This is a genomic window from Pseudomonas paraeruginosa (genome assembly GCF_003025345.2).
In the GTDB taxonomy this organism is placed as follows: Bacteria; Pseudomonadota; Gammaproteobacteria; order Pseudomonadales; family Pseudomonadaceae; genus Pseudomonas; species Pseudomonas paraeruginosa.
The window spans coordinates 1798345-1853045 of record NZ_CP020560.1 but is presented as its reverse complement, the minus strand read 5'-3'; the positions used below and the strand labels follow the sequence as shown (position 1 = coordinate 1853045).

57 protein-coding genes and 2 tRNA genes (2 of these 59 only partly in view) are annotated in these 54701 nt (G+C 66.5%); 32 read left to right on the top strand and 27 right to left on the bottom strand.

Annotated elements, in window-relative coordinates:
- Positions 1-997, top strand: the 3' portion of a protein-coding gene (locus B7D75_RS08905) for an adenylate/guanylate cyclase domain-containing protein (RefSeq protein WP_034082079.1). 395 nt of this gene lie to the left of the window's left edge; 997 of the gene's 1392 nt are visible here — the last part of the coding sequence; the start codon falls outside the window, past its left edge; it ends in the stop codon at positions 995-997.
- Here B7D75_RS08905 and B7D75_RS08900 read toward each other — a convergent pair.
- Both B7D75_RS08900 and B7D75_RS08895 read right to left on the bottom strand, forming a co-directional pair.
- Positions 987-2042 (bottom strand): glycosyltransferase family 4 protein, encoded by a 1056-nt coding sequence (locus B7D75_RS08900; RefSeq protein ID WP_058174373.1) that lies wholly within the window; start codon positions 2040-2042, stop codon positions 987-989. The two genes, B7D75_RS08905 and B7D75_RS08900, sit on opposite strands and share 11 nt — an antisense overlap.
- Positions 2039-2851: a UDP-2,3-diacylglucosamine diphosphatase gene (locus B7D75_RS08895; RefSeq protein ID WP_003156574.1), complete on the bottom strand. Its 813-nt coding sequence runs from the start codon at positions 2849-2851 to the stop codon at positions 2039-2041. Before B7D75_RS08895 ends, B7D75_RS08900 begins: the two co-directional genes overlap by 4 nt.
- Positions 2852-2997: 146 nt before the next feature.
- Between B7D75_RS08895 and B7D75_RS08890 the strand changes: the two genes are divergently transcribed.
- From B7D75_RS08890 to B7D75_RS08880, 3 genes are all read left to right on the top strand, one after another.
- Positions 2998-3762, top strand: coding sequence for an AraC family transcriptional regulator (locus B7D75_RS08890; protein ID WP_053813626.1), 765 nt, complete (start codon positions 2998-3000; stop codon positions 3760-3762).
- 64 nt (positions 3763-3826) lie between these two features.
- On the top strand, positions 3827-4162 hold the full coding sequence (locus B7D75_RS08885) for a tRNA-binding protein (RefSeq protein WP_043100710.1): 336 nt from the start codon (positions 3827-3829) through the stop codon (positions 4160-4162).
- A 9-nt stretch (positions 4163-4171) separates the two neighbouring features.
- On the top strand, positions 4172-5071 hold the full coding sequence (locus B7D75_RS08880) for a DMT family transporter (RefSeq protein WP_107113928.1): 900 nt from the start codon (positions 4172-4174) through the stop codon (positions 5069-5071).
- Between the two features lie 96 nt (positions 5072-5167).
- Here B7D75_RS08880 and azoR3 read toward each other — a convergent pair whose 3' ends face one another.
- Positions 5168-5809 carry an FMN-dependent NADH-azoreductase AzoR3 gene (azoR3, locus tag B7D75_RS08875; RefSeq protein WP_003156570.1) on the bottom strand — a complete coding sequence of 214 codons (642 nt, stop codon included), beginning with the start codon at positions 5807-5809 and terminating at the stop codon, positions 5168-5170.
- Positions 5810-5955: 146 nt separating this feature from the next.
- Entirely contained in the window at positions 5956-6273 is a 318-nt protein-coding gene (locus tag B7D75_RS08870) for a hypothetical protein (RefSeq protein WP_003156568.1), read from the bottom strand.
- 198 nt (positions 6274-6471) lie between these two features.
- Here B7D75_RS08870 and B7D75_RS08865 point away from each other — a divergent pair, with 198 nt between their 5' ends.
- The 5 genes from B7D75_RS08865 to B7D75_RS08845 all read left to right on the top strand — a co-directional run bounded on the left by B7D75_RS08865 (position 6472) and on the right by B7D75_RS08845 (position 11224).
- On the top strand, positions 6472-7401 hold the full coding sequence (locus B7D75_RS08865) for a LysR family transcriptional regulator (RefSeq protein ID WP_003156565.1): 930 nt from the start codon (positions 6472-6474) through the stop codon (positions 7399-7401).
- 6 nt (positions 7402-7407) lie between these two features.
- Complete coding sequence (locus tag B7D75_RS08860; protein ID WP_053816933.1) at positions 7408-8235, top strand: alpha/beta fold hydrolase; 828 nt, start codon at positions 7408-7410, stop codon at positions 8233-8235.
- Positions 8217-8780 (top strand): peptidylprolyl isomerase PpiA, encoded by a 564-nt coding sequence (gene ppiA / locus B7D75_RS08855; RefSeq protein WP_003114812.1) that lies wholly within the window; start codon positions 8217-8219, stop codon positions 8778-8780. The genes B7D75_RS08860 and ppiA overlap by 19 nt, the downstream gene beginning before the upstream one ends.
- A gap of 62 nt (positions 8781-8842) precedes the next feature.
- Positions 8843-10675 (top strand): ABC transporter ATP-binding protein, encoded by a 1833-nt coding sequence (locus B7D75_RS08850; protein WP_034082071.1) that lies wholly within the window; start codon positions 8843-8845, stop codon positions 10673-10675.
- 282 nt (positions 10676-10957) lie between these two features.
- Positions 10958-11224, top strand: coding sequence for a DUF2790 domain-containing protein (locus B7D75_RS08845; protein WP_003156559.1), 267 nt, complete (start codon positions 10958-10960; stop codon positions 11222-11224).
- Between the two features lie 33 nt (positions 11225-11257).
- On the opposite strand, the gene B7D75_RS08840 is transcribed toward B7D75_RS08845, so the two are convergent.
- The 7 genes from B7D75_RS08840 to B7D75_RS08810 form a co-directional block, all read right to left on the bottom strand.
- Positions 11258-12382, bottom strand: coding sequence for a GNAT family N-acetyltransferase (locus B7D75_RS08840; RefSeq protein WP_003156558.1), 1125 nt, complete (start codon positions 12380-12382; stop codon positions 11258-11260).
- 162 nt (positions 12383-12544) lie between these two features.
- Positions 12545-12703 carry a DUF3309 family protein gene (locus tag B7D75_RS08835; protein ID WP_003109182.1) on the bottom strand — a complete coding sequence of 53 codons (159 nt, stop codon included), beginning with the start codon at positions 12701-12703 and terminating at the stop codon, positions 12545-12547.
- A gap of 112 nt (positions 12704-12815) precedes the next feature.
- A complete protein-coding gene (locus B7D75_RS08830) occupies positions 12816-13442 on the bottom strand; it encodes a 3'-5' exonuclease (protein WP_012074979.1) in 627 nt (208 codons plus the stop codon).
- On the bottom strand, positions 13439-15238 hold the full coding sequence (locus B7D75_RS08825; RefSeq protein WP_107113927.1) for a DUF294 nucleotidyltransferase-like domain-containing protein: 1800 nt from the start codon (positions 15236-15238) through the stop codon (positions 13439-13441). The genes B7D75_RS08830 and B7D75_RS08825 overlap by 4 nt, the downstream gene beginning before the upstream one ends.
- An 89-nt stretch (positions 15239-15327) precedes the next feature.
- On the bottom strand, positions 15328-16983 hold the full coding sequence (locus B7D75_RS08820) for a cation acetate symporter (RefSeq protein ID WP_053816929.1): 1656 nt from the start codon (positions 16981-16983) through the stop codon (positions 15328-15330).
- Positions 16980-17291: a DUF485 domain-containing protein gene (locus B7D75_RS08815; protein ID WP_012074976.1), complete on the bottom strand. Its 312-nt coding sequence runs from the start codon at positions 17289-17291 to the stop codon at positions 16980-16982. Before B7D75_RS08815 ends, B7D75_RS08820 begins: the two co-directional genes overlap by 4 nt.
- A 217-nt stretch (positions 17292-17508) precedes the next feature.
- Entirely contained in the window at positions 17509-18366 is an 858-nt protein-coding gene (locus tag B7D75_RS08810; protein WP_041025308.1) for a glycine betaine ABC transporter substrate-binding protein, read from the bottom strand.
- 293 nt (positions 18367-18659) lie between these two features.
- Between B7D75_RS08810 and B7D75_RS08805 the strand changes: the two genes are divergently transcribed.
- The 4 genes from B7D75_RS08805 (at position 18660) to B7D75_RS08790 (ending at position 22209) form a co-directional block, all read left to right on the top strand.
- Entirely contained in the window at positions 18660-18884 is a 225-nt protein-coding gene (locus tag B7D75_RS08805) for a DUF2061 domain-containing protein (protein WP_003157072.1), read from the top strand.
- 150 nt (positions 18885-19034) lie between these two features.
- The gene (locus tag B7D75_RS08800) at positions 19035-20396 is read left to right on the top strand and encodes an alpha/beta fold hydrolase family protein (protein ID WP_003157070.1); all 1362 of its coding nucleotides are present in this window, start codon (positions 19035-19037) and stop codon (positions 20394-20396) included.
- A 3-nt stretch (positions 20397-20399) separates the two neighbouring features.
- Positions 20400-21212 carry an MlaA family lipoprotein gene (locus tag B7D75_RS08795; protein ID WP_012074973.1) on the top strand — a complete coding sequence of 271 codons (813 nt, stop codon included), beginning with the start codon at positions 20400-20402 and terminating at the stop codon, positions 21210-21212.
- A 139-nt stretch (positions 21213-21351) separates the two neighbouring features.
- Positions 21352-22209: a pirin family protein gene (locus B7D75_RS08790; RefSeq protein WP_058174376.1), complete on the top strand. Its 858-nt coding sequence runs from the start codon at positions 21352-21354 to the stop codon at positions 22207-22209.
- Between the two features lie 177 nt (positions 22210-22386).
- Here B7D75_RS08790 and B7D75_RS08785 read toward each other — a convergent pair whose 3' ends face one another.
- Together B7D75_RS08785 and B7D75_RS08780 are read right to left on the bottom strand one after the other, a co-directional pair.
- Positions 22387-23556 carry a patatin-like phospholipase family protein gene (locus tag B7D75_RS08785; protein ID WP_012074972.1) on the bottom strand — a complete coding sequence of 390 codons (1170 nt, stop codon included), beginning with the start codon at positions 23554-23556 and terminating at the stop codon, positions 22387-22389.
- Positions 23557-23623: 67 nt separating this feature from the next.
- Positions 23624-24562 carry a lipid A biosynthesis lauroyl acyltransferase gene (locus tag B7D75_RS08780; RefSeq protein ID WP_012074971.1) on the bottom strand — a complete coding sequence of 313 codons (939 nt, stop codon included), beginning with the start codon at positions 24560-24562 and terminating at the stop codon, positions 23624-23626.
- A 159-nt stretch (positions 24563-24721) separates the two neighbouring features.
- On the opposite strand from B7D75_RS08780, the gene minC reads away from it, so the two are divergent.
- From minC to B7D75_RS08755, 5 genes are all read left to right on the top strand, one after another.
- Positions 24722-25513, top strand: a complete 792-nt coding sequence (gene minC / locus B7D75_RS08775) for a septum site-determining protein MinC (RefSeq protein WP_012074970.1) — start codon at positions 24722-24724, stop codon at positions 25511-25513.
- Between the two features lie 61 nt (positions 25514-25574).
- Entirely contained in the window at positions 25575-26390 is an 816-nt protein-coding gene (gene minD / locus B7D75_RS08770) for a septum site-determining protein MinD (protein ID WP_003150362.1), read from the top strand.
- Positions 26387-26641, top strand: a complete 255-nt coding sequence (minE, locus tag B7D75_RS08765; protein ID WP_003091581.1) for a cell division topological specificity factor MinE — start codon at positions 26387-26389, stop codon at positions 26639-26641. The genes minD and minE overlap by 4 nt, the downstream gene beginning before the upstream one ends.
- Positions 26642-26744: 103 nt before the next feature.
- Positions 26745-27380, top strand: coding sequence for an RluA family pseudouridine synthase (locus B7D75_RS08760; protein WP_012074969.1), 636 nt, complete (start codon positions 26745-26747; stop codon positions 27378-27380).
- A gap of 171 nt (positions 27381-27551) precedes the next feature.
- A complete protein-coding gene (locus tag B7D75_RS08755) occupies positions 27552-28841 on the top strand; it encodes a M18 family aminopeptidase (protein WP_003150358.1) in 1290 nt (429 codons plus the stop codon).
- Positions 28842-28883: 42 nt separating this feature from the next.
- Here B7D75_RS08755 and B7D75_RS08750 read toward each other — a convergent pair whose 3' ends face one another.
- Both B7D75_RS08750 and B7D75_RS08745 read right to left on the bottom strand, forming a co-directional pair.
- Complete coding sequence (locus tag B7D75_RS08750) at positions 28884-29435, bottom strand: GNAT family N-acetyltransferase (protein ID WP_034082057.1); 552 nt, start codon at positions 29433-29435, stop codon at positions 28884-28886.
- 65 nt (positions 29436-29500) lie between these two features.
- Positions 29501-30217 (bottom strand): UTRA domain-containing protein, encoded by a 717-nt coding sequence (locus B7D75_RS08745; RefSeq protein WP_107113926.1) that lies wholly within the window; start codon positions 30215-30217, stop codon positions 29501-29503.
- Positions 30218-30580: 363 nt separating this feature from the next.
- Between B7D75_RS08745 and B7D75_RS08740 the strand changes: the two genes are divergently transcribed.
- The 6 genes from B7D75_RS08740 to B7D75_RS08715 are packed head-to-tail and all read left to right on the top strand — an operon-like array spanning position 30581 to position 35770.
- Positions 30581-31639 (top strand): ABC transporter substrate-binding protein, encoded by a 1059-nt coding sequence (locus B7D75_RS08740; RefSeq protein ID WP_107113925.1) that lies wholly within the window; start codon positions 30581-30583, stop codon positions 31637-31639.
- Positions 31640-31692: 53 nt separating this feature from the next.
- Positions 31693-32502 carry an alkaline phosphatase family protein gene (locus B7D75_RS08735; protein ID WP_003150351.1) on the top strand — a complete coding sequence of 270 codons (810 nt, stop codon included), beginning with the start codon at positions 31693-31695 and terminating at the stop codon, positions 32500-32502.
- Entirely contained in the window at positions 32499-33338 is an 840-nt protein-coding gene (locus tag B7D75_RS08730) for an ABC transporter permease (RefSeq protein WP_012074966.1), read from the top strand. The genes B7D75_RS08735 and B7D75_RS08730 overlap by 4 nt, the downstream gene beginning before the upstream one ends.
- Positions 33325-34122: an ABC transporter permease gene (locus B7D75_RS08725; RefSeq protein WP_012074965.1), complete on the top strand. Its 798-nt coding sequence runs from the start codon at positions 33325-33327 to the stop codon at positions 34120-34122. The genes B7D75_RS08730 and B7D75_RS08725 overlap by 14 nt, the downstream gene beginning before the upstream one ends.
- Before the next feature lie 2 nt (positions 34123-34124).
- The gene (locus tag B7D75_RS08720; protein WP_012074964.1) at positions 34125-35120 is read left to right on the top strand and encodes an ABC transporter ATP-binding protein; all 996 of its coding nucleotides are present in this window, start codon (positions 34125-34127) and stop codon (positions 35118-35120) included.
- Positions 35120-35770, top strand: coding sequence for an HAD family hydrolase (locus tag B7D75_RS08715; protein WP_012074963.1), 651 nt, complete (start codon positions 35120-35122; stop codon positions 35768-35770). Before B7D75_RS08720 ends, B7D75_RS08715 begins: the two co-directional genes overlap by 1 nt.
- 51 nt (positions 35771-35821) lie before the next feature.
- Here B7D75_RS08715 and B7D75_RS08710 read toward each other — a convergent pair whose 3' ends face one another.
- Positions 35822-36784 carry an NAD(P)H-quinone oxidoreductase gene (locus tag B7D75_RS08710; protein ID WP_058145620.1) on the bottom strand — a complete coding sequence of 321 codons (963 nt, stop codon included), beginning with the start codon at positions 36782-36784 and terminating at the stop codon, positions 35822-35824.
- A gap of 129 nt (positions 36785-36913) precedes the next feature.
- Here B7D75_RS08710 and B7D75_RS08705 point away from each other — a divergent pair, with 129 nt between their 5' ends.
- A complete protein-coding gene (locus B7D75_RS08705) occupies positions 36914-39013 on the top strand; it encodes a carboxy terminal-processing peptidase (RefSeq protein WP_034082052.1) in 2100 nt (699 codons plus the stop codon).
- A 94-nt stretch (positions 39014-39107) separates the two neighbouring features.
- Positions 39108-40856, top strand: coding sequence for a bifunctional diguanylate cyclase/phosphodiesterase (locus B7D75_RS08700; RefSeq protein WP_107113924.1), 1749 nt, complete (start codon positions 39108-39110; stop codon positions 40854-40856).
- Positions 40857-40869: 13 nt separating this feature from the next.
- Here B7D75_RS08700 and B7D75_RS08695 read toward each other — a convergent pair whose 3' ends face one another.
- Genes B7D75_RS08695 through B7D75_RS08685 form a run of 3 tightly spaced genes read right to left on the bottom strand, consistent with a single transcriptional unit; the run spans position 40870 to position 42018 of the window.
- Positions 40870-41349 carry an SEL1-like repeat protein gene (locus B7D75_RS08695; protein ID WP_043100737.1) on the bottom strand — a complete coding sequence of 160 codons (480 nt, stop codon included), beginning with the start codon at positions 41347-41349 and terminating at the stop codon, positions 40870-40872.
- Positions 41339-41704 carry a hypothetical protein gene (locus B7D75_RS08690; RefSeq protein ID WP_003114793.1) on the bottom strand — a complete coding sequence of 122 codons (366 nt, stop codon included), beginning with the start codon at positions 41702-41704 and terminating at the stop codon, positions 41339-41341. The genes B7D75_RS08695 and B7D75_RS08690 overlap by 11 nt, the downstream gene beginning before the upstream one ends.
- 2 nt (positions 41705-41706) lie before the next feature.
- Positions 41707-42018, bottom strand: a complete 312-nt coding sequence (locus B7D75_RS08685) for a helix-turn-helix domain-containing protein (RefSeq protein WP_012074958.1) — start codon at positions 42016-42018, stop codon at positions 41707-41709.
- Between the two features lie 103 nt (positions 42019-42121).
- Between B7D75_RS08685 and B7D75_RS08680 the strand changes: the two genes are divergently transcribed.
- On the top strand, positions 42122-42868 hold the full coding sequence (locus B7D75_RS08680) for a substrate-binding periplasmic protein (RefSeq protein ID WP_058129958.1): 747 nt from the start codon (positions 42122-42124) through the stop codon (positions 42866-42868).
- Here the strand turns inward: B7D75_RS08680 and B7D75_RS08675 are convergent.
- From B7D75_RS08675 to B7D75_RS08660, 4 genes are all read right to left on the bottom strand, one after another.
- The gene (locus B7D75_RS08675; RefSeq protein ID WP_012074956.1) at positions 42856-43287 is read right to left on the bottom strand and encodes a YkvA family protein; all 432 of its coding nucleotides are present in this window, start codon (positions 43285-43287) and stop codon (positions 42856-42858) included. The genes B7D75_RS08680 and B7D75_RS08675 overlap by 13 nt on opposite strands.
- Before the next feature lie 369 nt (positions 43288-43656).
- Positions 43657-44418: an FKBP-type peptidyl-prolyl cis-trans isomerase gene (locus B7D75_RS08670; RefSeq protein ID WP_107113923.1), complete on the bottom strand. Its 762-nt coding sequence runs from the start codon at positions 44416-44418 to the stop codon at positions 43657-43659.
- Positions 44419-44671: 253 nt separating this feature from the next.
- Positions 44672-44748: transfer RNA gene (locus B7D75_RS08665), tRNA-Asp, on the bottom strand.
- A gap of 16 nt (positions 44749-44764) precedes the next feature.
- Positions 44765-44840, bottom strand: a tRNA-Val gene (locus tag B7D75_RS08660).
- A gap of 164 nt (positions 44841-45004) precedes the next feature.
- Here B7D75_RS08660 and rdgC point away from each other — a divergent pair.
- From rdgC to B7D75_RS08640, 4 genes are all read left to right on the top strand, one after another.
- A complete protein-coding gene (gene rdgC, locus B7D75_RS08655) occupies positions 45005-45925 on the top strand; it encodes a recombination-associated protein RdgC (RefSeq protein WP_012074955.1) in 921 nt (306 codons plus the stop codon).
- A gap of 87 nt (positions 45926-46012) precedes the next feature.
- Positions 46013-46948 carry a bile acid:sodium symporter family protein gene (locus tag B7D75_RS08650; RefSeq protein ID WP_012074954.1) on the top strand — a complete coding sequence of 312 codons (936 nt, stop codon included), beginning with the start codon at positions 46013-46015 and terminating at the stop codon, positions 46946-46948.
- Positions 46949-47084: 136 nt separating this feature from the next.
- Complete coding sequence (gene sugE, locus B7D75_RS08645; protein WP_003155402.1) at positions 47085-47399, top strand: quaternary ammonium compound efflux SMR transporter SugE; 315 nt, start codon at positions 47085-47087, stop codon at positions 47397-47399.
- A gap of 214 nt (positions 47400-47613) precedes the next feature.
- Positions 47614-47823: a cold-shock protein gene (locus B7D75_RS08640; protein ID WP_003091604.1), complete on the top strand. Its 210-nt coding sequence runs from the start codon at positions 47614-47616 to the stop codon at positions 47821-47823.
- 60 nt (positions 47824-47883) lie between these two features.
- Here B7D75_RS08640 and B7D75_RS08635 read toward each other — a convergent pair whose 3' ends face one another.
- From B7D75_RS08635 to B7D75_RS08620, 4 genes are all read right to left on the bottom strand, one after another.
- Positions 47884-49758, bottom strand: a complete 1875-nt coding sequence (locus tag B7D75_RS08635) for an MFS transporter (protein WP_043100745.1) — start codon at positions 49756-49758, stop codon at positions 47884-47886.
- Between the two features lie 174 nt (positions 49759-49932).
- Positions 49933-52098 (bottom strand): TonB-dependent receptor family protein, encoded by a 2166-nt coding sequence (locus tag B7D75_RS08630; RefSeq protein ID WP_107113922.1) that lies wholly within the window; start codon positions 52096-52098, stop codon positions 49933-49935.
- A gap of 95 nt (positions 52099-52193) precedes the next feature.
- A complete protein-coding gene (locus B7D75_RS08625; RefSeq protein WP_107113921.1) occupies positions 52194-53048 on the bottom strand; it encodes a helix-turn-helix transcriptional regulator in 855 nt (284 codons plus the stop codon).
- A 66-nt stretch (positions 53049-53114) separates the two neighbouring features.
- On the bottom strand, positions 53115-53702 hold the full coding sequence (locus B7D75_RS08620) for a GNAT family N-acetyltransferase (RefSeq protein WP_079383582.1): 588 nt from the start codon (positions 53700-53702) through the stop codon (positions 53115-53117).
- A 265-nt stretch (positions 53703-53967) separates the two neighbouring features.
- On the opposite strand from B7D75_RS08620, the gene B7D75_RS08615 reads away from it, so the two are divergent.
- Positions 53968-54701 carry the start of a PAS domain-containing hybrid sensor histidine kinase/response regulator gene (locus tag B7D75_RS08615; RefSeq protein WP_012074951.1) on the top strand. Its footprint extends 2746 nt past the window's final position, so only the first 734 of its 3480 coding nucleotides appear in the window; it begins with the start codon at positions 53968-53970; the stop codon falls past the right edge of the window.

The following is a 54701-nucleotide window of genomic DNA, read 5'->3' as shown; positions in this document are numbered from 1 at the left end:
CAGCGCGCTGCTGGTCACCGTCCTCGCCGCGCCGCCGCTGCTCGGCACCACGCCGGTGGAAGTGGCGGCGGTGAGCATCCTGTTCTGCGGCCTGTACATCTGCATCACCGCCTTCTTCGGCCACCAGCAGGGCCTGCGCCTGGCCCAGGTGCGCCAGGAGATCGCCCGCGAGCAGGAAAAGGCCGCGCGGCTCGCGCGCAACCTGGCCAAGTACCTGTCGCCGCAGGTCTGGGAGATGATCTTCAGCGGCAAGAAGAGCGTGCGCCTGGAAACCCAGCGCAAGAAGCTCACCGTGTTCTTCTCCGATATCCGCGGCTTCACCGAACTCTCCGAGGAGCTGGAGGCCGAGGCGCTGACCGACCTGCTCAACAACTACCTCAACGAGATGTCGAAGATCGCCCTCAAGTACGGCGGCACCATCGACAAGTTCGTCGGCGACTGCGTCATGGTGTTCTTCGGCGACCCCAGCACCCAGGGCGCGAAGAAGGACGCGGTGGCGGCGGTGTCGATGGGCATCGCCATGCGCAAGCACATGAAGGTGCTGCGCCAGCAGTGGCGGGCCCAGGGCATCACCAAGCCGCTGGAGATCCGCATGGGCATCAACACCGGCTACTGCACGGTGGGCAACTTCGGCGCCGACACGCGCATGGACTACACCATCATCGGTCGCGAGGTGAACCTCGCCAGCCGCCTGGAAAGCGCCTCGGAAGCCGGCGAGATCCTCATTTCCCACGAGACCTACTCGCTGGTCAAGGACGTGATCATGTGCCGCGACAAGGGCCAGATCACGGTCAAGGGCTTCAGCCGGCCAGTGCAGATCTACCAGGTGGTGGACTCGCGCCGCGACCTCGGCGCCGCGCCCAGCTACGTCGAGCACGAACTGCCCGGCTTCTCCATGTACCTGGATACCAACAACATCCAGAACTACGACAAGGAACGGGTCATCCAGGCCCTGCAGCAGGCCGCCGAGCGCCTGCGCGACAAGGTCATCCTCTGAGCCGGTCGAGCGCCGCCGGCAACTCCTGCGTCCACTCCGAGGCCGCCCGCGGGCAGCACGCCTGCAATGCCAGGAACTCCTCCGCCGAGGCCCGCCAGGATTGCTCCCGCGCCCAGCGCGCGCAAGCCTCGCGGTCCAGCGCCAGGGCCTGGCGGCAGGCTTCGCCGAGGTCCTCGTGCATGACGCCGGTCACGCCCTGGCACAGCACGTCGAGCGGGCCCGGCACGGCGAAGGCCGCCACCGGCACGCCACAGGCCAGGGCTTCGAGCATCACCAGGCCGTAGGTATCGGTGCGCGACGGGAACACCAGCACCGAGGCCGTCCGGTAGGCATCGGCCAGCGCCTCGCCATGCCGATAGCCGAGAAAGCGCGCCCGCGGATAGCGCCGCTCCAGCGCCGCCCGTTGCGGGCCGTCGCCCACCAGCCACTGCTCGCCCGGCAGTTCGAGGTCGAGGAACGCCTCCAGGTTCTTTTCCGGCGCCAGCCGCCCGACATACAGGAACACCGGCTCCCGCCGGTCCTCAGCCGGCGACTCGGCGGGCCGGAACAGCCCGGTGTCGACCCCCTTGCGCCACAGCCGCAGGCGCTGGAAGCGCCAACTGGCGAATTCCTCGCGCAGGCGCGGGGTGCTCACCAGTACCGCCTCGCTGGGCCGGTGGAAGGCGCGCAGGAAAGCGTAGCCCCAGGACAGTGGCAGCCAGGGAATGCGGTCGCGCACGTATTCAGGAAAGCGCGTGTGGATCGCCGTGGTGAAGCCCATGCCGCGCCTGCCCAGCCAGCGCCGGGCAGCCCAGCCGAGCGGGCCCTCGGTGGCCAGGTGCACGGCGTCCGGGGCGAAGGCCTCGATCAGGGCAGCGAGCCGCCAGAGGTTCCAGGCCAGGGGGATTTCCGGATAGCCGGGACAGGGCAGGCAGCGGAAGTCGTCGGGCGAGAGCACGCGCACCTGGTGACCCAGCCCCTCCAGCTCACGTTGCAGCGCCAGCAGGCTGGTGACGACTCCGTTGACTTGCGGCAACCAGGCGTCGCTGACGATCAGCAACCTCATGCCGCCGGCTCGACGGCCGCGGCGCGCTCCGCCAGCCGCGCCTGCTCCTCGGCCAGGCGGTAGAGCTGGATGCTGCCGTCCCAGTGCTCGATCAGTGCCGTGCAGGACTCCACCCAATCGCCGCAGTTGAGGTAGTCGATACCATCGATGCGGCGGATCTCGGCATGGTGGATATGCCCGCAGACCACTCCGTCGAGCCCGCGTTTCTGGCATTCGTGGGCGATGGCCTCCTCGAAGTCGCCGATGAAGTTCACCGCGGTCTTGACCTTGTGCTTGAGGTAGGCCGACAGCGACCAGTAGCCGTAGCCCCAGCGCCGCCGCCAGTGGTTCAGCCAGCGGTTGAGCAGCAGGGTGAACTCGTAGGCGGAGTCGCCGAGGAACGCCAGCCAGCGGTGGTAGCGGGTGATCACGTCGAACTGGTCGCCATGGATCACCAGCAGCTTGCGGCCGTCGGCGGTGCTGTGCACGGCCTCGTCGACCAGGCGGATGTTGCCGAGCACCAGGCTCGAGTAGCGGCGCAGGAATTCGTCGTGGTTGCCGGTGACGTAGATCACCTCGGTGCCGCGCTTGCTCAGGGTGAGCAGGCGGCGGATCACGTTGGTGTGGGCCTGCGGCCAGTAGATGCCGCCACGCAGCTTCCAGCCGTCGATGATGTCGCCCACCAGGTAGATACGGTCGGCGTGGTAGCGCTTGAGGAACCCCGCCAGGTGCTCGGCCTGGCAGTCCCGCGTTCCCAGGTGCACGTCGGATATCCACAAGGTCCGGACCCGCTGCTTGCGGTTCGAGGTGAAACGTTGCGCGGTGCTCATCGGCGGATCTCCGACGGTGTTTTTCCGATCTTGGCCGCAGCCGGTGAAGCGACTGTGACAACCCCGCGACCGTTGCGTGACAGGCCACGGCTGTCTGTGCGCGGCGCCAGCGGTTAGACTGATCGCCTGCCTCCGGGAGCTTCGCCATGGGTTCGATCCTTTCCCTGCGCCACTACAACCACGACCAGATCGTCCATAGCCATGACCATGCCCAGTTGGTCATGGGTCTCAGCGGCTGCCTCGAGTTCGAGGTCGACGGCCGCGGCAGCCGCGTTCTGCGCCAGACCTTCGCGGTGGTCCCGGCGGCGGCCCGGCACGCCTGTTCCAGCCCCGACGGCAGCCATTGCCTGGTCCTCGACCTGCCCTGCGACGGCAGCCTGTTGCACGGCCTCGGCGAGCATGCAGAGGCCGGCCAGCGGTTGTTCGAACGACCGCAGGCGCTGCCGCTGACGCCGGCCCAGGGCCAACTGGTGAACTGGCTGGCCAGCGGGCCGATCAACGATCCGGTGATCGCCCACCAGGGCGCCGGCCTGCTCCTCGCCAGCCTGGCCAGCGAGCGCCAACCGCCGCGCCAGCGGCCACGCCTGCCGCTGGCCAGCCTGGACGCCTATCTCGACCGCCACGCCGCCTACCCGCTGCAGGTCGCCGACCTGGCGCGGCTGGCCGGCCTCTCGGTAGCGCGCTTCCACAGCCTGTTTCTCGCCGAAACCGGGCAGACGCCCATGGACTACGCGCGCAGCCGGCGCCTGCACCAGGCTCATGAACTGCTGCTGCAAAGCGGCCTGGCGGTGGGCGAGATCGCCGCGCGGGTCGGCTACGCCTCGCAGAGCGCCTTCACCGCGGCGCTGGTCCGCGAGTTCGGCGTCACTCCGCGCCAGCTGCGCCGCGAGTCGCGCGACAAAACCGGCTAGCCGCACGACAGACAAACCCGTCGCGACTCCCTACTCTCTGCCCATCGACAGACCAGGAGTCAGCATGGACACCATCGAATGGCAGGATTTCGAGCGCGTCGAACTGCGCGTCGGCACTATCCTCAGCGCCGCTCCCAATCCCCGGGCACGCAAGCCCGCCTATATCCTCGAGGTCGACCTCGGCCCGCACGGCCTGCGCACCTCCAGCGCGCAGCTGACCGCGCACTACCAGGCGGAGGAACTGGTCGGCCGCCAGGTCCTCTGCGTCTGCAATTTCGCTCCGAAGCAGATCGCCGGGGTACGCTCGGAGATCCTGGTCACCGGGGTCTACGATAGCGAGGACAAGGTGGTCCTGGCCGGCTTCGACAAACCCCTGCCCAATGGCGCGCGCCTGGCCTGAAGGATCTTCATGAATCGACGTTCCGCCCTCGCCGCCCTGCACGGTGGCGCCCTCCTCTTCGGCCTGACCGGGGTGTTCGGCAAGCTGGCCAGCGCCTCCCCCGGGGTGATCGTGTTCGGACGCGCGCTGTTCGCCGTGGTCGCCCTGGGTCTCTTCGCCCGCCTCAGCCACCAGTTGTGGCGAGCCCTGGGGCCGGCGCAACGGCTGCGCCTGGCCGGCTGCGGCCTGCTCCTGGCAGGACACTGGGTAAGCTTCTTCATCGCCGTGAAGACCGGCGGCGTGGCCATCGCCACGCTCGGCTTCGCCAGTTTCCCGGCCTTCACCGTGATCCTCGAAGGCCTTGTGTTCCGCGAACGCATCCACTTCGCCGAAGTCCTGCTGGTGGCCCTGGTCAGCCTCGGCCTGGTGCTGGTGACGCCGCGTTTCGACCTCGCCAGCGGCGCCACCCTCGGGCTGCTCTGGGCGATCCTGTCCGGCCTGCTGTTCGCCCTGCTGTCACTGGCCAACCGCAGCAATAGCGGACAGATCGGGCCGGTGCAGGCGGCGCTCTGGCAGAACCTGGTGGTCGCCCTGTGCCTGCTGCCGTTCGCAGCCTTCGAACTGCCGGCGTTGCCGGCCCTGGACTGGCTCTGGCTCGCCTTGCTGGGGGTGTTCTGCACCGGCCTGGCGCATAGCCTGTTCGTCGCCAGCCTGGCGGTGGTCAAGGCGCGCAGCGCCGCCCTGGTGTTCGCCCTGGAGCCGGTCTACGGGATCGCCTTCGCCTGGCTGCTGTTCCATGAGACGCCGGGGCCGCGGATGTTCCTCGGTGGCGCGCTGATCATCCTCGCCATCGTGCTCTCGGCGCGCTTCGGCGCCCCGGGCCGGAAGGCTCCCGCCAGCCCACGCCGGTCCGGTCCCGGGCACGCCTGATCCAGCCCGGTCCGCCTGCGCGCGCAAGCCAGGTCGGAATAAAAAAACCCGGTCGAACACGCGGGGGGAAGGGGTTCGACCGGGTGCTGCGTCCAATCACCGGAGCGTTGGCAGAGGGACGCAAAGGGAAGTGTCGGTTTCCAGCGCCTGCAGCATCCGTTCACGCGCCCGCGCCAGGCCTTTGTCACGGAATTCAGGGCCCATGTTCATGCCCTCCGCGTGGATGAAGGTGACGTCGTGGATGCCGATGAAGCCCAGCACCTGGCGCAGGTAGGGTTCCTGGTGATCGAGACCGCCGCCGGCATAGATCCCGCCGCGCGCGGTCAGGACGAAGGCGCGCTTGCCCTGCAGCATGCCCTCCGGCCCCTGCTCGGCGTAGCGGAAGGTCAGGCCGGCGCGCAGCACATGGTCGAACCAGCTCTTCAGGCTGCTGGGAATGGCGAAGTTGTACATCGGCGCCGCCAGCACCAGCACGTCAGCCATCCGCAACTCCTCGGTCAGACGGTTGGAACGCTCGAGGGCGCGCCTTTCCGCGGCGCTATGGCCGTCGCAGGGAGTGGTCCAGGCCCCCAGCAACAGTTCGTCGAGATGCGGCAGCGGCTCGCGCGCCAGGTCGCGGAGCTGGAAACGGTCGGCGGGATGCGCGGCTTTCCAGTGGGAGACGAATTCCGCCGTCAGCAGACGGGATACCGAGCCCCGTTGGCGGGCACTGCTCTCGATAACCAGGACACGGGACATGACTCGACCTCCACCACTGCGATGCAACGATGGAGGTGAGAGTAGAGAAGGATTAATCGATTAAAAAGTTGAAAAAACCGCTATTAAATATCGACCAGGTTGATTTATAAACAGGCAACACCTAGTCTTTCTGGCAAGGGAACGGGCTATTTCGCGATCTTGCAGGTCAGCTTGATCCGCAACTTGATGATGTCGCGGCCGAACTGCGCGGTGAAATTGCTGTTCTGCCCCGGCTGGATCACGCCCTTGCGTACCTTCGGGGTCTCCGGGCCGTTGCGGAACACCGCGGTGCACTCCGCCGCCTGGCTACCCAGATTGGTCAGGAGGATGGCGCCCATGTCGCGGCCGATGTCCTGGGTACTGTAGGAAACCTCGCTGCCGTTGAGCTGCTGCTCGACCTCGATCGGATAGGCGAAAGCGGACAGGGGCAACAGCGAGAGCGCGAAACAGCAAAGCCTTTTCATGGCCGGACTCCGGTAGCGACAGATGGAAAATTGGCAATACCCTGAAAACCACGGCATTCCGTACGTCAAGAGACTGGACAGCTATCCCGTACAGGATGCCGACGACACGATAAGCGAAGTCGCCCCTCCGGCGCACTCGTCATCGCCTGCCGGACGCGAAAAGGCCGGCCAGGCATCCCTGCATTCGAGGAGGCGGAAATGAAAGCGCCACGCGTCACCCTGGACCAATGGCGGACCCTGCAGGCAGTGGTCGATCATGGCGGCTTCGCCCAGGCCGCGGAGGCCCTGCACCGCTCGCAGTCGTCGATCAGCTATACCGTGGCCCGCATGCAGGAACAGCTCGGCGTGCCGCTGCTGCGCATCGACGGACGCAAGGCGGTCCTTACCGAGGCCGGCGAAGTGCTGCTGCGCCGTTCGCGGCAGCTGGTCAAGCAGGCCGGACAACTGGAGGAGCTGGCCCACCACATGGAGCAAGGCTGGGAACCGGAGGTGCGCCTGGTAGTGGACGCCGCCTACCCCGCTGCGCGGATCGTCCGCTCGCTATCCGCCTTCATGCCGCAGAGCCGCGGCTGCCGCGTGCTGCTGCGCGAAGAAGTGCTCTCCGGCGTCGAGGAGGCGCTGATCCAGGGCGCCGCCGACCTGGCGATCAGCGGTCTGATCATCCCCGGCCACCTCGGCGCCGACCTCAGCGTGGTCGAGTTCGTCGCGGTGGCCCATCCCGACCACCCGCTGCACCGTCTGCAACGCGAACTGACCCACCAGGACCTGGAAACCCAGATGCAGGTGGTGATCCGCGACAGCGGCCGGCTGCAGCCGCGCGACCATGGCTGGCTCGGCGCCGAGCAGCGCTGGACGGTGGGCAGCCTGGCCACCGCGGCGACCTTCGTCGGCAACGGCCTGGGCTTCGCCTGGCTGCCGCGGCACATCATCGAGCGCGAACTGCAGAGCGGCCAGCTCAAGCCGCTGCCGCTGAGCCAGGGCGGCGTGCGGCAGAGCCGCTTCTACCTCTACACCAACAAGGAAAAGCCGCTCGGTCCGGCCAGCCAGATTCTCATGGAAATGCTCAAGTCGTTCGCCAACGTACCGCTCAACGCGCCCTTCGCGGCGCCCGAACCCGCTGCCGAGTGAGCGCGCATGCCTGACTTCCGGCAGCGCGGCTGCACCCTCGTCTACGATGACCACCCCGGCCCCGCCGAGCGGGCGCCGGTCCTGCTGCTGCACGGTCTCGGTTCGAGCGCCCGCGACTGGGAATACCAGTTGCCGGCCCTGCTGGGCCGCTACCGCCTGCTGGTCCCGGACTTGCGCGGCCACGGCCGCTCCGGCAAGCCGCGCGATGGCTACAGCATGGCCGGCTTCGCCGAGGACTGCGCGGCGCTGCTCGACCGGCTCGGCTGCGGCCCGGTGCACCTGGTCGGCATCAGCATGGGCGGGATGATCGGCTTCCAGCTGGCCTGCGAGCGCCCCGACCTGCTGCGCAGCCTGACCATCGTCAACAGCACCCCGGAAGTCATTCCGCGCACACCCCGCGAACATCTGGAAGTGGCCAAGCGGCGGCTCCTCTCGCGCCTGCTCAGCCTGCGGACAATCGGCCGCGCCCTGGGCCGGCTGCTGTTTCCCAAGGCGGATCAGGCCGGGTTGCGAGAGAAGGTCGAGGAGCGCTGGGCGGAGAACGACAAACGCGCCTACCTGGCCAGCCTCGACGCCATCATCGGCTGGGGCGTGCAGGAACGATTGGCCGAGATCGCCTGTCCGACCCTGGTGATCAGTGCGGATCGCGACTACACGCCGGTATCGCTGAAGCGGGCCTATTGCGAGCGGATCGCCGACGCCCGCCTGGTGGTCGTGGAAGACTCCCGCCACGCCACGCCGATGGACCAACCCGAGATTTTCAACACCACCCTGCTCGGCTTCCTCGCCGATATCGACAAAACCAAGGAACAACCATGCTCAAACGTCTCCTGATCGCCGCCTGCACCCTACTCTTCGCCGGTTCCCTGCTGGCCGCCACGCCTGCCGCCAAGCCGCACGTCCTGATCGCCACCAGCCTCGGCGAGATCGAGGTGGAACTCGATCCGGCCAAGGCGCCGATCAGCGTGAAGAACTTCCTCGAGTACGTCGACAGCGGCTACTACGACGGCACCCTGTTCCACCGCGTCATCCCCGGCTTCATGGTGCAGACCGGCGGCTTCAGCGCCGGCATGCAGGAGAAGAAGACCCGCGCACCGATCAAGAACGAGGCCGACAACGGCCTGCTCAACGAACGCGGCACCCTGGCCATGGCCCGCACCGGCGTGGTCGACTCGGCCACCAGCCAGTTCTTCATCAACCTGACCGACAACGACTTCCTCAACCATGGCGCACGCGACTTCGGCTATGCCGTGTTCGGCAAGGTGGTGCGCGGCATGGGCGTGGTCGACCAGATCGCCAAGGTGCCCACCACCCGCCGCAACGGTTTCGCCGACGTGCCGAGCGACGACGTGGTGATCCTGTCCGCCAAACGCCTCTGAGTTACGCCGCAGGGGCTTGATCCGGCGGGCCCAGGACGGGCCCGCTCCAGAAGAGAGCCATCATGCTTTATCGTCGTTTCGAACGTCTGATCGACCCGTTCCGCAGCGCTTCCGAGCGTATGCCGCCCAGCGAGGTGCTGCGTTTCTATGTCCACTTCCTGCGCCAGGTCTGGCCGGTGTTCCTGGCCCTGCTGGTGGTCGGCCTGGTCGTCGCGCTGATCGAGGTGGCGCTGTTCAGCTACCTCGGCCGCATCGTCGATCTCGCCCAGAGCACGCCCAGCGCGGAGTTCTTCCGCGTACACGCCAACGAGCTGATCTGGATGGCGGTGGTGGCGCTGGTCCTGCGTCCGTTGTTCAACGCCCTGCACGACATGCTGGTGCACCAGAGCATCAACCCAAGCATGACCAACCTGATCCGCTGGCAGAACCACCGCTACGTGCTCAAGCAGAGCCTCGGCTTCTTCCAGAACGATTTCGCCGGACGCATCGCCCAGCGCATCATGCAGACCGGCAACTCGCTGCGCGACTCGGCGGTGCAGGTGGTGGATGCGCTCTGGCACGTGCTGATCTATACCGTCAGCGCCCTGGTGCTGTTCGCCGAGGCCGACTGGCGGCTGATGATCCCGCTGGTACTGTGGGTGATCGCCTACGTCGGCGCCCTCGCCTACTTCGTGCCGCAGGTCAAGCGCCGCTCGGTGGAGGCCTCGGACTCGCGCTCGAAGCTGATGGGACGGATCGTCGACGGCTATACCAACATCACCACCCTGAAGCTGTTCGCCCACACCCGCCAGGAAGAGAACTACGCCCGCGAGGCGATCGACGACCAGACCCTCAAGTCGCAGCGCGCCGGGCGCGTGGTGACCTCCATGGACGTCACCATCACGCTGATGAACGGCGTGCTGATCACCGGGACCACCGGCCTGGCCCTGTGGCTGTGGAGCCAGGGGCTGATCTCGGTGGGCGCCATCGCCCTGGCCACCGGGCTGGTGATCCGCATCAACAATATGTCCGGCTGGATCATGTGGGTGGTCGGCGGCATCTTCGAGAACATCGGCCAGGTCCAGGACGGCATGCAGACCATCGCCCTGCCGCGCAAGGTGGTCGACCGCGAGGACGCCCGGCCGCTGCGGGTCGAGCGCGGCGAAGTGGCGTTCGAGCACATCGCCTTCCACTACGGCAAGGGCAGCGGCGTGATCCAGGGTCTCGACCTGCAGGTCCGCCCCGGCGAGAAGATCGGCCTGGTCGGCCCCTCCGGCGCCGGCAAGTCGACCCTGGTCAACCTGCTGCTGCGCCTGTACGACCTGGAGAGCGGGCGCATCCTGGTCGATGGCCAGGACATCGCCGGGGTGACCCAGGAAAGCCTGCGCGCGCAGATCGGCATGGTCACCCAGGACACCTCGCTGCTGCACCGCTCGATCCGCGACAACCTGCTCTACGGCCGCCCCGGCGCCAGCGACGCGGAACTCATGGAAGCGGTGCGCAAGGCCCGCGCCGACGAGTTCATCCCGCTGCTCAGCGACGCCGAGGGCCGCCGCGGCTTCGACGCCCACGTCGGCGAGCGCGGCGTGAAGCTCTCCGGCGGCCAGCGCCAGCGCATCGCCATCGCCCGGGTACTGCTCAAGGACGCGCCGATCCTGATCCTCGACGAGGCGACCTCGGCGCTGGACTCGGAAGTGGAATCGGCGATCCAGGAAAGCCTGGAGACCCTGATGGAAGGCAAGACGGTGATCGCCATCGCCCACCGCCTGTCGACCATCGCCCGCATGGACCGCCTGGTGGTGCTGGACAAGGGTCATATCGCCGAAAGCGGCACGCACGCCGAACTGCTCGCCCACGGTGGTCTCTATGCACGCCTGTGGCAGCACCAGACCGGCGGTTTCGTCGGCGTCGACTGAAGCCTGGAAACCGGGCGGCGGCCCCAGCGCCGCCCGGCCTGCCGATCTCGCCAGAGGCTCTGCGACGGGCGTTCGCGCGACAATCATCACCGCCATCGATCTCGACTAGCACGCGCTTCGATTTTTTCCGCCAGCGAAACGGTGTTCTTATCGAACCCGTGCCCCGGCTCGATCCCGACGCCTGCAGCATCGTCCCCGTCCACCTGGCGTCGGCCACGGACGACCAAGGATGCCAGTGCTCGGTACCGGGGGTTTCGCCCCATCGCTACGGAGAATCACAGAATGAAACTTGCCTCTGTCGTGTCCGCCGTCATCACCAGCCTCGCCCCCATGGCCTTCGCCCAGGACGTGGACAAGGACCCGGGCCGCGGCCTGCCGGTCGAGGAATACCACTACGGCATGCAGCTGGACGTGAAGAACGTCCTGCACCGTACCGACAATTCGAGCAGGACCGGCGTGGTGCCGGTGACCGTGGTCTACGAGGACCACAGCGGCGAGCTGCACAAGATCCGCTTCCTCGAATGGGGCGGTAGCACCAGCAACGGCTGAGCGTCGCGACGCCCTATCGTCCCGGCCGCTCCCTCAGGCCTGGCGATAGGGCAACAGGCCGTGGGCCTCTTCGGCATAGGCACGCACCCCCGCCCGCTCCTGGGCGAGGAATTGCGCCACGGCATCGCGCAGGCCGGGGTGCGCCAGGTAATGCCAGGAACGCGTCAGTACCGGCTCGAAACCGCGGATCAGCTTGTGTTCGCCCTGGGCGCCGGCGTCGAAGCGCGCCAGGCCGGCGCCGATGGCGAACTCCAGGCCCTGGTAGAAACAGGTCTCGAAGTGCAGCCGGTCGAACTCGGCCAGACAGCCCCAGTAGCGCCCGTACAGGGTGTCCCCGGCGACCAGGCTGAAGGCCATCGCCACCGGCTTGCCATGCTGGTGGGCGAAGACCACGCGGATCGCCTCCGGCATGCGCTCGGCGAGCAGGCCGAAGAATTCGCGGCTCAGGTAGGGGTCGCGGTCGCGCACCAGGTAGGTATTGGCGTAACAGAGATAGACGAAGTCCCATTCCAGCTCGGACAACTGGCCGCCCTCCCGCCACTCGAACTCGATGCCCTGGCCGCCGACCTGCTCGCGCTCCTTGCGCAGTTGCTTGCGCTTGCGCGAGCTGAGGGCGTCGAGGAAGTCCTGGAAGTCCCGATAGCCACGGTTATGCCAGTGGTACTGGCAGCCCAGGCGCTCCAGCCAGCCATCGCGCCCGGCCAGCAGCGCGTCGGCGCGGGCATCGGTGAAATTCACATGGATGCCCGACAATCCGCTGGCCTCGGCTTCCTCGCCGAGGCTCGCGAGCAACGCCTGCAAGCCTTCTTCACCGCCCAGCAGACGCGCGCCGGCAACCGGGGTGAACGGCACGCCGACCAGCAGCTTCGGGTAATAGCGGATGCCGGCGCGCTGGCAGGCGTCCGCCCAGCTCCAGTCGAACACGTACTCACCATAGGAATGCGCCTTCACGTAGGCCGGCAGCGCCGCCCGCAGGCGACCCTGCGTATCGCGCAGCACGCGATGGGCCGGGCGCCAGCCGGTGGCAGGCGTGACGCTGCGGCTGTCTTCCAGCGCGGAGAGGAAAGCATGGCGCAGGAACGGCTGGGCGGGAGGCAGCAAGGCGTCCCACTCGGCGGCGTCGATATCGGCAAGGGCGGCAAGCGTCTGGATCGGCATGCGCGCCAGTCTGGCGCGAGACGCCAGGCAAGTGAAGCCGGTCGACGGAAAAAAATGCCGGCGGACCCCGCGATGAAACCGCCCTTCACCAGGCGAAGGCTGGAACTTTCCACGCAGGGCGGACAACCGCGACGGCATTCCCGATCTGGCCCTCTTCGGGCCCTAGATCATGCCCAGCAACAACAGGACCAACAGCACCACCAACAATGCACCGATGATCCCCGAGGGACCGTAGCCCCAGTTGCGCGAGTGGGGGAAGACCGGCAGGCCGCCGATCAGCAGCAGGATCAGGATGATCAGAAGAATCGTACCGAGACTCATGGGCGTCGCTCCTGTTCGGCTCATGGGGCAAGGGGCGGAAGATTCCGTCCCCTTGTAGTTCTCGACCCCGGCCGAACCGCGAAGATTCAATAAATCCGAGCCCCCCGGCCTCTCAGTGGATGACCTTCGGCGCCGGTCCCTTGAGCAGGCGCATGAACATCAGCGCCACCGCCTGTGCGTCGCCGAGGGCGGTGTGGCGGCCACTGACCGGGACGTCCAGGGCCCGCGCCAGGGTATCGAAGCGCAGGTCGAGGTGGGCATCCGGGAAGTGCCGGCTGACCTTGCGGTGGTAAAGCGAGGAAACCTCGATGGTCGGGTTGCGCAACTGCAGGTCGAAACGCTGGCGCAAATGCCGGTTGAGCACCGCGATATCGAACGACAGGTAGTAGCCGAGCAACGGCCGGTCGCCGATGAATGCCAGCAGCCGGCGCAGGGCCTCGTCCAATTGCAACTGGCCCTCCAGGTCGGCGCGGCGCAGCTTGTGGATGCGGATCGACTCGGCGTCCAGGCTCGGCGGCGGTTCGACGTAGAGTTCCAGGCGCTCGCCCAGGACCAGCTTGCCGCGTCGCACCAGCACCGCGCCGATGCTGAGGATGTCGGCGCGGCGCGGGTCGAGGCTGGTGGTCTCGAGGTCGAGGGAAATCACTTCCTCCGCCTCGATCGCTTCGTGCATCCACCAGTACAGGCGGCGGCGCCACCCCGGCCAGCGGCTGTCGGGCAACTTGACCATGCTGTTCATCGGGTCTCCAGGTGAAATTGGCGGGCCAGGCTCTGCTTGAACTTCTTCACCACGTGCAGGCCGTAGCGCAGCATGTCGCGCTCGTGGCGGCTCATGCCGCTGACATCCAGGCCCTGCTGGCGGCCGTCGCGCTGGCCGGCCAACTGGCGGGTCAGGCGCAGTTGCAGGAACAGTTCGAAGGACTCGGCCAGGTCATCCGCCAGGCGCGGCTCAAGCAGCTTGCGCGCCTTCAGCGCGGCGATCCGCGCCAGGCTGCCGCGCACCTCCAGGCCTTCACGCAGGGCCAGGGTACGGATGCCATGGACGATGGGAAAGATCCCGCCACGCTTGAGATCGAGGCGGGCATCCTGGACCTTCAACTGGCCGAGGAATGTCAGCGGCGTGTCGAATTGCAGGGCCGCCGCGGCGACGTCCGCCAACCAGCGCTCGCCGCCGTCGACGAAAGCGCGCAGTTCGCGGCGCAGGGGTTCGAAAAGCTGCGGGTTGCCGGCCACCGGCCAGGCGTCGGCCAGGATCGACAGACGCAACAGCTGCTCCGGCTTGCCCTCCAGCAACGTCATGCGCAGTTCCGAACGCCAGGCGGAGAGCGACTTGCACCAGTCCGGCCGGCTGGCCATCACTCCGCCGGGACAGGGCGGATAACCGAACTCCAGCAGGGCCGCGCTGAAGCGCTGCATCATGGCCAGGGCCTGTTCCTGCGGCAGGTCGTCGGCCAGGACCAGGGCATTGTCCTGGTCGGTCTTCAGCAACTGCTCGCCGCGTCCTTCGCTGCCCATCACCAGCAGGCAGCAGCGGCCGCGCAGGGTCGGCGGCAGAAGCAGCTCGAAAAGCCGCTCGAGCAACTGCTCGTTGAGCGCACTGACCAGCTGCATGATGAAGCGCAGGCGAATGCCGTTGCCGGCCAGGGTGGCGATCAGGGTATCCAGGGTTTCCGCACAGCGGCGCAGGTCGTCGAGGTCGTCGGCGCGGGCAATGCGCAGCGCGAGCACGTGGGAATGGGTGGAGAACAGGCTGAGCACCTGGGTCAGGTGCAGCAGCCCGATCACCTGGCCGTCCTCGGTGACCGCGACCCGTTCGATGCGCTGGCGGGTCATCAGGATCATCGCGTCGAACAGGAAGTCACCCAGCTCGACGCTGGCCAGCGGGCCATGGGCCAGCGGCCCGATGGATTCCTGCTCGCTGCGACCATCGCGGAAATGCGCGCTCATCAGGTCGGTGCGGGTGACGATGCCGAGCTCGGTTCCGTCCCTCTCCAGCCGCACCAGCAGGGCATCGGCGCCATGACTCAACTGCAGGCGCGCGGCATCGCCGAGGGACAGCGAGGCCTCCACCTCCAGGGCCGGCAGCAGGTGCTCGCGGGCGATCCGGGTGAGGATGAACTCGGCGAGGTTCTGTCCGTCGCGCCGGGCCAACTGGCGCTTGGCCGCCAGGTCGGCCTGGAAGAAGCGGGCGAAAGCCGGGTTCTCCCCGCACAACTGGTGGAAACAGCTGGCCGGCAACTCGTAGACGATGCTTTCCTCGATCGCCAGGTAGCGATGCTTGCTGCTGCCGGAGAACAGCCCACGGACGTCGAACAGGTCTTCCGCGGCGTACTGGGCGAATACCCGTCCGTCGTCACCGCGCTCCTCGACCACGCCCTTGAGCAGCACGAACAGCCCGGGGACCGACGAGCCCGCTTCGAGCAGGACCTCTCCCGGCGCGTAGTAGCCCACGCTGAGGGCCTGCTTGAGGGCTTCGCGCTCATGGGCGCGCAACTGGTCGAAGGGGGGCGAGGCGAAGTTGAAACTGTCAGGCATGGCTCATCTCGCTATGGCCGGGACGCTTAAACGAAAGGCGGCGGACCGGAAATCCGGCCGCCGCCTCGGGCTACGCCTTCACGTAGCGCTTAGTGGGCCACCGCGCCAGAGGCGCCCAGGCCGGTCTGGGAACGGATGAACTGCGGGAAGAAGCGCGCGCGCTCCTCGTCGGCCGCCGCCGACTTGTCGGTGATGGAGAAGAACCAGATACCGACGAAGGCGACGATCATCGAGAACAGCGCCGGGTACTCGTACGGGTAGATGGCTTTCTCGTGGCCGAGGATCTGCACCCAGATGGTCGGGCCGAGGACCATCAGACCAACCGCGGTGACCAGCCCCATCCAGCCGCCGATCATGGCGCCGCGGGTGGTCAGCTTCTTCCAGTACATGGAGAGCAGCAGCACCGGGAAATTGCAGCTGGCGGCAATGGAGAAGGCCAGGCCGACCATGAAGGCGATGTTCTGCTTCTCGAACAGGATGCCGAGCACGATGGCGACCACGCCCAGGGCCACGGTGGTCATCTTCGAGACCCGCAGTTCGTCCTTCTCGTTGGCCTTGCCGGCCTTGAACACGCTGGCGTAGAGGTCGTGGGAGACGGCCGAGGCGCCGGCCAGGGTCAGCCCGGCGACCACCGCGAGGATGGTGGCGAAGGCCACCGCCGAGATGAAGCCGAGGAACAGGCTGCCGCCCACCGCGTCGGCCAGGTGCACCGCCGCCATGTTGTTGCCGCCGATCAGGGCGCCGGTGGCGTCCTTGAAGTCCGGGTTGGTGCTGACCAGCAGGATCGCGCCGAAGCCGATGATGAAGGTCAGGATGTAGAAGTAGCCGATGAAGCCGGTGGCGTAGAACACGCTCTTGCGCGCTTCCTTGGCGTCGCTGACGGTGAAGAAGCGCATCAGGATGTGCGGCAGGCCGGCGGTGCCGAACATCAGCGCGAAGCCCAGGGAGAACGCCGAGATCGGGTCCTTGACCAGGCCGCCCGGGCTCATGATCGCCTCGCCCTTCGGATGCACCTTGATCGCTTCGGAGAACAGCGTGCTGATGTCGAAGTTGACGTGCTTGAGCACCATGATCGCCATGAACGAGGCGCCGGAGAGCAGCAGCACGGCCTTGATGATCTGCACCCAGGTGGTCGCCAGCATGCCGCCGAACAGCACGTAGAGCACCATCAGGATACCCACCAGAACCACCGCGACATGGTAGTTGAGGCCGAACAGCAGCTCGATCAGCTTGCCGGCGCCGACCATCTGCGCGATCAGGTAGAAGGCCACCACCACCAGCGAGCCGCAGGCCGAGAGGGTGCGGATCTGCTTCTGCTTGAGGCGGTAGGAAGCGACGTCGGCGAAGGTGTACTTGCCCAGGTTGCGCAGGCGTTCGGCGATCAGGAAGAGGATGATCGGCCAGCCGACCAGGAAGCCGATCGAATAGATCAGACCGTCGTAGCCGGAGGTGAAGACCAGCGCGGAAATGCCCAGGAAGGAAGCCGCGGACATGTAGTCGCCGGCGATCGCCAGGCCGTTCTGGAAGCCGGTGATGCGGCCGCCGGCGGCGTAGTAGTCGGCCGCCGAGCGATTGCGCTTGGAAGCCCAGTAGGTGATGCAAAGGGTCGCGCCGACGAAGGCGACGAACATGACGATGGCCGAGACGTTCAGCGGCTGGCGCTGCACGTCGCCGGTCAGCGCGTCGGCCCAGAGGAGCGGAGCGAAGGCGGCGAGACCGAGCGCGGCGAGGAGACGGGCGATCATTGCTGCGCCTCCTTGAGGATTTCCTGGTTCAGGCTGTCGAATTCGCCGTTGGCGCGACGCACGTACAGGCCGGTCAGGATGAACGCGGCGACGATCAGTCCGACACCCATCGGGATGCCCCAGGTCACGGACGAATCGGGACTGATACGCGCGCCCAGCAGCTGCGGCTGGAAAGCGATCAGCAGGATGAATATCACGTAGAGGCCAAGCATGATCGAAGAAAGTATCCAGGCGAATCGCTCTCGCTTGGCCACCAACTCCTTGAAGCGCGGATTGGTATCAATCCGCTGGTAGATGCTGTCGTTCATTGTTTTTATCCTCACAGCGGGGTGACGCGGAATGTCGTCGGTAACCACTGTAGGACGCTGGTGCAAGCACTCCAGACGACTTTAGTCGTAGCGTTTCGCCAGCCGCTCTAGACCGGTATTCCCGGGCCCTCCGGCGATTTTCGCAGGTTGCCTGCGAGAGAAAACGAACGCGCGCCCGGGAACCCGGGCGCGGCGTTTTTTCGAAACGATCCGGCCGCTACGGCAGCCACTCCCCGACCCGTTGCGGATTGGCCGCCACCCACTGCTTCGCCGCATCCTCGGGCTTGGCGCCCTCCTGGATCGCCAGCATCACCCGGCCGACCTCGTTGCCGTCCTTCCAGCCGAACTTCTTCAGGAACTCCCAGACCGGCCTGGCCTTGGCCTCGAGCGCCGGGTTGGCGACGGTGTCGACGTGCTCGGTGTCACCGTAGACCTTCTTCGGATCATCGAGGAATTTCAGTTTCCACTTGGCGAACATCCAGTGCGGGATCCAGCCGGTCACCACCACCGGCTTCTTCTCGTTCTCGGCACGGGTCAGCTCGGCGATCATGCCGCTGCCGGAACTGGCCACCAGCTTGTAGTCGAGGCCGTATTGCTTGATCGCCTCGTCGGTCTTGATCATCACCCCGGCGCCGGCGTCGATGCCCACCACGCGGCCGCCGAAAGCGTCCTTCTGCGCCTGGAGGTCGGCGATGCTGCCGGCATTCACGTATTCCGGGACGATCAGGCCGATGCGTGCGTCCGGGTAGTTGATGGCCAGGTTGACCACCTTGTCCTTCATCTTCTCGTAGTAGGCGCCGTGGGTGCCCGGCAGCCAGGCCGAGAGCATGGCGTCGAGCTTGCCGCGCGCCACTCCCTGCCACATGATCCCCGCCGCCACCGGCATCAGCTTCACCTCGTAGCCGAGCTTCTCGCGGATCACCTCGGCGGCCACATGGGTGGTCGCCACGCTGTCCGACCAGCCGTCCACGTAACCGATGGTGATCACCGGCTTGTCCGCCGCGGCCGCCATCCCCACCGCCGCCGACATTGCCAGGCCCGCACTCCAGCACAACAGTCGTCGCATCATTCGCATCAGACGTACCCCTTGTTCTATGCCGCCGGGGACGCTCCCCGACGGTCGCGGCACTCTGCGGTGCCGCCGTCCATCATCGGCGCGCCCGGCCACCGGACTGCTCTGAGAACGACGTCCAGCGCACCCGATAGCGACATCTCCCATACTGCGCCTGGGGCCGCTGCCGGCGTGCGCCGGGCTGGTGCGATGGAGCCGCTCTATGCCCCCGATTGGACAGAGCGATTTCCGCCAGGCCGGGCGCCCGGATAGTCTTTGCGACAAAGAGGAATGATTCTCGTTAAAGGAGAGCCACCATGCTCAAGACCCTGACCTTCACCGTCATGCACTTCATGATCGCCTTCAGCGTGGCCTATGCGCTGACCGGCAGCGTCGCGGTCGGCGGACTGGTGGCGGCGGTCGAGCCGCTGTGCAACTCGGTCGGTTTCTACTTCCACGAGAAGATCTGGAAACGCTTCGAGAAGGACGGCGCGGCGCGCCCGACCAGCACCGCCCACGGCTGGCTGCACCGCCACGCCTGAACCGGCGACGGCTGCGCTGGAGGGGCACGGAAGCGGGGAAAAGCCCGATTGAATCGCCGGCTGCAATAACCCACTGCACTAGTGAGGCTTGCAGTTGTCATAACGGCAGTATATTCACTCAGTACTTTTTCCCTCGAAGGGACCTCCTCGATGCCCCACTTCCTCCGTTTCGCTGCCCTGCTCGGCGGCCTCGCCCTCGGTTGCGCCAGCCTGGCGCAGGCCCGGGACGTGGATGCCGCCAGCTACGGCTACCCGCTGACCAACCCGTTCGAGGCGACCATCGCCACCACGCCGCCGGAGCTGCGTCCCGAGCTGCCGCACAGCGAGGACATCGACCAGAAGGATTACAGCCTGAAGTTGCGCCCGGAGCGCGAATTCGCCCTGCCGGACAACTTCTGGCCGGTGAAGAAGCTGCGCTACCGCCTGGCCCGCCAGGACCACGCGGCGCCGCTGATCTTCATCATCGCCGGGACCGGCGCACACTATGCCAGCAGCTTCCCGGAATACCTGAAGAAACTCTTCTACCAGGCCGGCTACCACGTGGTGCAGCTGTCCTCGCCGACCAGCTGGGACTTCATGGCCGGCGCCTCGCGCTTCGCCACCCCGGGCTTTTCCAGCGACGACGCCGACGACCTGTACCGGGTGATGCAGGCGGTGCGCGCACAGCAACGCGACCTCCCGGTGACCGACTATTACCTCACCGGCTACAGCCTCGGCGCGCTCAACGCGGCCTTCGTCAGCCACCTCGACGAAAGCCGGCAGAGCTTCAATTTCAAGAAAGTCCTGCTGCTCAATCCGCCAGTGAACCTCTACACCTCGGTAAGCAACCTGGACAAGCTGGTGGAAACCCAGGTCAAGGGCATCACCGACTCGCGTACCTTCTACGAGGTGGTGCTGGGCAAGCTGACCCGCTATTTCCGACAGAAGGGCTACGTCGACATCAACGACGCCATGCTCTACGACTTCCAGCAGTCGAAGCAGCGCCTGAGCAACGAGGAGATGGCGATGCTGATCGGCACCTCGTTCCGCTTCTCCGCCGCCGACATCGCCTTCACCTCGGACCTGGTCAACCGGCGCGGCCTGATCACTCCGCCGAACTACCCGATCAACGAGGGCACCAGCCTGGAGCCGTTCTTCAAGCGCGCCCTGCAATGCGACTTCGAGTGCTACATGACCGAACAGCTGATCCCCATGTGGCGGGCCCGCTACGATGGCGGCAGCCTGACCCAACTGGTCAACCAGGTCAGCCTGTACAAACTGCAGGACTACCTGCATGACAGCCCGAAGATCGCCGTGATGCACAACGCCGACGACGTCATCCTCGGTCCTGGCGACCTCGGCTTCCTCCGCCGCACCTTCGGCGAACGCCTGACCGTCTACCCCTATGGCGGCCATTGCGGCAACCTCAACTACAAGGTCAACGCGCAGGACATGCTGAACTTCTTCGCCACGCCCGCCGCCGGACAGACCCAGGTCGCCAGCGCGACGCCCACCCAGCAGGCAGGAAACTGATCGATGACCCGTACCGCACACTGGATGTTCGCCCTGCTGCTGACCGGCGCCGCCAGCGCTCAGGCCAACGCCGCCGACACCCCGACCGCGCCGGTCGAACTGCCGCCGCGCCAACTCGACGGCGACGGCTTCAGCCGTCCGCTGGACCAGCTCAAGTTCAACCCCGGCCTCGACCAGCGCGAGTTCGAGCGCGCCACCCTCGACGCGCTGAACATGTACGACCCCTGGGAATCCTGGAACCGCCGGGTCTACCACTTCAACTACCGCTTCGACGAGTGGGTGTTCCTGCCGGTGGTGCGTGGCTATGAATACGTGACCCCGCACTTCGTCCGCAGCGGCGTGAGCAATTTCTTCGACAACCTGGGCGACGTGCCCAACCTGCTGAACAATCTCGCCCAGCTGAAGGGCAAGGCAGCGATGGAAACCACCGCGCGCCTGCTGTTCAACACCACCTTCGGCGTGCTCGGCCTGTGGGATCCGGCGACCAGGATGGGGCTGCACAAGCGCAGCGAGGACTTCGGCCAGACCCTCGGCTACTACGGGGTGGGCAGCGGTCCCTACCTGATGCTGCCGATCCTCGGCCCGTCCAACCTGCGCGACACCGGCGGGCTGGTGGTGGACTACGTCGGCGAGTACCAGGTGAACTACCTCAACGTGCCGCAGGCCAGCGGCGACCATCCGGAGATCACCGCCCTGCGCGTGGTGGACAAGCGCTACAACACCAGCTTCCGCTACGGCCAGATGAACTCGCCGTTCGAGTACGAGAAACTGCGCTACATCTATACCGAGGCGCGCAAGCTGCAGATCGCCGAGTGAGACGAAGAACCGCCGCCCCGTGCGGCGGTTTCTTTTATCTCTAACCATCCAATTAATCGATGGGAATCACATAAAACTCGCAACCATATATCGACTAAAGAGGACTATCATCGAGCCATACACGAACCAGGAGGTCCCCATGACCCACTACCGTGATGTCCTCGAACTGCATACCGGCCACCCCGCCTCCGATGGCGCCGGCGTCCGCCTGACCCGCGTGATCGGCGGTCCGTCCCCGGAACGCTTCGATCCGTTCCTGATGCTCGACCAGTTCGATACGCAGAACCCGGACGACTATGTCGCCGGCTTCCCCTCGCACCCGCACCGCGGCTTCGAGACCGTGACCTATATGCTCGAAGGGCGCATGCGCCACGAGGACCACCTCGGCAATCGCGGCCTGCTCAAGCCCGGCGGCGTGCAGTGGATGACCGCCGCCCACGGCATCATCCACAGCGAGATGCCGGAGCAGGTGGAAGGTGCGATGCGCGGCTTCCAGCTGTGGGTCAACCTGCCGGCGAAGAACAAGCTGGCCCCGGCCGGCTATCGCGATATCGAGCCGGAAGACGTGCCGCGCCTGGAAACCGCCGGCGGGGTGAAGGTCACCGTGATCGCCGGGCGCTTCGACGACGGACAATTGCAACAGGCCGGCGCCGTCGAGCGGCCGGACACCGAGCCGCACTACTACGACCTGCAGCTGCCCGCCGGCGGCCGTATCGCCCCGCGCCTGCCGGATGGCCACCGCGTGCTGCTGTACGTCTACGAAGGCAGCCTGACGGTGGAAGGCGAACGGCCGGTGGAAGTCGCCACCAACCGCCTGGCGCGCCTCTCCGAGCAAGGCGAGCTGAGCCTGCGCAGCGACACCGGCGCCCGCGTGCTGGTCCTCGCCGGCAAGCCGCTGCGCGAACCGATCGTCCAGTACGGCCCGTTCGTGATGAACAGCCGCGAGGAGATCGAGCAGGCGCTGCGCGACTACCGCGACGGTGTCCTGGCCGTCTGAGCCTTGCGCGAGCCGCCCTCCGGGGCGGCTTTTCCCACCTGCCGCCGCCCCCAGATACCCAGATACCCAGACACCCAGATACCCAGGGCGCCTAGCTGCCTGGCGGTTATCCGCAGCATCCTCGCGGTGACGTCTGGGACAGCGCGCCGTTCACCCGCCCAGGGCAATCGAGCGGGTTTACCGCTCGATCCGCAGGAAGCGCTCCAGTTCCGCCCGCTTGCCCATCGCATCGTGGTAGCCGAGTTCGATCAGTTCGCTGCAATAGCCGCGCTCGAACAACAGGTAGCTCAATACCCCCGCCCCACTGGCACGGGTCGCGCCGGGACCACGCAGGAAAAGCCGCAGTACCCGCGACAGCTCCCGGTAGTGCCGCGCGGCGATCTCGTCCAGAGGACGGCTCGGCGAGACCAGCAATACCTCCACCGGCTCCAGCCCGCCCACCTGGTGGCGCACCTCGGGCCCGACCAGATGGCCGATCTGGTTCATGCGCTGCAACTGCTCGATATCGCCTTCCAGGCTATCGATGAAGGTGCTGTTCAGCAGGTGCGTGCCGATCTGCGCCAGGCTCGGCGGTCGATCGGAGGGTGGCAGGCCGGTCATGGCACTGTCGCCGCCGGTGGCCGGGTTGCCGCTGACGCCGATCACCAGCACCCGCGAGGCCCCCAGGTGCAACGCCGGACTGATCGGCGCCTGGGAACGCACCGCGCCGTCACCGAAGTATTCGCGGTTGATCCGCACCGGCGGGAACAGCAGCGGGATCGCCGCGCTGGCCAGCAGATGCCGAAGTTCGAGACGGGTGGGAATGCCCAGGCGCCGATGGCGTATCCAGGGATCGATGGTCGCTCGCCCCTGGTAGAAGGTCACCGCCTGTCCCGAGTCATAGCCGAACGCGGTCACCGCCACCGCGCGCAACTGGCGCTGGCGTACCGCCGCGTGGATCCCGGAGAAATCCAGTTCGCGCGCCAGCAGTTCGTGCAACGGACGGTTGTCCAGCAGCGCCACCGGCACCCGCCGACCCAGGCCGAGCAGGCTGTGGCCGAGGAAGCGCGCGGCCTGGCGGGTCACGCCCGGCCAGTCGCTGCGATAGACATGATCGGTGCGGAAGCCTTGCCAGACCGCGGTCAGGCGCTGGATCGCCTGGCGGAATTGCAGGGCGCCGCAAGCCAGGCCAACGGCGTTGATGGCGCCGGCGGAGGTACCGACGATGACCGGGAAGGGATTGCCGGCGCTGTCCGGCAGCAGGTCGGCGATGGCGGCCAGGACGCCGACCTGGTAGGCCGCGCGGGCGCCGCCGCCGGAAAGGATCAGGCCGGTGAGCGGCGGACGTGGGGCAAGGGGATCGGACACAGCGGGGCTTCCGTCATGAACTGCGGCGAGTATAGCCAGACCCCGCGCACGTCCGGAATGCCCGTCCTCAGCGCTTGCGCCGTTTCGGATAGAGCCTGGCTTCGCCTTGCGGGCGGGTCTTGAAACGCCGGTGCGCCCACAGGTACTGCTCGGGCTGCTGGCGCACGCAACGCTCGACCCACTGGTTGATCCGCAGGCAATCGGCTTCCTCGCTCTCGCCGGGGAAGTCCTCCAGCGGCGGGTGGATGGTCAGCCGGTAGCCACTGCCGTCGGCCAGGCGGCTCTGGGTGAACGGCAACACCCGCGCCCGGCCCAGGCGGGCGAACTTGGTGGTGGCGGTGACGGTGGCCGCCGGGATGCCGAACAGCGGCACGAACAGGCTCTGCTTGGCGCCGTAGTCCTGGTCCGGCGCATACCAGATGGCCCGGCCGGCGCGCAGCACCTTGAGCATGGCGCGCACGTCCTCGCGCTCGATGGCGGTGGCGTCGAGGTTGTGCCGCTCGCGGCCACGACGCTGGACGTAGTCGAACACCGGGTTGCCATGCTCGCGGTACATGCCGTCGATGGTGTGCACCTGGCCGAGCAGCGCCGCGCCGATCTCCAGTGTGGTGAAATGCAGGGCCATGAGGATCACCCCCTCGCCCTTCGCCTGGGCCTCGCGCAGGTGTTCCAGGCCTTCTATATGGGCCAGGCGCGCCAGGCGCGCCTTCGGCCACCACCAGCTCATGGCCATCTCGAAGAAGGCGATGCCGCTGGAGGCGAAGTTCTCCTTCAGCAAGCGCTCGCGCTCGGCCGGCGACTTTTCCGGAAAGCACAGTTCGAGATTGCGCGCGGCGATTTCCCGGCGCGAGCCGACCAAGCGGTACATCAGCGCCCCCAGGCCGCGGCCGAGCGCCAGCAGGACGGGATACGGCAACTGCACCACCAGCCAGAGCAGCCCCAGGCCGAGCCAGAGCGGCCAGTAGCGGGGATGGAGGAAGGCGGTGGAGAAACGGGGGCGATCCATGGACGGTTCCGGCGACGATCAAAGCCCGCCATTCTACCCTGCCCGCCGCCCCGGCGGGACGCCGCGTCGCCGATCGACGCCGGCCCGGCTATCTGCCACGCTTGCGGGCATCCGGTGTTCTCGTTATAAGTCCCTGCAATTCAACGACCGACAAGCCCCATGAGCCAAGCCGACCTCCTCGATCAAGACCCCGTATTCCAGCTCAAGGGCAGCATGCTCGCGGTGACCATCCTCGAACTGGCGCACAACGACCTGGCGAGGCTCGAGCGGCAACTCGCCGACAAGGTGGCGCAGGCGCCGAACTTCTTCCGCGATACCCCCCTGGTCATGGCCCTCGACAAGTTGCCCGAGGGCGAAGGCCGCCTGGACCTGCCGGCGCTCCTCGAAGTCTGCCGCCGCCATGGCCTGCGCACCCTGGCGATCCGCGCCGGACGCGAGGAAGACATCGCCGCCGCCCAGGCCCTCGACCTGCCGGTGCTGCCGCCGTCCGGCGCCCGCGAACGGCCGCTGGACATCAAGGACAGCGCCCCGCGCAAGCCCGCCGAAGAGGTCCGGCCGAGCGCCGGGGAACCCAGGCCCGAGCCGGCCAAGCCGGAAGAGAAGCCCGCCGAACCCGCCAGCCGTCCGACCAAGGTGGTGAAGACCCCGGTACGCGGCGGCATGCAGATCTATGCCGCCGGCGGTGACCTGATCGTGCTGGCCGCGGTGAGTCCCGGCGCGGAACTTCTCGCCGACGGCAACATCCATGTGTACGGCCCGATGCGCGGACGCGCGCTGGCCGGTGTCAAAGGCGATGCCACGGCACGGATCTTCTGCCAGCAACTGGCCGCCGAACTGGTCTCCATCGCCGGTAACTACAAGGTCGCGGAGGACCTGCGACGCAGCCCGCAGTGGGGCAAGGCGGTGCACGTCAGCCTGTCGGGTGACGTGTTGAACATCACCCGCCTTTAACGGATACTGCCGCCACTTTCAGGGACCAGAATTCTTACGTTTTTCATTGGGGTGAATCACCTTGGCCAAAATTCTCGTAGTCACTTCCGGTAAGGGTGGCGTCGGTAAAACCACCACCAGCGCAGCGATCGGCACCGGCCTGGCCTTGCGCGGTTTCAAGACCGTCATCGTCGACTTCGACGTCGGCCTGCGCAACCTCGACCTGATCATGGGCTGCGAACGCCGCGTGGTGTACGACTTCGTCAACGTCGTCAACGGCGAGGCCACCCTCACCCAGGCCCTGATCAAGGACAAGCGCCTCGAAAACCTGCATGTCCTGGCCGCCAGCCAGACCCGTGACAAGGACGCCCTGACCAAGGAAGGCGTCGAGAAAGTCATGGCCGAACTGCGCAAGGACTTCGAATACATCATCTGCGACTCCCCGGCGGGCATCGAGAAAGGCGCCCACCTGGCCATGTACTTCGCCGACGAGGCGATCGTCGTGACCAACCCGGAGGTTTCCTCGGTGCGCGACTCCGACCGCATGCTCGGCCTGCTGGCGAGCAAGTCGCAGCGCGCCGAGAAGGGCGAGGAGGCGATCAAGGAACACCTGCTGCTGACCCGCTACAACCCCGAGCGCGTCACCAAGGGCGAGATGCTCGGCGTCGACGACGTCGAGGAGATCCTCGCCATCCGCCTGCTCGGGGTGATCCCGGAATCCCAGGCCGTGCTCAAGGCGTCCAACCAGGGCGTGCCGGTGATCCTCGACGAGCAGAGCGACGCCGGCCAGGCGTACAGCGACGCCGTCGACCGCCTGCTCGGCAAGGAAATACCGCATCGATTCCTCGATGTGCAGAAGAAAGGATTCCTGCAAAGACTGTTCGGAGGACGTGAATGAGCCTTTTAGACTTCTTTCGCAGCCGGAAATCGCAGAACAGCGCTTCCATCGCGAAAGAACGACTGCAGATCATCGTTGCCCACGAACGTGGCCAGCGCGCGCAGCCGGATTATCTGCCCCAGCTGCAGAAAGACCTGCTGGAAGTGATCCGCAAGTACGTGCCGATCGACCAGGAGCAGATCCAGGTCGAACTGGAGAACCAGGGCAACTGCTCGATCCTGGAACTCAACATCACCCTGCCGGATCGTTGATTCGCGTGGGGTCCATACTGCGGCGGCCACTGGCCGCCGCAGTCGTTTCACCGGGCCTGCCCGCCAGGTCCCCTGCCGCCTCCCGGCGATGAGCCCGTTCGCTATGCCGCTGTCCCAGATCCGCATCGTTCACCAGGATGACGCCCTGCTGGTGGTCGACAAACCCACCCTGCTGCTGTCGGTACCCGGCCGCGCCGACGACAACAAGGATTGCCTGGTTACCCGCCTGCAGGAAAACGGCTACCCCGAGGCCCGCATCGTGCATCGCCTGGACTGGGAAACCTCCGGCCTGATGGTGCTCGCCCGTGACGCCGACAGCCACCGCGAGCTGTCCCGCCAGTTCCACGACCGCGAGACGGAGAAGGCCTATACCGCCCTCTGCTGGGGACTGCCGGAGCTGGACAGCGGACGCATCGAGCTGCCGCTGCGCTACGACCCGCCGACCAAGCCGCGCCACGTGGTGGACTTCGAGCACGGCCGCCACGCCCTGACCTTCTGGCGCGTGCTGGAGCGCCACGAGCGCTGGAGCCGGGTCGAGCTGACGCCGATCACCGGCCGCTCTCACCAGTTGCGCGTGCACATGCTCTCCATCGGCCATCCGCTGCTCGGCGACCGCCTCTACGCCAACCCCGAGGCGCTGGCCGCCCACGACCGCCTGTGCCTGCACGCCAGCCTGCTGTGCCTGACCCATCCGCGGAGCGGCGAACGCCTGCGCTTCGAGTCAGCGGCACCGTTCTGAGCCCTCCACGCGACGCCCACCCGGCTTTGGCCGGGCAGCGCCCGCCGATTTCCGGGACCCGCTTTGCCATACAACGACCAACTTCCGCTTTTCCTGGCCGGCCCCGCCGCCAACGACCTGAACCCCGTCGGACAATACGATAGACTGCATGGATTGCCGTCCGGAGCCCCTATGCGCGCAGAACTCAACCAGGGCCTGATCGATTTCCTCAAGGCCTCGCCCACGCCTTTCCACGCCACCGCCAGCCTCGCCCGCCGCCTGGAGGCCGCCGGCTACCGTCGCCTCGACGAGCGCGATGCCTGGCACACCGAGGCCGGCGGGCGCTACTACGTGACCCGCAACGACTCCTCGCTGATCGCCATCCGCCTCGGTCGCCGCTCGCCGCTGGAAAGCGGCTTCCGCCTGGTCGGCGCGCACACCGACAGCCCCTGCCTGCGGGTCAAGCCGAACCCGGAGATCGCCCGCAACGGCTTCCTCCAGCTCGGCGTCGAAGTCTACGGTGGCGCCCTCTTCGCCCCCTGGTTCGACCGCGACCTGTCGCTGGCCGGCCGGGTGACCTTCCGCGCCAACGGCAAGCTGGAAAGCCGCCTGGTCGACTTCCGCAAGGCGATCGCGGTGATCCCCAACCTGGCCATCCACCTCAACCGCGCCGCCAACGAAGGCTGGCCGATCAACGCGCAGAACGAACTGCCGCCGATCATCGCCCAGCTGGCGCCGGGCGAGGCCGCCGACTTCCGCCTGCTGCTCGACGAACAGCTGCTGCGCGAGCACGGCATCACCGCCGACGTGGTGCTGGACTACGAGCTGTCGTTCTACGACACCCAGTCCGCCGCGGTGATCGGTCTCAACGACGAATTCATCGCCGGGGCGCGCCTGGACAACCTGCTGTCCTGCCATGCCGGCCTGGAAGCCCTGCTCAACGCCGAGGGCGACGAGAACTGCATCCTGGTCTGCACCGATCACGAAGAGGTCGGTTCCTGTTCGCATTGCGGCGCCGATGGTCCGTTCCTCGAGCAGGTGCTGCGCCGCCTGCTGCCGGAAGGCGACGCCTTCAGCCGGGCAATCCAGCGCTCGTTGCTGGTCTCGGCCGACAACGCCCACGGCGTACACCCGAACTATGCCGACAGGCACGACGCCAACCACGGCCCGGCGTTGAATGGCGGCCCGGTGATCAAGATCAACAGCAACCAGCGCTACGCCACCAACAGCGAAACCGCCGGCTTCTTCCGCCACCTCTGCCAGGACAGCGAAGTGCCGGTGCAGAGCTTCGTGACCCGCAGCGACATGGGCTGCGGCTCGACCATCGGCCCGATCACCGCCAGCCAGGTCGGCGTGCGCACCGTCGACATCGGCCTGCCGACCTTCGCCATGCACTCGATCCGCGAGCTCGCCGGCAGCCACGACCTGGCTCACCTGGTCAAGGTGCTCGGCGCCTTCTACGCCAGCAGCGAGCTGCCCTGACCGCCAGCCACGTCCACGCCCCGGGCATTCGTCCGGGGCCACTCAGGCGTGTGCAGCGCGCCATTCGCTGCGCAACAGCGTGTAGATCGCATGGTCATGGGCACGCCCGGCGATGATCTCGTTGGCCCGGATCACTCCGTCGCGCCGGAAGCCCTGGCGCTCGGCGGCGCGCTGGCTGCGCAGGTTCTCGGTGGAACAGCGGATCACCAGGCGCTGCCGGTCGTAGCCAAGGAAACCGAGTTCGATCGTCTTCCCCAGCGCGCTGGCGAGCAGCCCGCGTCCTTGTGCGGACGCCGCCAGCCAGTAGCCTATGCTGGCGCTGCGGCTGTCCTCGGTGAAGTCGTGCAGGTCGATGACGCCGACCAGGCATCCGGATTCGACGATCCCGCAGCGGCAGCTCCTGCGCTCCGCCCACAACCGCTGGCCTTCGCCAATGAAACGGCGGGTATCGTCCGCGCTCTGCGTCAGCGGCACCCACGGCATCCAGGGCGCCAGGTGCTCGCTGTTGGCACGCACCAGGCGGAACAGTTCCTCCGCGCGCGGCTGGTCGAGCAGCTCCAGATGCAGGTCGGACGAAATCGGCAGTATGAACATGCGAGGGCTCCTTTTCCCGGTGCCCCATCCTCGCAGAAGACGCCGCAGGTCGTCGACGCGTGGCGTTACTGCGGTACCTCGACGCTGATATGGATGGCATCGTGGCGCCAGAACTCCAGGTCGCAGTCGATCAGCCGACCATGCTGGTCACGGTTGATCCGGCTGATGCGCAGGGCCGGGCTGCCCACGGCCACCTTCAGCGGCGCCGCGGCCTCGGCATGCAGCGCTGTGGGCACCATGTCGAAACGCACCCGCCCATAGTGGATACCGTACTCGCTGGCATAGAGCTCGGTCAGCGAGCGGGTCAGGTCGTGGCCGAGGATACCGGGGAAGTACTGCGCGTTCAGGTAGTGTTCGACGTACAGCACCAGCCGCCCGTCCACCCGCCGCGCCCGGCGGATCTGGTAGACGCTGGACAGCGCCGGCAGCTCCAGCAGCTCGCAGACCGCCGCGCTCGCCGGCATCTGCCGGGCCGAGAGCACCTCGGTGGCCGGCACCCGCCCCTGTTCGCTGACCATCGCGTGGAAGTGGCTGCGTACCAGCGGGTTGTAGGCCAGCCGCTCGGGGGAGACGAACCAGCCGCGGCGTTCCTCGCGATAGATCAGGCCCTGCGACTCCAGCTGGATCAGCGCCTCGCGCAGGGTGATCCGGGTCGTCGCGAACAGCTCGCTGAGCTTGCGCTCGGCCGGCAGCTTGCCACCCGCCGGCAGCAGACCATGGCCGATCTGCTCGCTGAGCGCCCGGCAGATCGCCGTTACGGTGGGTAGCGCTTCGTCACGCATGCACTGCTTCCTTTTGGTCTAGTCCAGCCCCATCGCGGGGCGCCGACGCCGGCCAGCGCCATGCGTCCGGCTCGTCCGATGCTAGGAAACACAGATGACCGGGACGTGACAGACACATGTCAACACCTCCTTCCGGCACCCTTCCGCCCCCATGGAACCGGGGCTTTAAGCATGGTCTACGCTTCTGCGGATGCAAGCCGCGGCGATACCGGGCGCGGCTAGCTGACATGAAACCGTCATCCAGCGGTTCTAGATTGGCCTGGGTCTTGCTGATCTAGACCACACCCACGGCAGGCCTGCCCGCACGGAGCGACGAGAACTCCGAGACTGCCGGCCCGAATCTCTCGAACGAAGGAGCACCGAATGAAACGCATGCTTGCTTCACTGCTGGGAACCGCCATCGCCCTCGGCAGCGGCCTGGCGCTGGCCACCGAGGCCGACCTACAGGCCCTGGAACAGGCCGCCCGCAAGGAAGGCCAGGTCAACAGCGTCGGCATGCCCGACAGCTGGGCGAACTGGAAGGACACCTGGAGGGATCTTGAGAGCAAGTACGGGCTCAAGCATATGGACACCGACATGAGCTCGGCCCAGGAACTGGCCAAGTTCAAGGCCGAGAAGGACAACGCCAGCGCCGACATCGGCGACGTCGGCGCCGCCTTCGGTCCCATCGCCGTGCAACAGGGCGTCAGCCAGCCATACAAGCCGAGCACCTGGGAACAGATCCCGGCCTGGGCCAAGGACCAGGACGGCCACTGGGCGCTCGCCTACACCGGGACCATCGCCTTCATCGTCAACAAGCAACTGGTGAAGGACGTGCCGCACAGCTGGGCGGACCTGCTGCAGGGCAAGTACAAGGTCACCATCGGCGACGTCGGCGCTGCCGCCCAGGCGGTCAATGGGGTGCTCGCCGCGGCCATCGCCAACGGCGGCGACGAGAAGAACATCGGGCCGGGCCTGGAGTTCTTCGGCAAGCTCGCCAGGCAGGGCCGCCTGTCGTTGACCAACCCGGTGATCGCCACCCTGGAAAAGGGCGAAGTCGAGGTCGGCATCGTCTGGGACTTCAACGGCCTCAGCTACCGCCAGCAGATCGACCCGGAGCGCTTCGAGGTGCTGATCCCCTCGGACGGCTCGGTGATCTCCGGCTACACCACCATCATCAACAAGTACGCCAAGCATCCGAACGCCGCCAAGCTCGCCCGCGAGTACATCTTCAGCGACGCCGGGCAGATCAACCTGGCCAAGGGCAACGCGCGCCCGATCCGCGCCGAGAGCCTGACCCTGCCGGACGACGTGAAGGCCCGGCTGCTGCCCAACGAGCAGTACGCCAAGGCCCAGCCGATCAAGGACGCCAAGGCCTGGGAGGAAACCTCCAAGCGCCTGCCGCGGCAGTGGCAGGAAGCGGTGATCATCAACATGCAGTGACGCGGAGCGCGGCCGCCCTCGCCGGCGGCCGTCCCGCATAGATGGATACCCGAATGCGCCACGACGTCATCCTCGTCCTCCTGGACGGCCTCAACCACAGCGTCGCCCGCGACTGCATGGGGCATCTCCAGGCCCTCTGCGGCGCCGGCCGCGGCCAGTCGTACCGCCTGGAATGCGAGCTGCCTTCGCTGTCCCGGCCGCTCTACGAATGCATCCTCACCGGGGTGCCGCCGATCGATAGCGGCATCCTGCACAACGACGTGGTGCGCCTGAGCCAGGAGCAGAGCCTGTTCCACTACGCCCGCGCGGCCGGCCTGAGTACCGCGGCGGCGGCCTACCACTGGGTCAGCGAGCTGTACAACCGCGCGCCGTTCGACCCGGCCCGCGACCGCCACACCGACGACGGCGCCCTGCCGATCCAGCGCGGACATTTCTACTGGAGCGACCATTATCCGGACTCGCACCTGTTCGCCGACGCGGAAAGCCTGCGTCGCCGGCACGCACCGAACTTCATGCTGGTCCACTCGATGAACATCGACGACGCCGGGCACAGGCATGGCCTCGACAGCGCGGTCTATCGCAACACCGCGCGGCGCGCCGACGCGCTGCTGTCGGAATACCTGCACCAGTGGCTGGCGGCCGGCTACCAGGTGGCGATCACCGCCGACCACGGAATGAACGAGGACCGCAGCCACGGCGGCATCCTCGAGGAGGAACGCGAGGTGCCGCTGTTCGTCTTCGGCGACGCCTTCAGTCGCGACGACCTGGCGCAACCGCTGCAGACCGACCTCTGCGGCACGCTCTGCGAAATCCTCGGCGCCGCACACGACAAGCCCGTCTGCCGGGAGCTGCTCGCCTCATGAAACGACTATCCGGCAGATGGCTGGCGCTGCTGCTCCTGCTGCCCTTCGCGGCGTTCTTCGTGATTTTCCAGTTAGCGCCGCTGGCCTGGGTCGCGCTGAACAGCCTGAAGGCCAGCGACGCCTGGAGCCTGGCCAACTACCTGGAGCTGTTCGGCTCGCCCTTCTACCGCCAGGCGATCCGCCACAGCCTGGAGATCGCCGGCTGGTCGAGCCTGCTCGGCCTGCTCGTCGCGGTGCTCGGCAGCCATTCGCTGCGCCACGTCGACAGCCGCCTGCGCGACTTCGTCATGGCCTTCTCCAACATGACCAGCAACTTCGCCGGGGTGCCGCTGGCGTTTGCCTTCATCATCCTGCTCGGCTTCAACGGCGCGCTGACCCTGTTGCTCAAGCAGGCCGGCTGGATCGACGACTTCAATCTCTACTCGAAGACCGGCCTGATCATCCTCTATACCTATTTCCAGATTCCCCTCGGAGTGATGCTGCTCTACCCGGCCTTCGATGCCCTGCGCGAAGACTGGCGCGAGTCCGCCGCGCTGCTCGGCGCCAACGGCTGGCAGTACTGGCGGCACATCGGCATCCCGGTGCTGACCCCGGCGCTGCTGGGCACCTTCGTCATCCTCCTGGCCAACGCCCTCGGCGCCTACGCCACGGTGTACTCGCTGACCACCGGCAACTTCAACGTGATCCCGATCCGCATCGGCGCGCTGGTCGCCGGCGACGTGTTCCCCGACCCGAACATGGCCAGCGCCCTAGCCATGGTGCTGGTCGGCCTGATGACCCTGATCACCCTGGTCCACCAATGGCTGCTGCGCAGGAGCTACCATGTCGCGCGCTGAACGAGGTCCCGTCGCGCTCTACCATCGCCTGGTGGTCTGCGCGCTGTTCCTGATCCTGGTCCTGCCGCTGGCGGCGACCCTGCTCTACTCGCTGGCCACCCAATGGTCGGCGACCCTGCTGCCCGACGGCCTGACCCTGAAGTGGTACCTGACGCTGTGGAGCGACCAGCGCTTCCTGCTGGCCTTCGGCCGCTCGCTGCTGGTCTGCTTCGGCGCCCTGGCGTTCAGCGTGCTGCTGATCCTGCCGCTGATGTTCGTCATCCACTACCGTTTCCCGCGCCTGGACGGGGTGATGAACGTGCTCATCCTGCTGCCCTTCGCGGTGCCGCCGATCGTGTCCTCGGTAGGCCTGCTGCAGCTCTACGCCAGCGGACCGCTGGAAATGATCGGCACGCCCTGGGTGCTGGTCGGCTGCTACTTCACCATCGCCCTGCCGTTCATGTACCGGGCGATCACCAACAACCTGCAGGCGATCAACCTGCGCGACCTGATGGATGCCGCCCACCTGCTCGGCGCCAGCACCTGGAAAGCTGCGCTGCTGGTGGTGCTGCCGAACCTGCGCAAGGGCGTGATGGTGGCCCTGCTGCTGTCGTTCTCCTTCCTCATCGGCGAATTCGTCTTCGCCAACCTGCTGGTCGGCACCCGCTACGAGACCCTGCAGGTATTCCTCAACAACATGCGCAACAGCAGCGGCCACTACACCAGCGCGGTGGTGGTCTCCTACTTCGTGTTCGTCCTGGTCCTGACCTGGGCGGCCAACCGACTGAACAAGGACAAGGCCTGATCATGTCGTTCGTCAGTGTCGAGCAGCTCGACAAGAGCTACGGTGCCACCAGCATCTTCCGCGATATCGACTTCGCCGCCGCCCGCGGCGAGTTCGTCACCCTGCTCGGCCCCAGCGGCTGCGGCAAGTCCACCCTGTTGCGCTGCATCGCCGGGCTTACCGAGGTCGATGGCGGGCGCATCCTCATCGACGGCGAGGACGTGGTGCCGTTGCCGCCGCAGAAGCGCGGCATCGCCATGGTGTTCCAGAGCTACGCGCTGTTTCCCAACATGAGCGTGCAGCAGAACATCGCCTTCGGCCTGCGCATGCAGAAGGTGCCGGCGGCGGAACTGCAGAAGCGTGTTGCCGAAGCCATCGAACTGGTGGAGTTGGGCGACTACGCCGCGCGCTACCCGCACCAGCTTTCCGGCGGGCAGTGCCAGCGCGTGGCGCTGGCCCGTTCGCTGGTGACCCGGCCGCGCCTGCTGTTGCTCGACGAGCCGCTGTCGGCCCTCGACGCGCGCATCCGCAAGCACCTGCGCGAACAGATCCGGCGGATCCAGCAGGAGCTGGGGCTGACCACCGTATTCGTCACCCACGACCAGGAGGAGGCGCTGACCCTGTCCGACCGCATCGTCCTGATGAACGCCGGGCGCATCGTCCAGAGCGGCGACGCGGAGACCCTCTACACCGCGCCGGAAAACGCCTTCGCCGCCGGCTTCATCGGCAACTACAACCTGCTCGACGCCGAACAGGCCAGCCGCCTGCTCGGCCGGCCCTGCGCGCAGCAGGTGGCGATCCGCCCGGAATCCCTGCGCCTGGGCAACGAAGCGAGCGAAGGCGTGCCGGCGCTGGTACGCTCGCACAGTCTGCTCGGCAACGTGATCCGTTACCGCGTCGAGGCGGCCGGGGTGGAACTCACCGTCGACGTCCTCAACCGCAGCGCAGACCGCCTGTATCCGGCCGGCAGTCGACTGACGCTGGTCATCGATCGCAACAGTATTCGAGAGGTAGCTTGATGAGCCTGGTGATCTTCGACCTGGACGAGACCATGATCCACGGCGACTGCTCCAGCCTGTGGAGCCAGCGCATGGCGAGTCTCGGCTGGGTCGACGAATCCTTCGTCCGCCGCGACGCCGAACTGATGGAACAGTACGCCGAAGGCAAGCTGTCCATGGACCTGTACATGGAGTACACCCTGCAACCGCTGATCGGCCGCAGCGTGGAGGAAATCGAGCGGGAAGTGGAAGCCTACGTCGAGGAGGTCATCGAGCCGCTGATCTACAGCGACGCCTGCGCCTGCCTGGCACGTCACCGCAGCGCCAACGACCGGGTGCTGATCGTCTCCGCCTCCGGAGTGCACCTGGTCAAGCCGATCGCGGCGCGGATCGGCGTCGACGAAGTCCTCGCCATTGATCTGGAAGTGCTCGACGGACACTACACCGGCCGCACCCTCGGCACCCTCACCTATCGCGAAGGCAAGGTATTGCGCCTGCTCGACCTGCTGGAAGGAGACGATCGCCAGCTGGCCGACGCCTGGTTCTATTCGGACTCGCGCAACGACCTGCCGCTGCTGAAGCTGGTCGGCCATCCGAACACGGTCAACCCGGACCCGACCCTGCTCGCCTACGCCAAGGAAATGGGCTGGCCGGTGCACGCCTGGCGCTGACGGAATCCGCCTCGAAAGCGCGCCCGGTTCACGCCTCCGGCACCTGGCTGCTCAGGCCAGCGACGGATCCACCACCAGCACCACCTTGCCCTGCACCTGGTTGCTCGCCAGCGCCTCGAAGGCCGCCTCGGCGTCGCCGATCGGGAAGGTTCGCTCCAGCTGCGCGCGGAGTTTCCCAGCGGAGAACAATGGCCAGACCTTCAGGCCCAGCTCGGCGATCAGCTGCGCCTTGAAGTCGGCGTCGCGGGTGCGCAGGGTCGACCCCGTCAGCTGGATACGCTTGCCCAGCAGTTGCGCCAGGTCCAGCTGCGCCTCGCGACCGCCCATCAGGCCGATGATCACCCAGCGCCCGTCGCGCCGCAGCAGCTCCAGGTTGAGCGCCGCATAGCGGGCGCCGACCGGGTCGAGGATCACGTCGAACGGCGCGAAGTCGCGCAGCGACTCCAGGCTCTGCTTGCGCAGCACGCCGCCGGCGGCACCGAGGGACTCGCAGTAGGCCAGGCGCTCGGCGGAGCCGACGCTGACCCAGCAGGGATTGCCGAACGCCTTGCACAGCTGGATGCCGGCCGAACCGACGCCGCTGGCGCCGGCGTGCAGCAGCACCTTCTCGCCGGGCTGCAACGCCGCCAGCTGGAACAGGTTCAGCCAGGCCGTGGCGTAGACCTCCGGAATCCCCGCCGCCTCCGCCAGGCTCAGCCCTGCCGGGACCGGCAGCACGTGGCGCGCGTCCACCACCACTTCCTCGGCCATGCCGCCGCCGGCGAGCAGCGCGCAGACCCGGTCGCCGACCTGCCAGGTGCTGCCCGCGCCCACCTCGCTGACCACTCCGGAGCACTCGAGCCCCAGCGCCGGGCTGGTGCCGGGCGGCGGCGGGTAGAGCCCGGCCTTCTGCAACAGGTCAGCGCGGTTGAGTCCGGCGGCCGCCACGCGGATGCGGATTTCGCCCTGGCCGCAGGACGGGGCGGCGATTTCCGACCACTCGACACGACCTTCGATACCTTGCAATGCGTTCACGCTGCCTCCATAGTGGGGTTGTCACGGCCCGATCACCCAGAGTCGGGCTTTTTGCATTGCGCCAAGGGAACCCGGCGCCGGCTAATAAGGCCTAATATGCGTCATTACTCCGCGATCAGTCGAATCAGCATGAAGCGTTTTCTGCCCCGTACCGCCCTGTTGCTCCTCCTCGGCGCCAGTTCGCTGCCGCTGTTCGCCTCGACCGCCGTCTCCGTCGGCAGCGGCCCCCAGAACCCCTGGGACAGCCTGCAGCCGGACCGCGAGCAGGTCATCGCCAGCCTCAACGTGGTGGAACTGCTCAAGCGTCATCACTACAACAAGCCGCCACTGAACGACGAGCGCTCGGCCAAGATCTACGACAGCTACCTGAAGATGCTCGACCCGGCGCGGATGTACTTCACCGCCGGCGACATCGCCGAGTTCGATCGCTGGCGCAACAGGTTCGACGACTTCCTCAAGAGCGGCGACCTGGATCCCGGCTTCGTCATCTACAAGCGCCACCTCGACCGCCTGAGGGGCCGCCTCGACTATGCCCTGGCGATGCTCGACAAGGGCGTCGACAAGATCGACTTCAGCGTCGACGAGAGCCTGCTGATCGACCGCGAGAAGGCCCCCTGGGCTAAGGACACCGCAGAGCTCGACGACCTCTGGCGCAAGAAGGTCAAGGACGAGGTCCTGCGCCTGAAGATCACCGGCAAGGACGACAAGGCGATCCAGGAACAGCTCACCAAGCGCTACAAGAACCAGCTGTCGCGCCTGAAGCAGACCCGCAGCGAAGATATCTTCCAGGCCTACATCAACGCCTTCGCCCAGTCCTACGACCCGCATACCCAGTACCTGTCGCCGGATAACGCGGAAAACTTCGACATCAACATGAGTCTCTCGCTGGAAGGCATCGGCGCGGTGCTGCAGAGCGACAACGACTACGTCAAGGTCGTGCGCCTGGTGCCGGCCGGCCCGGCGGCGAAGAGCAAGCAGATCGCCACCTCCGACAAGATCATCGGCGTCGCCCAGGGCAAGGGCGAGATGGTCGACGTGGTCGGCTGGCGCCTGGACGAAGTGGTCAAACTGATCCGTGGGCCGAAAGGTTCGCAGGTGCGCCTGGAAGTGATCCCGGCGAGCAACGCGCCGAACGACCAGACCAGCAAGATCGTCGCCATCACCCGCGAGGCGGTGAAGCTGGAAGACCAGGCGGCGAAGAAATCCATCATCAAGGTCGACCACGAGGGCCGCAGCTACAAGCTCGGCGTGATCGACCTGCCGGCCTTCTACCTGGACTTCAAGGCCTACCGCGCCGGCGACCCGAACTACAAGAGCACCACCCGCGACGTCAAGAAGCTGGTCGCTGAACTGCAGAAGGACAAGGTGGACGGCATCGTCCTCGACCTGCGCAACAATGGCGGCGGCTCCCTGCAGGAAGCCACCGAGCTGACCGGCCTGTTCATCGACCAGGGCCCGACCGTCCTGGTGCGCAACAGCGACGGTCGCGTCGACGTGCTCAACGACGACGAAGGCAAGGCCTTCTACACCGGCCCGCTGGCGGTGCTGGTCAACCGTCTTTCGGCCTCCGCCTCGGAGATCTTCGCCGGCGCCATGCAGGACTACCACCGCGCGCTGATCCTCGGCGGGCAGACCTTCGGCAAGGGCACCGTGCAGACCATCCAGCCGCTCAACCACGGCGAGCTGAAGCTGACCCTGGCGAAGTTCTACCGTGTCTCCGGGCAGAGCACCCAGCACCAGGGCGTGATCCCGGACATCAGCTACCCGTCCATCGTCGACGACAAGGAAATCGGCGAAAGCGCCCTGCCCGACTCGATGCCGTGGGACACCATCCGCCCGGTGGTGAAGGACGAGGCCAATCCGTTCAAGCCGTTCCTCGCGCAACTCAAGGCCCAGCACGACGCGCGCACCGAGAACAACGCCGACTTCGTCTATGCCCGCAAGCGCCTGGCCCTGGCCCAGGAGCTGATGAAGGAGAAGACCGTCAGCCTGAACGAGGCCAAGCGTCGCGCCCAGCAGACCAGCATCGAGAACCGCCAGTTGGCCATGGAGAACGCCCTGCGCAAGTCTAAGGGCCAGGAACCGCTGAAGGAACTCAAGCGCGAGGACGAGAACGCCCTGCCGGAAGAGGACGACAAGACCAAGCCGCAGGACGACGCCTACCTCACCGAGTCCGGGCATATCCTGCTGGACTACCTGAACCTCAACTCGGCGGTGGCCAAGCACTGAGTTCAGCGGGAGCGTCATAAAACAGACATGGGACTGTCGTGAAATACGGGGCCGGTTGCACAACCGGCCCTTTTCATTCCGACGAGACCGTCCCATGACCGTCACCGAGCAGTTGAGCGCCCTGGACAGCATCCTGGCCCATGGCGACCTGCACTGCCTGTTCCAGCCCATCCTCTCGCTTTCCGAGCGGCGCCTGGTCGGCTACGAAGCGCTGACCCGCGGCCCATCCAACAGCCCCTTGCATTCGCCCCTGGCGTTGTTCGCCGTCGCGCGCCAGTGCGGGCGGCTGAGCGAACTGGAACTGCTTTGCCGGCAATGCGCCTTCAGGCGCTTCCGCGACATCCAGGGCGACGCCATGCTGTTCCTCAACGTCTCGCCGGAATCCCTCCTCGAGGCCGGCCATCCGCCCGGCCGCACCCTGCAATTGCTGCAAGAGCTGGGGATCTCGCCGAACCGGGTGGTGATCGAGCTGACCGAGCAGACTCCCATCGACGACTTCGACCTGCTCGACACCGCACTGCACCACTATCGAGCCATGGGCTTCTCCATCGCCCTCGACGACCTCGGCGCTGGCTACTCCAGCCTGCGCCTGTGGTCCGAATTGCGTCCCGACTACGTGAAGATCGACCGCCACTTCGTCGACGGCATCCACCTGGATCCCGTGAAGCGCGAGTTCGTCGGCTCCATCCTGAAGATGGCCCGGGCCTCCCGCGCCCAGGTGATTGCCGAGGGCATCGAGCTGGCGGAGGAACTGGCGGTGCTCAGCGAGATGGGTGTCGATCTGGTACAGGGCTATCTGTTCGGCCGACCGCAGGAGCATCCGGCGACCGATGTGCAGCAAATGCTGCCCGGCGCCACCGGCTCCCCCCCAGTTCCAGGCGACCAGCCCGGCGACCTGCGCACGCTGCTGCTGCAACAGCGCGCGGTCGACACGCGCACGTCGACCCAGGACGTGGTGGAAATCTTCCGCCGCCAGGTCAATCTGAATTCCCTGGCGATTGTCGACGAAGAACTTCGACCGTCCGGAATCGTCCACCGCCACGCGCTCACCGACGCGCTGCTCCGGCCATTCGCCTGCGACCTGTTCCTGCGCAAGCCGATCAGCCGCCTGATGAGCGACGACTTCCTGGCCGTGGAACTCGGCCAGACCCTGCAGCAGGTCAGCCGCTTGCTGACCAGCCGCGCACGCCAGCGTATCGAGGAAGACTTCATCATCACCCACGCCGGGCGCTATGCGGGGATGGGCCGGGTGATCGACGTGCTCAGGCTGATCACCGAGGAAAAGATCCAGCAGGCCCGGCACGCCAATCCGCTCACCCTGCTGCCCGGCAACGTACCGATCCAGCAATGCCTCGAACGCCTGCTGCAGCAAAGGCGCGAAGCGGTTATCTGCTACGTCGACATCGACAGTTTCAAGCCCTTCAACGATCTCTACGGCTACGCCCGCGGCGACGAGGTCCTGCTGTGCCTGGCGCAGTGCCTGAGCGAACGGATCGATCCAGGCTGCGAGTTCGTCGGTCACATCGGCGGCGACGACTTCATGCTGGTGCTCGCTCCCGAGGACTGGCGCACGCGGATCAACCGGCTGCTGGAAACCTTCCAGGACCAATGCCGGCGCTTCTACAGCCGCGAACACCTGGAAGCCGGTTGTTTCGTCGCGCACAACCGCCAGGGCCAGCGCGAGGAGTACCCGCTGCTGTCATTGTCCGTCGGCGTGGTGCATCTGCCGGCCGAGGCCTGCCAGGGCATGGATGCCGCGCACCTGGCGACTCTGGCCTCCGAGGCCAAGCGCCAGGCCAAGGCGGTGCCAGGCTACAGCCTGCACCTGATCGAGGCCGCCTGAGCCGTTCGCCAGACTAGAGGCCGAGCGCGGATGCCCGTTGCGCATAGTGGTCGGCGCGCTCGCCGTCCGGCGCCAGGCCGGGGCCGCCATCCCGGTACAGCTCCGCCAGCTTGCGCGCCGCCAGCGGGTGCCCCGCCTCTGCCGCTTGCGCCCAGTGGCGGCTGGCCGCCAGTGCGTCCGGCGCTTGCCGGGCGTCGCCCTTGAGCGCCTGCACGCCTAGCTGGTAGGCCGCTTTCGCATCGCCCGCGCTGGCGGCCAGACGCAGCAGGCGCAGGCCTTCCTCGCGCGCGCCGAAACCCTGGCCGCGGAACAGCAGCAGGTGACCATAGAAAGCCTGGGCGTCGCGATGCCCCAGGTTGGCCATGCGCGAGAATTGGCCCTGCATCCATTGCCAGGCTCGCGGCTGCTTGACCAGCCAGGGCCACCCCATCAATTGCCGGGCCACGGCGTAACCGAGGCGCGCGCGCAGGCGCCAGATCCATTCAGAGTTCATCGGGATACTCGAATTCGAACACGCGGACCACTTCCGCCGCATGCCAGCCGGCCGCGGCCGGGCCGTCCGGCGGGCCGGAAAAGCGTCCGAGACGCTCCACGCACTCGAAGAAACCGGTGCGCGGCAAGCGGCTGGCGCCCTGGCTGATCACCAGCGAACTGCGCAACGGTCGCCCCGAGCGCGCATCCAGGGATGCCAGGTGCTCGAGGGCCGCGGTGAGCGTGGTCATCGCCGGGGTCGGCAGTTGCAGGCGCTCGATCAGCGCCCGGTAGGTGAGCAGATGGCGCTGGCGGCGCGCATCCTCGATTTCCAGCAGCAGGCTATCCCAGTGTTTACGACTGATCAGCACACTCAAGGTCAGGCCCCCGTCGCTTTGCCCAGCACGCGCTCCAGGGCGAACTGGATGGCCTCGCTGGCCTCCCGCTCGCCACGCTCGATCATTGCCATGTAGGAAGGACTGATACCGACGTCCCGGGCCACTTGCTCCAGGCTCAGGCCCCGCGCCTCGCGGCGCTCCAGCAGGCTTGCGCCAGCCGGCGCCGACGCTGGCGCCTGCACGGGGGCGCTGGCGGCCGGACGTCCGGCGGCGGCCAGCAACGCCTGGTATTCGGCCCAGGGCAGCACTGCGTATTCCGCCTCACCGTCTCGGGTGATCACTTGGACATTCATGTCGGTCTCCTTGCAAGCCGCCATCTTAACAGGCAGCGCCCGGCTGCGGACTGGCTATACTGCTGCCCTGGTCACACAGTCTGCCTGGTGAAGGAGTCCGCAGGTGCGCCGGACAAGTCTTGGTTTGTGCATCCTGCTGGGAGTCGGACAGGCTTTCGCCGCCGAGCTGCGCTGGGGCTTCAGCCCCGCCGACGGCATGCCCTACGTGGACATCGTCGATCATCGGCTGCGCGGCGGCTTTACCCGCCAGTTGGGCGAGCAAGTCGCGCAGCGGCTGGGACTGTCGCTGCGTTTCGTGGAAACGCCGAACCGAAGGATCGACGGCTTCATGGCCAGCGGACATATTCACCTGATCTGCAACTCCAACCCCGGATGGGATAGCAAACCCGAACGCTACCATTGGTCTCCCGCCCTCTTCGAAGAGCAGGATGTCCTGCTGCAGCGCAACGACCAGCCGGCGATCCGCGAATTCGCCGAGCTGCGCGGCAAGACCCTGGGTACAAGTCTAGGCTATGTCTACGCCGACGAGCTGATGCGTGCCTTCGCGGCCGGCGAAATCCGCCGGGAAGATACCCGCGACCTGCGCAGCCGCGTGCAGATGCTCAAGCGCTCGCGGCTGGACGCCGCCGTGGACATGCGCCGCCCGTTGCTCTACCTGGCGCGCCGGCATCCGGAACTGGGCCTGCGCGTGAGTCCGCTGGTGCTGCAGAGCTACCGCATGCACTGCATCTATGGTGGACATCTACCGGTACCCGCCGAAAGTATGGATGCAGTGTTCGCCGAGATGGTCAGGGACGGCAGCATCGAGCGCCTGCTCGAGGCCAGCCAGCAGCAGCCTCAGGAGCGCTGAACACGCTCCGCCCGAGGTGCCGGAAGCTCCTTCGGCGCCTGCCGCGTCTCGACGCTCTGGGCGTCGCGCCAGGCCTTGAACGCATCCAGTTCGGACTGCCAGCGCCGGACCACCCAGGCCAGCACGGCGAGATCGTCGAGCAGGCCGACGCCGAAGATGAAGTCGGGGACGATATCCACCGGCGAGAGAAAATAGGCCAGCGCCGCGATCACCGATAGCAACGCCTGGCGGCTGAGCCCGCGATACTCGCCGCGCACCCAGGCCCCCAGCAACTCCTGCAGCAGGCGCAGGTCGCTTTTCACCAGTTTCAGGCGTGAGCGCTTGCGTGCTACCGCAATCAACAATGCCGGCACCCGACCGCGAGCCAGGAAACGTTCCGCGATCCCCAGGTAACGACCGAATCCTCGTGGCGCATCCATCCTTTCACCTCGCTGAAGCGCTTGTCTTCGAGCCTCTCCGGGTTATCCACGCATACTGTGGATAACCTTGTGAACAGCCCCCCCTTCCGCCGATGAGAAGCCCGTAGCTACGGGCTTTCCGACAGATCGGACACTTTTTAGACAATGCTCTAAAAGCATTGAAAATCAAGGATTTGACCTAACGCAACGGGCAACCCGAGGTCAATACCGTAGGTCGGATCGACGTGCGACAAATGTGTGCATAAGGGTAACACCGGCCTCATCCCCGTCTTGGTTTCAGACTCCTGGCATCTCGTCAGGGTTCAGCCGGGAAGCCAAACGAAAACGCCCCGTCCAGGACGGGGCGTTTCATCTGTCGCGACGGAAGAATTACTTCTTCGCGTCCGCCTTGGCTTCGGGCTGCGCGCTCGCGCCGGCCCCGGGTTCCGCGTCCGGCTTGGACGGGTCCTTGATGCCGAGCAGCTCCATGTCGAAGACCAGTACCGAGTTGGCCGGGATCGCCGGGCTCGGGCTCTGCGCGCCGTAGGCCAGTTCGCTGGGGATGTACAGCTTGATCTTCTCGCCGACGTGCATCAGTTGCAGGGCTTCGACCCAACCCGGGATCACGCCGCTGACCGGCAGGTCGATCGGGCTGCCACGCTCGATGGAGCTGTCGAAGACGGTGCCATCGGTCAGACGGCCCTCATAGTGCACGGTCACCACGTCGGTGGCCTTCGGCTGCGGGCCATCGGCCTTCTTCACGATTTCGTATTGCAGGCCGGAGGCGGTGGTGGTCACGCCGTCACGCTTGCCGTTTTCCTCGAGGAACTTCTTGCCGGCCTTGGCGTTTTCGTCACCGATGGCGGCCATGCGCTCTTCGGCACGTTTCTGCAGGAAGGCGAAGGCCTCGGTCAGCTCTTCATCGGTGAGCTGCTGCTTCTTCTTGCCGAGGGCGTCTTCGATACCCTTGGCGACGGCCTTCGAATCCAGGTCGTCCATGCCTTCCTGGGAGAGGCTCTTGCCCATGTTCAGGCCGATGCCATAGGAAGCTTTTTGCGCCGGGGTCTTCAACTCAACGTTGGTCTGCGAATCGCAGCCGGAGAGAACCAGACCGACCAGGGCGATCGCTGCTGCCAACCGATGTTGTTTCATGCTGAGTCCTTTAATCTGTTCGCCGCTCGGGCATATTCGATGAAGCCGCGAGCTTAGCAGGCTGTCGCGACCAGTGGCTATGGGCAATAGGAACAGGTGCGCACGGATAAGTTCAAGGCCGAACCGGCCGAAAAATGAAGGAGATAGCAGAACGAGCGAAAGGATTCGCAAGGTGCGGAAAACGAAGAAAGGAACCGAAAAGCTTCGAAGGAAAACGGAAGGAAAGCGAAGGAAATGAAACAGAGAAAGGAAATGGCGCAGCGGACGGGACTCGAACCCGCGACCCCCGGCGTGACAGGCCGGTATTCTAACCGACTGAACTACCGCTGCGCGTAACTTGCGAGATTGGTGGGTGATGACGGGATCGAACCGCCGACCCTCTGCTTGTAAGGCAGATGCTCTCCCAGCTGAGCTAATCACCCTTCACTCTCGAAGTGGGGCGCATTCTACGGAGCGATTCGCCCCCTGGCAAGCCCCTCGATGAAAAATTTTTTCTGCCGTTCCAAGGAGTTAGCGACGGAGCGGGGTTGGCCTGAGCCGCCAGCGGCGGAATAATGGGTCCTTTGTGCCCGGAGAGAACGACCCCATGTGGTTCCGCAATCTGCTCGTCTACCGCCTCACCCAGGATCTGCAGCTGGATGCCGACGCCCTCGAGAAAGCCCTCGGCGAAAAACCCGCCCGTCCCTGCGCCAGCCAGGAGCTGACCACCTACGGCTTCACCGCGCCGTTCGGCAAAGGCCCGGACGCGCCGCTGGTGCACGTCAGCCAGGACTTCTTCCTGGTCTCCGCACGCAAGGAGGAACGCATCCTGCCGGGCAGCGTCGTGCGTGACGCGCTGAAGGAAAAGGTCGACGAGATCGAAGCCCAGCAGATGCGCAAGGTCTACAAGAAGGAACGCGACCAGTTGAAGGACGAGATCGTCCAGACCCTGCTGCCGCGCGCCTTCATCCGCCGCTCCAGCACCTTCGCCGCGATCGCGCCGAGCCTCGGCCTGATCCTGGTCGACTCGGCCAGCGCGAAGAAGGCCGAAGACCTGCTCTCGACCCTCCGTGAAGCCCTCGGCTCCCTGCCGGTACGCCCGCTGAGCGTGAAGGTGGCGCCGACCGCCACCCTCACCGACTGGGTCAAGACCCAGGAAGCCGCCGGTGATTTCCACGTCCTCGACGAGTGCGAACTGCGTGACACCCACGAGGACGGCGGTGTGGTCCGCTGCAAGCGCCAGGACCTCACCAGCGAGGAAATCCAGCTGCACCTCACCGCCGGCAAGCTGGTCACCCAGCTGTCCCTGGCCTGGTCGGACAAGCTGTCCTTCGTCCTCGACGACAAGCTGGCGGTCAAGCGCCTGCGTTTCGAGGACCTGCTGCAGGAACAGGCGGAAAAGGACGGCGGCGAAGACGCCCTCGGCCAGCTCGACGCCAGCTTCACCCTGATGATGCTGACCTTCGCCGAATTCCTCCCGGCGCTCTTCGAAGCCCTCGGCGGCGAAGAGATTCCCCAGGGCGTCTGACGCCCCTCCTCTCCCGGCGGCGCCCGCCGCTGGGAGACTCGCATCCGGCATGGCAGACTGGCATCCGTTCAATAACAAGGAAAGCCCATGCGTGCCCTGACCGCCCTGAGCCGTTTCGTCAGCGCCACCTTCCCGTTCTGGGTCCTGCTGTTCGCCATCCTCGCCTTCTGCCGGCCTGCCTGGTTCCTCCCGCTCACCGCTGCCATCGCGCCGCTGCTCGGCCTGGTGATGTTCGGCATGGGCCTGACGCTCAAAGGCGAAGACTTCCGCGAGGTCGCCCGGCATCCCCTGCGGGTGCTGATCGGCGTGCTGGCCCAGTTCGTCATCATGCCCGGCCTGGCCTGGCTGCTCTGTCGCCTGCTGCAGTTGCCGGCGGAAATCGCCGTAGGCGTGATCCTGGTCGGCTGCTGTCCGGGAGGCACCGCGTCCAACGTGATGACCTGGCTGTCGCGCGGCGACGTCGCCCTGTCGGTGGCGATCACCTCCGTGACCACCCTGCTCGCGCCCCTGGTTACCCCGGCGCTGGTCTGGCTGCTGGCTTCGGCCTGGCTGCCGGTGTCCTTCGCGGCGATGTTCCTGTCGATCCTCCAGGTGGTGCTGGTACCCATCGCCCTCGGCCTGCTGGCACAGCGCCTGCTCGGCGAACGCAGCCGGCACGTGGCGGAGGCGCTGCCGCTGGTCTCGGTGTTCAGCATCGTGGTGATCATCGCCGCGGTGGTGGCCGCCAGCCAGGCGCGGATCGCCGAATCCGGCCTGCTGATCATGGCCGTGGTGATGCTGCACAACGGTTTCGGCCTGCTGCTCGGCTACCTCGTCGGCAAGCTGACCGGCATGCCGCTGGCGCAACGCAAGGCGCTGGCCATCGAGGTCGGCATGCAGAACTCGGGACTCGGCGCGGCGCTGGCCAATGCGCACTTCTCACCGCTGGCGGCGGTGCCCAGTGCCCTCTTCAGCGTCTGGCACAACCTCTCCGGCTCGCTGCTTGCCACGTTGTTCCGGCGCCTGGACGACACCCCGCGCTGAGCCTGGCACGCAGCGGGAACCCTTGTCCTGGCGGACGATCCATGCACAATACCGGCCGCTGTGGGGACGACCTCACCACCCGCCGCCGGCGGGTGACCGAACGGGGACGGCCCCACCATCCGCCCTGGAGATCGCCATGTCCTGGATCATCCTGTTTTTCGCCGGCCTGTTCGAAGTGGGCTGGGCCGTTGGTCTGAAATACACCGAAGGTTTCAGCAAGCCGCTACCCACGGCGCTCACCGTGCTCGCCATGCTGGTCAGCCTGGGCCTGCTCGGCCTGGCCATGAAGCAACTGCCGCTGGGTACCGCCTATGCGGTCTGGACCGGGGTCGGCGCGGTCGGCACGGTGATCGCCGGGATCGTCCTGTTCGGCGAATCGATGGCGCTGATCCGACTGGCCAGCGTGGCCCTGATCGTCTGCGGTCTGATCGGTCTGAAGCTGAGCCATTAGACATCCATCGAATATGCGCCGTGGGGTATCGCTTTCCGCAGTTTTATCGCGTACTCTGCGACCACTGTGCTTGCTTGGGTCACAGTGAATCGTGACCTGGTGTGGTAGATCTCGGTCCGCTCATCGCCTCGGCTCCTCGTACTCTTTGCAACTCAGTACCTACCGGCTCGGATGTTTCCGACGCCGCAATCAACTTTGTTTCAGGAGTTACACCATGTCGAATCGTCAGAACGGCACCGTAAAATGGTTCAACGACGCCAAAGGCTTCGGCTTCATCACCCCGGAAAGCGGTAACGACCTGTTCGTTCACTTCCGTTCCATCCAGGGCACCGGCTTCAAGAGCCTGCAGGAAGGCCAGAAGGTTTCCTTCGTGGTCGTCAACGGCCAGAAAGGCCTGCAAGCCGACGAAGTACAAGTCATCTGACTTGTAGTTCGCCAAAAAAAGCCCCGGCATCGCCGGGGCTTTTTTGTTTCCGCCCTCCTCTCAGCGCGCCTCGCCGCGCAGTTTCGCTACCCGCGCCTGCAGGTCGAGACGCTCCACCGCCTGCGGAGCCACCGACTCGCCGGCGACCAGCCTGACCCGCGACCACAGGCGGCGGAAGAAGCCCTTGTTCGGATCACGGCTGAAGAAGCTGCCCCACAGCCCCTGCAACGCCATCGGGATCACCGGTACCGGGGTTTCCTCGATGATGCGCTCGATGCCGGCGCGGAATTCGTTGATCTCGCCGTCGGCGGTCAGCTTGCCTTCCGGGAAGATGCATATCACTTCCCCATCCTCCAGGTAGTCGGCAATGCGCTGGAAGGCCCGTTCGTAGATCCCCTCGTCCTCGTGGCGCGCGGCGATCGGCACCGCGCCGGCGGTGCGGAAGACGAAGTTGAGCACCGGCAGCGAGAAGATCCTGTAGTACATGACGAAGCGCACCGGTCGCCGGATCGAACCGGCGATCAGCAGCGCGTCGACGAACGAGACATGGTTGCACACCAGCACCGCCGGGCCTTCGTCGGGAATCTCGTCCAGGTTCACATGCTCCACCCGGTACAGGGTGTGGCTGAGCAGCCAGACCAGGAAGCGCATGGTGAATTCCGGGACGATCTTGAAGATGTACACGTTCACCGCGACGTTCATCAGCGACAGGGCGAGGAACAGCTGCGGGATCGACAGCTTGGCGACGCTGAGGAAGAGGATCGAGACCAGCGCCGCGGCGACCATGAACAGGGCGTTGAGGATATTGTTCGCGGCGATCACCCGGGCCCGCTTGTCCTCGTCGGTGCGCGCCTGGATCAGGGCGTACAGCGGCACGATGTAGAAGCCGCCGAAGATGCCGATGAACAGGATGTCGGCGAGCACCGCCCAGGTCTCGTGGTGACGCAGCACCGCCAGCCAGTCGTAGGGCACCTCGCCTTGGGGAATGCCACCGGCGTGCCACCAGAGGAGGATGCCGAACACGGTCAGGCCGATCGAGCCGAACGGCACCAGGCCGATCTCCACCTTGCGCCCGGAAAGCTTCTCGCACAGCATCGAGCCCAGCGCGATGCCCACCGAGAACACCGTGAGGATCAGGGTCACCACGCTCTCGTCGCCGTGCAGCCATTCCTTGGCGAAGGTCGGGATCTGCGTCAGGTAGACCGCGCCGAGGAACCAGAACCAGGAGTTGCCCACCAGCGAGCGCGACACCGCCGGGCGCTGGCCGAGCCCCAGGCGCAGGATGCTCCAGGACTGGGCGAAGATGTTCCAGTCGAGCTTCAGTTCCGGCAACGCCGCCGCCGCGCGCGGAATGCCGCGGCTGGCCAGGTAGCCGCAGGCGGCCACCAGCACCACGGCGACAGCCACAGCGGTGGCGTAGCGCTCCTGGGACATCAGCACGCCGGCGCCGATGGTACCGGCGAGGATCGCCAGGAAGGTGCCCATTTCCACCAGGGCGTTTCCGCCAACCAGTTCGTCCTCGCGCAGGTGCTGCGGCAGGATCGAATACTTCACCGGGCCGAACAGCGCCGAATGGGTACCCATGGCGAACAGGGCGACGAACATCAGCGGCAGGCTGCCGAAGAGGAAGCCGGCGCCGCCGACCAGCATGATGCCCACCTCGGCCAGCTTCAGCGCGCGCATCAGCGCGTCCTTGTTGTACTTCTCGCCGAACTGCCCGCCGAGCGCGGAGAACAGGAAGAACGGCAGGATGAACAGCAGCGCGCAGAGGTTGACCAGCAGGCTGCGGTCGCCGCTGACGCTGAGGTGATAGAGGATGGCGAGGATCAGCGATTGCTTGAAGATGTTGTCGTTGAATGCGCCGAGCAGCTGGGTGATGAAGAACGGCAGGAAGCGCCGCTTGCCCAGCAGGGCGAATTGCGAGTGTTGGGTCATCGTCCTTGTTACCTTGCGTGGCCGCCGAAAGGAAGCCCGTCATCGATTGGACTGCATGGACCGCGGATCAGGCCACAGCGTTCCGACGGATATTCCGCGCCCATCATAGAACAGGCGTCCGCGTTGCCGCAGGACGCCTGTCGTCGGACGATACGCAACGTCACACCGGAATATTCAGAAACCGACGCTGGCCTGCATGAACAAGGTGCGCGGCTGGCCCACGTAGATTCCCGAGTTGTTGTCGCTGGAGCGGGTGAAATACTGCTTGTCGAACAGGTTCTTCACTCCCAGGCCGAGCTTCAGGTTCGATGCCTGCGGGCCGAAGTCGTAGCCGACCCGCGCGTTCCAGGTCACGTAGCCGGGGATGTCGCCATACCGGCCGTCGCCGCTCGGCTCGGTGATGTAATTGTGGGTGAAGTTGCCCTGGCTGTCGGTGCTCAGTCCCGGCGCCCGCTGCATGGACTGGGCGAAGGCATCCAGGTTGTAGGTCCAGCGTTCGACCTCGTAGCGCAGCCCGGCAGTGGCCACCTGGCGCGAGTAGAGCGGCAGGTCGCGGCCCTTGAAGGACGGGAGGTCGCCTTCGTAGGTGGCGCGGGTATAGGTGAGGCTGCCGTAGACCGAGAGACCGTCCAGGCGCGGGTCGAGAGCGGCGAAGTCATAGTGGCCGGAAGTCTCGATGCCCTGGTGCTTGGTCGCGCCGAGGTTGGTCCAGCCGACGTCGTTGCTGACGTATTGCAGTTCATCGTCGAAGTCGATGTAGAACAGCGTGATCTCGCCGCCCCAGCTGCCGTTGTCGTAGCGCGTGCCCAGCTCGTAGGTCTTGGCCTTCTCCGGCTCCAGGCCGGCGGCGGTGTCGTTGCCGCTGCCACCCTGGCCGAGCTGGAAGTACTGCAGGCTGCCGAACGACTCGGAGTAGTTGGCGAACAGCTTCCAGTCGTCGCTGAGGTGGTACATCAGGCTCAGCGCCGGCAGCGGCTCGTTGTAGTCCTTGCTGCGCTTCTTCTCCTGCACCGGCCTGCCGTTCAGGCCGAGTACCGGACGCTCGCGCCAGTCGCTGGCGATCTTCTCGAAGCGGATGCCGGGGGTGATGGTCCAGTTGCCGACGTCGATCCTGTCGTCGATGTAGAAGGCGCTGGCCTCGGTGCCGCCGGTGCGGTCCTGGTAGGTATGACCGTCCGTCCCCGGCCGTACCGTCGGCACGTTGTCGACCAGGGCCAGCTGGCTGGCGCGTTCGTTCATCGCCTCCTTCAGGTAGCGATAGCCGACGCTGACCTCCTGGGTGGTCGGGCCGGCGAAGAAGATCCGCGAGGCCCGCGGCTCCACCGCGAACACGTGGTAGTCGCGCGGATACGAAGTGATGGTCCGCAGGTTGCGCGCGGCGATGCGGCTGCCGCGGAAGCTGTCGCTGTAGTAGGTGAGCAGTTCGAAGCGGGTGAGGTCATCCACCTGCCGGATGTATTTCAGCGAGAAGTCCTTGCGCCGGCCGCGGAAGTTGTCCCAGTCGCGCAGCGACTGGTAGGGATCGTCGTCGTACTGCGCCTGGGTCAGGCCACCGGGCATGTCGGCGTAGGCATCGTAGTAGTGGAAGTTGGCCGCCAACTGGTCGCTGTCGGTGAGCTGCCAGTGGGTCTTGAGCAGCACGTCGTCGATATCGTTGTCGTTGTTGCCGTCGCGGTAGCCCGCGCCCTTCACTCCGGAATACAGCAGGGCGGCGCCCAGGCCGTTGTCCGCGGTGCCGCCGATGAAGGCCTGGTCCAGCCTCTTCCAGCCGCCGTGGCCGGCATGCTCGAGAGTGGTGCCGACCTCGCCGGAGAGCTTCTCCGGAATCGCCCGGGTCACGAAGTTGATCACCCCGCCGACGTTCTGCGGGCCGTAGCGCACCGAGCCGGCGCCACGCACCACGTCGATGCTTTCCAGGTTGCCGATGGACAGCGGCATCATCGACAACTGCGGCTGGCCGTAAGGCGCGACCGCCGCCGGGACGCCGTCGATCATCACCGTCGAGCGCGGCGACAGGCGCGAGGTCAGGCCACGCACCCCGACGTTCAGGGAAATGTCGCTGCCGCCGGTGCCGTTGTTGTCCTGCACCTGTACGCCGGGCACCTTGCGCAGCACGTCGCGGACATTCTGCGCGCCGCTCTCGACCATGTCCTTGCGACGCACCACGCTGCGCGCGCCGGGATGGTTCTGCACCACCGCCTGGTCAGCCTCGCCGAGCCAGTCACCGACCACGGTCAGTGTGCCCAGTTCCTTGCTGCCCTCGTCGGCCAGCACCGACGACAGCGGCACACCCAGCGCGATGGCAACGGCCAGGCGCGACAACGTATTCACGGACGACATCGAGGCTCCCCCACGGACGCACGAAAAAGTGGGGCGCAAATTAAGGCAAATCGTAAAAAACGTAAATAGTAACTATTTTCAAATGTGAGCTTGACTTATTCGCACATCGTCAAGGACGAGCGCGCACAGGCCGCGCGGTACTCGCCCGGCGCCACGCCGTAGGCCTGCTTGAACTGGCGACCGAGATGGCTCTGGTCGGCGAAGCCCAGTTCCAGGGCGACATCCAGCGGCGCCCGGCCATTCTTGAGCAGCGCCCTGGCCTGCTCCAGGCGCCGTTGCCGGAGCCAGGCATGCGGCGGCATCCCGGTGGCGCGGCGGAACACCCGGGCGAAGTGGAACGGCGACAGGTTCACCGCAGCCGCCAGTTCTTCCAGCGACGGCGGGTCGAGCAAACGCGCCGCCAGCAACTCGCGGGCGCGGGCGACCGCCAGCGGTTCCGACCCGGCCTTCGGCGCCTCCGGCAGGCGGGCGTGGCGACGGAACAGGGCGAGCAGCGTCTCGCGCCAGCAGGTCTGGGTTTCCAGGCTGCCGGCGTGGTCGGCCAGTAAGCGGTGCAGATAGACGAAGGCGCGCGCCAGGGGCTGGTCGTGGACCACGCTGTCGGCGAAACGCGGCACCCCGCCGTGGCGGATTTCCAGCTCGTCGAGGACACTGGCGATCTGCTCCACTTCCGGGTAGTAGCCGCGATAGAGCCAGCCGGAGTCATGGGCCTTGGAGCCGGTATGCACTTCGTCGGGGTTGATCAGCACCATGCTGCCCCAGGGCGCCAGGTGCTCGCCGCCGCGATGGCGGAAGCGCTGCGCGCCCTGCTCGATGAAGACCAGGGCGAAGCCGCTGTGCACATGGGGGGCGAAACGCTGCTCGACGTAGCGCGCATGCAGCAACTCGACGCCGCCCAGTGCGGCGGCGCGCCAGAAATGCGTATGTTCTCCGCTCGTCTCGTCCGGCACTGCCGTCTCCTCGTTCGCCCGTGCGGACGGGCCGCCCAACATACCGCGGGCGTGGCGGGACCGGGATCAGCCGGTGAAGCTGGCTTCCAGCGCGGCCTTGACCTGGGGCCACTCGTGGTCGGTGATGCTGTAGACGATGGTGTCGTCGAGACGCCCGCCGGCCAGGCGCCGCTGGTTGCGCAGCAGGCCCTCGCGCTGGGCGCCGAGCTTGTCGATGGCGCCCTGGGCGCGCAGGTTGCTCGCCGCCGTGCTGAACTGCACGCGGACCATGCGCAGGTTGTCGAAGGCATGCTTGAGCATCAGGTACTTGATCATGCGGTTCAGGCCGCTGCCGTGCTGGGCCTGGTCGAGCCAGGTCCAGCCGATCTCGCAGGCCGGCAGGGCGGGAAGGAATTCGGCGAAGCGCGTGGTCCCGACCAGTTGCACGCCCAGGCGTACCGCCAGCGGCAACGCGCGTCCCTCGCGCTGGTCAGCGATGCCCTGGCGATACCAGTCCGGGCGCGTCGGTCCGTCCATGTACTGCAGTGCCTCGCGGTTGGCTTCGGCAAGGCTCACCAGCTCGGGAATGTCCGCTTCCACCAGCGGCTCGAGCCGCAAGGCTCCACGCTGCAGGGTGATCGGTAGCGGCTTGAACATGGGCGCCCTCCTCGACATCGACGCAAAACTCCGCTCCCATCAGAGCGTAGCGGCCGCGTTTAGTGCCGCAGCCGAAACCGGCTACGATGAACGGACAGCCGGCCGCCGGGGCCGTCCGCGCTCACGCAGCCCGGCACGCTACCAAACTCCGCGCGTCCGGCTCAAGCATAGCTGCGACCTTGGTCGCAGGCGGCCTGACGCGCGGGCCGACAAGTGCGAAACTGGCGCAAAGCAAGACCCCCGCCTCACGCCTGCTTCACGCGGGGACATCATCGGAGTTCGCATGTCGCTGTCCATCGGGCTGATCGCCGTGGTCGCCCTGGTCTACATGGCCATCCTGTTCGCCATCGCCTTCTATGGCGACCGCCGCCGCACCCCGCTCTCCCCCCGCCTGCGCGCCTGGGTCTACAGCCTCTCCCTGGCGGTGTACTGCACCAGCTGGACCTTCTTCGGCGCGGTCGGCCAGGCCACCGACCAGCTCTGGTCGTTCCTGCCGATCTACCTCGGGCCGGTGCTGCTGATGCTGTTCGCGCCCTGGGTGCTGCAGAAGATGATCATGATCAGCAAGCAGGAGAACATCACTTCCATCGCCGACTTCATCGCCGCCCGCTACGGCAAGTCGCAGGCGCTGGCGGTGGTGGTGGCGCTGATCTGCATGGTCGGCGTGCTGCCCTACATCGCCCTGCAGCTGAAAGGCATCGTCCTCGGGGTGAACCTGCTGATCGGCTCCGGCGCCGACTCCACCGGCACCCGCGCCCAGGACACCGCGCTGATCGTGTCGCTGGTGCTGGCGCTGTTCACCATCGTCTTCGGCACCCGCAGCCTCGACGTCACCGAGCACCACCGCGGCATGGTCCTGGCCATTGCCTTCGAGTCGCTGGTCAAGCTCACCGCCTTCCTCGCCGTCGGCATCTTCGTCACCTTCGGCCTCTACGACGGCTTCGCCGACCTGTTCTCCCAGGCCCGCGCCGCGCCGCAACTGGCCGACTACTGGGAAGAGACCGTGCACTGGCCGGC

Excerpts from the sequence above, each read along its gene's own strand:
- B7D75_RS08900 (WP_058174373.1), bottom strand. The coding sequence starts at position 2,042 with ATGAGGTTGCTGATCGTCAGCGACGCCTGGTTGCCGCAAGTCAACGGA.
- B7D75_RS08895 (WP_003156574.1), bottom strand. The coding sequence starts at position 2,851 with ATGAGCACCGCGCAACGTTTCACCTCGAACCGCAAGCAGCGGGTCCGG.
- B7D75_RS08890 (WP_053813626.1), top strand. The coding sequence starts at position 2,998 with ATGGGTTCGATCCTTTCCCTGCGCCACTACAACCACGACCAGATCGTC.
- B7D75_RS08885 (WP_043100710.1), top strand. The coding sequence starts at position 3,827 with ATGGACACCATCGAATGGCAGGATTTCGAGCGCGTCGAACTGCGCGTC.
- B7D75_RS08880 (WP_107113928.1), top strand. The coding sequence starts at position 4,172 with ATGAATCGACGTTCCGCCCTCGCCGCCCTGCACGGTGGCGCCCTCCTC.
- azoR3 (WP_003156570.1), bottom strand. The coding sequence starts at position 5,809 with ATGTCCCGTGTCCTGGTTATCGAGAGCAGTGCCCGCCAACGGGGCTCG.
- B7D75_RS08870 (WP_003156568.1), bottom strand. The coding sequence starts at position 6,273 with ATGAAAAGGCTTTGCTGTTTCGCGCTCTCGCTGTTGCCCCTGTCCGCT.
- B7D75_RS08865 (WP_003156565.1), top strand. The coding sequence starts at position 6,472 with ATGAAAGCGCCACGCGTCACCCTGGACCAATGGCGGACCCTGCAGGCA.
- B7D75_RS08860 (WP_053816933.1), top strand. The coding sequence starts at position 7,408 with ATGCCTGACTTCCGGCAGCGCGGCTGCACCCTCGTCTACGATGACCAC.
- ppiA (WP_003114812.1), top strand. The coding sequence starts at position 8,217 with ATGCTCAAACGTCTCCTGATCGCCGCCTGCACCCTACTCTTCGCCGGT.
- B7D75_RS08850 (WP_034082071.1), top strand. The coding sequence starts at position 8,843 with ATGCTTTATCGTCGTTTCGAACGTCTGATCGACCCGTTCCGCAGCGCT.
- B7D75_RS08845 (WP_003156559.1), top strand. The coding sequence starts at position 10,958 with ATGAAACTTGCCTCTGTCGTGTCCGCCGTCATCACCAGCCTCGCCCCC.
- B7D75_RS08840 (WP_003156558.1), bottom strand. The coding sequence starts at position 12,382 with ATGCCGATCCAGACGCTTGCCGCCCTTGCCGATATCGACGCCGCCGAG.
- B7D75_RS08835 (WP_003109182.1), bottom strand. The coding sequence starts at position 12,703 with ATGAGTCTCGGTACGATTCTTCTGATCATCCTGATCCTGCTGCTGATC.
- B7D75_RS08830 (WP_012074979.1), bottom strand. The coding sequence starts at position 13,442 with ATGAACAGCATGGTCAAGTTGCCCGACAGCCGCTGGCCGGGGTGGCGC.
- B7D75_RS08825 (WP_107113927.1), bottom strand. The coding sequence starts at position 15,238 with ATGCCTGACAGTTTCAACTTCGCCTCGCCCCCCTTCGACCAGTTGCGC.
- B7D75_RS08820 (WP_053816929.1), bottom strand. The coding sequence starts at position 16,983 with ATGATCGCCCGTCTCCTCGCCGCGCTCGGTCTCGCCGCCTTCGCTCCG.
- B7D75_RS08815 (WP_012074976.1), bottom strand. The coding sequence starts at position 17,291 with ATGAACGACAGCATCTACCAGCGGATTGATACCAATCCGCGCTTCAAG.
- B7D75_RS08810 (WP_041025308.1), bottom strand. The coding sequence starts at position 18,366 with ATGCGAATGATGCGACGACTGTTGTGCTGGAGTGCGGGCCTGGCAATG.
- B7D75_RS08805 (WP_003157072.1), top strand. The coding sequence starts at position 18,660 with ATGCTCAAGACCCTGACCTTCACCGTCATGCACTTCATGATCGCCTTC.
- B7D75_RS08800 (WP_003157070.1), top strand. The coding sequence starts at position 19,035 with ATGCCCCACTTCCTCCGTTTCGCTGCCCTGCTCGGCGGCCTCGCCCTC.
- B7D75_RS08795 (WP_012074973.1), top strand. The coding sequence starts at position 20,400 with ATGACCCGTACCGCACACTGGATGTTCGCCCTGCTGCTGACCGGCGCC.
- B7D75_RS08790 (WP_058174376.1), top strand. The coding sequence starts at position 21,352 with ATGACCCACTACCGTGATGTCCTCGAACTGCATACCGGCCACCCCGCC.
- B7D75_RS08780 (WP_012074971.1), bottom strand. The coding sequence starts at position 24,562 with ATGGATCGCCCCCGTTTCTCCACCGCCTTCCTCCATCCCCGCTACTGG.
- minC (WP_012074970.1), top strand. The coding sequence starts at position 24,722 with ATGAGCCAAGCCGACCTCCTCGATCAAGACCCCGTATTCCAGCTCAAG.
- minE (WP_003091581.1), top strand. The coding sequence starts at position 26,387 with ATGAGCCTTTTAGACTTCTTTCGCAGCCGGAAATCGCAGAACAGCGCT.
- B7D75_RS08760 (WP_012074969.1), top strand. The coding sequence starts at position 26,745 with ATGCCGCTGTCCCAGATCCGCATCGTTCACCAGGATGACGCCCTGCTG.
- B7D75_RS08755 (WP_003150358.1), top strand. The coding sequence starts at position 27,552 with ATGCGCGCAGAACTCAACCAGGGCCTGATCGATTTCCTCAAGGCCTCG.
- B7D75_RS08750 (WP_034082057.1), bottom strand. The coding sequence starts at position 29,435 with ATGTTCATACTGCCGATTTCGTCCGACCTGCATCTGGAGCTGCTCGAC.
- B7D75_RS08745 (WP_107113926.1), bottom strand. The coding sequence starts at position 30,217 with ATGCGTGACGAAGCGCTACCCACCGTAACGGCGATCTGCCGGGCGCTC.
- B7D75_RS08740 (WP_107113925.1), top strand. The coding sequence starts at position 30,581 with ATGAAACGCATGCTTGCTTCACTGCTGGGAACCGCCATCGCCCTCGGC.
- B7D75_RS08735 (WP_003150351.1), top strand. The coding sequence starts at position 31,693 with ATGCGCCACGACGTCATCCTCGTCCTCCTGGACGGCCTCAACCACAGC.
- B7D75_RS08730 (WP_012074966.1), top strand. The coding sequence starts at position 32,499 with ATGAAACGACTATCCGGCAGATGGCTGGCGCTGCTGCTCCTGCTGCCC.
- B7D75_RS08725 (WP_012074965.1), top strand. The coding sequence starts at position 33,325 with ATGTCGCGCGCTGAACGAGGTCCCGTCGCGCTCTACCATCGCCTGGTG.
- B7D75_RS08720 (WP_012074964.1), top strand. The coding sequence starts at position 34,125 with ATGTCGTTCGTCAGTGTCGAGCAGCTCGACAAGAGCTACGGTGCCACC.
- B7D75_RS08715 (WP_012074963.1), top strand. The coding sequence starts at position 35,120 with ATGAGCCTGGTGATCTTCGACCTGGACGAGACCATGATCCACGGCGAC.
- B7D75_RS08705 (WP_034082052.1), top strand. The coding sequence starts at position 36,914 with ATGAAGCGTTTTCTGCCCCGTACCGCCCTGTTGCTCCTCCTCGGCGCC.
- B7D75_RS08700 (WP_107113924.1), top strand. The coding sequence starts at position 39,108 with ATGACCGTCACCGAGCAGTTGAGCGCCCTGGACAGCATCCTGGCCCAT.
- B7D75_RS08695 (WP_043100737.1), bottom strand. The coding sequence starts at position 41,349 with ATGAACTCTGAATGGATCTGGCGCCTGCGCGCGCGCCTCGGTTACGCC.
- B7D75_RS08685 (WP_012074958.1), bottom strand. The coding sequence starts at position 42,018 with ATGAATGTCCAAGTGATCACCCGAGACGGTGAGGCGGAATACGCAGTG.
- B7D75_RS08675 (WP_012074956.1), bottom strand. The coding sequence starts at position 43,287 with ATGGATGCGCCACGAGGATTCGGTCGTTACCTGGGGATCGCGGAACGT.
- B7D75_RS08670 (WP_107113923.1), bottom strand. The coding sequence starts at position 44,418 with ATGAAACAACATCGGTTGGCAGCAGCGATCGCCCTGGTCGGTCTGGTT.
- rdgC (WP_012074955.1), top strand. The coding sequence starts at position 45,005 with ATGTGGTTCCGCAATCTGCTCGTCTACCGCCTCACCCAGGATCTGCAG.
- B7D75_RS08650 (WP_012074954.1), top strand. The coding sequence starts at position 46,013 with ATGCGTGCCCTGACCGCCCTGAGCCGTTTCGTCAGCGCCACCTTCCCG.
- sugE (WP_003155402.1), top strand. The coding sequence starts at position 47,085 with ATGTCCTGGATCATCCTGTTTTTCGCCGGCCTGTTCGAAGTGGGCTGG.
- B7D75_RS08640 (WP_003091604.1), top strand. The coding sequence starts at position 47,614 with ATGTCGAATCGTCAGAACGGCACCGTAAAATGGTTCAACGACGCCAAA.
- B7D75_RS08635 (WP_043100745.1), bottom strand. The coding sequence starts at position 49,758 with ATGACCCAACACTCGCAATTCGCCCTGCTGGGCAAGCGGCGCTTCCTG.
- B7D75_RS08630 (WP_107113922.1), bottom strand. The coding sequence starts at position 52,098 with ATGTCGTCCGTGAATACGTTGTCGCGCCTGGCCGTTGCCATCGCGCTG.
- B7D75_RS08620 (WP_079383582.1), bottom strand. The coding sequence starts at position 53,702 with ATGTCGAGGAGGGCGCCCATGTTCAAGCCGCTACCGATCACCCTGCAG.